We start from the raw sequence: 53,798 nt of genomic DNA on the forward strand, positions 1-53,798 counted from the left end.
ATGCTCGCCTCGCACTACGCGCCGCGGACACCGGTCCGGCTCAATGCCAGCGACGTCCATGTCGGCGAAGCCCTGCTGTCGTTCGGGCCGGCCAAGGTCGCGCGGCGCGAATGCGCCTCGGTGGAGATGAACCTGTCCGAGCGCGGCGATCTTGCCGAGGCCGCCGCCAATCTATTCGGCTACCTTCGCACCCTCGACAAGAGAAACGCGGATGCGATCGCGGTGATGCCCATTCCCGAGGAGGGATTGGGCGAAGCCATCAATGACCGGCTGCGCCGCGCAGCCGTTGGGCGGTAACAAGCATGACCCGGACCGGAACGGCCGCGTTGGCGCCAAGCGGGAACCGGTTTTCCCTCGCGACAAACGCGAAGCGTTTGCGCGAAGGGCATGCTTAGGCAAAGATCCCCGACTGAGTGAAAGACCAAGAAAAAATGAACATCGTCCAATCAGCGGTGCCGCCGCTTCCGCCCGAATTGCTTGAAAAATTCCGCGCCATCGTCGGCGCGAAATATGCGGTGACCGACGCCGCCGACATCAAGCCTTACGTTACCGAGGAACGCGATCTGTTCCACGGCCGCTCGCCACTGGTGCTGCGCCCGGGCTCGACCGCCGAAGTCGCTGCGATCTGCAAGCTTGCAACCGAGCACAGGATCGCGCTGGTGCCGCAGGGCGGCAATACCGGCCTGGTCGGCGGCCAGACGCCGCACAATGGCGAGGTCGTGGTCTCGCTCCGGCGTCTCGACAAGATCCGCGACATCGACGTCGAATCCAACACCATGACCTGCGAGGCCGGCGTGGTGCTGCAGATCGCGCAGCAGAAGGCAGCCGACGTCGACCGGCTGTTTCCGTTGTCGCTCGGCGCAGAAGGCAGCTGCACGATCGGCGGCAACCTCTCGACGAACGCCGGCGGCACCGGAGCGCTTGCCTATGGCGTGGCGCGCGAAATGGCGCTCGGGGTCGAAGTCGTGCTGGCTGACGGCCGCGTGCTGAACGCGCTGTCGAAGCTGAAAAAGGACAACACCGGCTACGATTTGCGCAATCTCTTCATCGGCGCCGAAGGCACGCTCGGCATCATCACCGCAGCAACGCTCAAGCTGTTTCCGCGGCCGCGCGCGGTCGAGACCGCCTATGTCGGCTTGGCTTCGCCGGCGGCCGCACTCAAGCTGCTGTCGATCTCGCGCGATCAAGCGGCCGGTGCGTTGACGAGCTTCGAGCTGCTCGCCGACGTCGCGGTCGACTTCTCGATCCGCCACGGCATCGATATCCGCGATCCGCTTGAGAGCAAGCACCCCTGGTACGTGCTGATGGAATTGTCGTCGTCGCGCGACGATGCACGCGACACGCTGGAGGCGATCCTTGCCCAGGGCATGGAGGACGCCATCGTCGATGACGCCGTCATCGCCGCCAATCTGAGCCAGCGCCAGGCGTTCTGGAAACTGCGCGACGAGATGTCGGCGGCGCAGAAGCCGGAAGGCGGCTCGATCAAGCACGACATCTCGGTGCCGGTCGCCGCCGTGCCCGCCTTCATCGAGGAAGCCAATGCGGCCGTGGTGAAGCTGATCCCGGGTTCGCGGCCGGTGCCGTTCGGCCATCTCGGCGACGGCAACATCCACTACAATGTCAGCCAGCCGGTCGGCGCCAATGCGGCCGACTTCCTGGCGCGCTGGCACGACGTGAATGCCGTCGTGTTCGAGATCGTGCTGCGGATGGGCGGCTCCATCTCGGCCGAGCACGGCATCGGCGTGCTCAAGCGCGACGAATTGCCCGACGTCAAGGACAAGGTCGCGATCGAGCTGATGCGGCAGGTCAAGGTGATGCTCGATCCGCTCGGCATCATGAACCCGGGCAAGGTGCTGTGACCGCGCAGGCGACGATGCCCTCCTCCTCTGCCTCCCTCGCCATTGCACCGATCACCGACGCCGACATCGCCGATGTCGTCGCGCTGTGGCAGGCCTGCGGCCTGACGCGGCCATGGAACGCTCCCGCTGCCGACATCGCGCTGGCGCGGCGCGGACCGAATTCAGCCGTGCTGGTCGGCCGCGACGACAATACGATCGTGGCGACCGCGATGGTCGGCCACGACGGTCATCGCGGCTGGGTCTATTACGTCGCAGTCGATCCCAACCGCCAGGGCATGGGACTTGGCCGCACCATCATGGCGGCGGCCGAGGACTGGCTGCGGGCCGCCGGCGTGCCGAAGCTGCAATTGCTGGTGCGACGGGAGAACGCCAAGGCCGGCGCGTTCTACCAATCGCTCGGCTATGACGAGTCGACCTCGGTGATGCTGGCCAAATGGCTCGACGGGCGCGAAGCGACGCCGTGAGAGGGTTGAGGACCGACGCATGAGCATCGCCGACCGCGTTCGCGTCAAGCACGTCGAGCTGCTTTCGAAGCGCCGCTACGAGCTGAAGAGCGCGACGTTCGACTACCGGCGCGCCAACGGCGAATGGCAGACCCAGGTGCGCGAGGTCTACGACCGCGGCAACGGCGCGGCGCTGCTGCCCTACAATCTGACGACCCGCAGCGTCGTGCTGGTGCGCCAGTTCCGCTACCCCGCTTTCGCCAACGGCTATGACGATCTCCTGATCGAGGCTGCCGCCGGCATGCTCGACGATGCCGAGCCGGAAGCGCGCATCCGCGCCGAAGCGGAGGAAGAGATCGGCTACCGGCTCGCGCATGTGCGCAAGGTGTTCGAGGCTTTCACGTCTCCGGGCGCGGTGACCGAGAAGCTGCACTGCTTCGTCGCCGAATACGACGCCGCCATGCGCATCGGTGACGGCGGCGGGCTCGCCGACGAGGGCGAGGACATCGAGGTGATCGAGCTCTCGATCGACGACGCGCTCGCCATGATCAGCGACGGCCGCATCGTGGACGCCAAGACCATCATGCTGCTGCAATACGCCGCGCTGCATTTGTTCAGGTGAACGCCGCCTCGTCCTGGCCTGTGCCGGGATGACATCACGCTCACCCAACGCTCTAGACTAGCCGGCCGCGTTGCGGACTGAATCCGGCTCGGCGATCAGCAGTCGCTGGTGCCGCTCCACACCGTCAATTCTAGCGCATCGTGATCGCAAGGCCGCTCAGATCGGCATTGGCCATCAGACCGACCTGGTGGCCGGTCAGTTCAAGCACCGCGCCCTTCTGATTGGTCAGCACGATCGCGCGCGCGCCGCGTCCGACGGCCAGCCCCGCGCCGGCCGCACCGTAGACGCCGGCAACATCGGACGGACGGTTGATATTGCTGACCCGGCCGCGCAGCACGGTCTTGGAGCCGCCGAACACCAGGCCGTAGTCGAGGCCGCCGGTGGAGAGCCGGTAGGAACGGCCGCGGAAGGTCAACACGCCGCCGCCGCCGGAGCCGCCGATGATCCATCCGGCCTTGTAGATCGTGAGCGTCACGAAGCCGCTGTCGGCACGGGCGGCGGAAGAGAACGCAAGGCCGGTGAACGCCAGCAGCGCGACAAGCGCAGCACGCAGGGTGGATGAAGGTTTCATGTGCGGTCTCCCCGAGATTTACTCACGTCGATTTGCTCTCGTCGATTTGCTCGCGTGGTGACACGGCTGCGAATCGCGATGCTCCGACTGTAGCAAGCGCGTAAACAGGCGCAATTTGGCACAGCGATGGCCGATTTGTTGACGGGTGCTTTCGCACGACCGGTGTTGAACCTGTTCCCCGGGTTGCAATACTCACTGCATGTCCGGGGCGATCGGCCCCTGAGCTCCAGGATTTGCCCGCGGAGCATTCATTTTTCAAACCGGAGATTTCCCATGCGTCGTCTTGCGATTGCCTGTGCCGCCATTGCCGCCACCGTGTCCGTGCTTGCCACGGCAAGCCCGGCCAGCGCCACGCCCTATCATCTGATCCGCTGGCAGGACACCGGCTTCTGCCAGATCTGGGACCAGAGCATCCCGACCACGCCGTGGCCGGCGAACTTCTCCATCGTCAGCGAGCAGCTGCCGACCTTCGACGCCGCGTTCAGCTACAAGACCGGCCTCCTGAACAACGGTACCTGCGCGTTCTGAGCGATCGCCATTCGATCACGCGCAACGGCGGGCCCGCGGCAACAGCGCGGCGCCCGTCCTTTTGCTGTCAGGTATGACGCGATCCAGCGTCAGTGATGCTTGATCAGGGCGTCGCGCGCGGCAGCGAGTTCGAGGAATGCCGCGCCGTTGCCGCCGCCGTCGGGATGCACCGTCTTGGCGGCGCGCTTGAAAGCCTGCTGGACTTCGGTCGCAGCGAGGCGGCGGCCCAACGGCAGGCCGAGCAATTGCCGGTACTGCTCCTCCTGCGTCAGCACCTTCGGCGTCAGGCCGCGCCGGCCGAACCGCGGCGCCGACAGCATGTGCAGTGCGTCGCTGACGATGCCGAGACGGCGCTGTGCCATCGATTTGGTGCGGCGGTCGGCCGATTTCAGCGCCGCCTGACGCAGGATCGGCAGCACCTGTGCGGCCGCATGCCGCAGTGTCTCGTCGATGTCGGTCGCGGCGATCTCGGCGACCATTTTTGCCATCTCGCGATAGTCGGGATCCGGCGCCGCGCAAAAGCGCTCGATCGCAACTTTCCAGTGTCTGATGTGCGGGTCCATGTCCGCGGTCCGTAACTGTCATCCGAATCCGGATAACAGCAACGCGCAAACACGGCTTGGCGTTTCGGTTGGCGCAGTTTTGAATAGTGTTGTCGACAACGCTTACAATCATAACGAGGAAACGCCATGGCCCTTCTCGACAATCACATCGCCGTCATCACCGGTGCAGGCTCGGGTATCGGGCGTGCCATCGCACTGGGCTACGGCTGCGAGGGCGCGCGCGTGGTGCTGCTCGACATGAACGGCGATGCGGCGGCGGAAGCGGCCAAGGAGATTCGCAGTGCCGGCGGCAAGGCGGAGAGCTTTGCACTCGACGTGACCGATCGCGATGCCTGCGTCGCGATGGCAAAGCAGGTGGCCGACAAGGTCGGGCCGGTCTCGATCCTGGTCAACAATGCTGGCATCGCGCGCCGCAACGGCATGCTCGGCACCGACGAGGCCGTGATCAAGGATTGGGAAGACATCATCTCGATCAATCTCACCGGCGTGTTCAACGTGACGCATTCGTTCCTCGCGCCGCTGCGCAAGAACAAGGGACGCATCGTCAACATCGGCTCGATCCAGTCCTTCGTGCATCTGCGCACGCCGAGTTCGCCGGCCTATACCGCCTCCAAGCACGGCGTGCTCGGCTTCACCAAGGCGTTGGCCGCCGAACTCGGCAAGGATGGCGTGCGCGTCAATGCAATCGGGCCGGGCTTCATCGAAACGCCGTTGAACGAGAAGGTGCGCGCCACCAATCCCGACCTCGTCAAGGTCTTCATGGACCACACCCCGCTCGGCCGCGCCGGCAAGCCGGAGGACATCGTCGGCCCCGCCATCTTCCTCGCCTCGGACCTGTCGGCCTATGTCTCGGGATCGATCGTGATGGTCGATGGCGGCTACCGGACATTGTGACGGATGGAACCGCAATCGTGGCGATTTCTGGGTATTTTGCTTACAGAGCAGGGAGTTAGGGACACGTTAAGGGCTTGTTAACCAAACCGGCACACCGTGGATCTACGGGGTAGTTGGTTCTCGATGTCTTCGCTTCACCGACGAAGCGGGCGTTGATCGGGAGGAGTTCATGTCTTACGCGTCCACCGTACCGTCGCCGGAAGCTCTGCTGCCGTCGCTGGCTCCAAATGAAATCGTCCCACTGCTGATCGGCGCGACCGTCGATGAAGTCGAGCGCGAGCTCGTGCTGCAAACGCTTGCGCGCTGCGACGGCAACCGCACCCGCGCCGCGCGCGTGCTCGGGCTGTCGGTTCGGACATTGCGGAACAAGATCCGCGAATATTCGGCCGACGGCATCGACGTGCCGCTGAGCGAGCACGCCGCAGCCTAGAGCAAGATCCGGAAACGCGCGAAGCGGCTTTCCGGGACGATCATGCTTGGACAACGAGCGAAGCGTGATGACGATTCAACCGGATCGCATCACGCATGAGCGGCACGTCGACGCTAGATCGGCAGGTCGATCGCAAGCCGCCGCCAGCGCGACAACAGCTCGCTGCCGTCGGCATCGAGGCAGCGAGCGAGACGCACCTCGGTCGTCGCGGCCCGTTGCAGCGTCTGTGCGACCAGCGCCGTCGCATAGTCCCAATAGTCGCGCCGCCCCTTCGGATCGTCGTCGACCAGCGATTTTGCGAGGATCTCGACATAGATCGCAGCGACGGCTCTTTGCCAGAGCTCACCTGCGCGCTCGCCCTCCGCCGAGGGCGCGCCGGTCCGCGACTGCCAGGCCAACCAATAATTTTCCTCCGCGCTGCCCCAAGCGGATGGCAATAGCGATGGATCGAGGCATGGCGAGCGACACTCAAGCGGCTGCATGCCGCGCGCGTCGCAGAAGAAGCAATAGCCGAGCTTGTCGTACCAGCTGACGCGCAGCAATCTGCGAATCTCGGTCTGTTGATCCGCTGCGAGCTGCCTCACGCCCGTCCGTTCGAGATCACCGATGACCGCCGCCAGGCGATCGCGATCATACGGCTCGACCTCTAGCACCACACCGATATTGCGTGGAAACAGGGCGTCGAGCATCTCGATCATCTCGCGATAGAACCGACCCGCCAGGCCGCCGCCGCGCCACGTCTTCGCGACGCCGACATAGTTGCAGTAGATCAGCTCGCTTGCGTGATCGTAGGTGAAGAAGCCGAGGCCGATCGCGCGCCCTTCCGCGCGCAGGATGAAGCAGCGCGAGTCGAGGCAATATGACAGCTTCCGACCGCCGACGCTGAATTCTCGTCGTTCGCCGACATCATCTGACAGCACCCAGCGCACAATGTCGTCGGGGGCGTCGCGCTCGTTCGGAGGAAACAGCTCGGCATACAGATCGAGGACGCCGGTGTTGCGAAACGCCGCTTCATCGCGCAGATCGTGCCGCGTCACCACGATGTCGAACGTCAGCGCCCCTGTTGCGTCACCTGCAACTGCCCCGCGCCTGTCGTTCAGAATCCGCAACGCGTCCTCCCGTCACAATCTTCGCATCGAATTATGACTGTTGATCGCTTGCATCGGCCGCGCCGGGCAGAATTGAAGCCGTCATCCAACCTCTGTTACAAGCGGCTTGAAATCGCGACGGAGCATATCAGTGGCTGACGAGACAATCTCCCGCCATGGGTCACGAGGGGCGCAGGGACCGCAGGGTCGTCAGGGCGAGCCGGGCCGGCCCGGTCCGCAAGGGCATCCGGGGCGGCCGGGGCCGGAAGGTGCGCGCGGCAAGCCGGGTCCGCAGGGCAAGCCCGGACTGGTTGGAAAGGCAGGCCCCCAGGGCAAGCCGGGAGCACAAGGCAAGGCGGGCGTGCAGGGTCCGCGCGGCGAAGCTGGCCCACAGGGACCGCAGGGACCGTCCGGCCCGCGCGGTGAAGCCGGCCCGCCCGGACAATTGCCGTCGATCGAGCAGGTGATGCCGTGGCTGCACATGATCTTCGACGCCTGGGAAGACTACAAGCGCACCAAGGAGCGCGAAGCCGCCGAGTTCGCCGAGCGCGATGCCGCCGAGCGCGCGGCAGCGGAGGCGATCGCGCTTGACGTCGACGCCATCGACTTCGCGGAAGATGACGACGAGGACGACGATCACAAGAAAAAGAAGAAGCACCGCAAGAAGGACAAGAAGTAATCCTTCCTGTCCTGGCGCGGCGACACGGCCAGCTCTGTCCGTGTCGCGCCCGATGCCTACTGCTCCGCGCCCGGATTGGCCGGAGGATCGGAGGGGCGAGCGAGGTGCATGAGCTGGAAGACCCAGCGCATGGCGTAATACCAGGCAACGCCCGCGAGCGCCCCGCAGGCCGACAAGATGATGACGTTGGCAAGGTCGATCGTCCCGCTCGACCACAGCATGCCGCAGGTCCAGAGCACGGCGAACGCAATCGAACAGGACGTGAGCAGGGCAGGCTTCATGGCGTCGCTCCGGGATCGGGTGAACGGCACCGATGCCCGGACGCGCGAAGCGGTACCGTGATCTGCATCACGGTACGCCCCCGCCCTCAGCCAAACCGCAGGCGCGAACGCTCCCTCGCCTTCTCCGCCTCCACCTCGCGATCGCGCGCTGGTGCCGTGGTCTGCAACGAGATCAGGAGCCTGCGCGCAGCGTTCGAGACGTCGGTCACGGCGAGGTTGAAGGCGGCCTCATTGGACTGCGACGGCTTGTTGAAGCCGGACAGTTTGCGCACGAATTGCAGCGCCGAGGCGTGAATCTCGTCCTCGGTGGCGGGCGGCTCGAAGTTGAACAGCGTCTTGATATTGCGGCACATGTCGGTCTCCCTCGCCCGCGGCAACGGGGCGGCTCTCTCAAGGACGATCGGCTGCTGCAAAATACGACATCGTGGTCTATTCTGGCAGTGTCATCGTCCACGGTGGAGCGAGGTTCCGGATGAGCCACGTGATCTACAAGGTCGTCCAGCACGACGGCGGCTGGGCCTATACCGTCAACGGGGTGTTCTCGGAACCATTTCCTACCCACGCCGCGGCACTCGCCGCTGCCCGACGCGCCGCCAACGAGCAGCGCGTCCCCGGCCGCACCGAGGCGATCCAGTACGAGACGTCGGACGGCAAATGGTTGACCGAAACCGCATCCGGCAACGACCGCCCGGAGACCGAGGTCGAGGACGGCCGCTAGCTCACCTCGTCGCCTTCAGAACGGAACCTGGACGCCAAGCCGGTCGAAGAACGCCCGCCCCCGCTCGGTGATCCGCAATGCGCGCGGAATCCGATGCGGCGCAACGCCGCGCATCTCGACCAGCCGCGCCAGCACGGCATTGGCAAACGGACCGGCGAGATGCGGCACGCGCTCGGTCCAGTCATTGCAGAGCCGCAGATGCGGCTGCCGCGCCGGATCGAAATCGATCGCCTCGGCCCGGCACCAGGCCAACCCCTGCTCGGTCACGCGACCATTGCGGCCATCGATCACGACGAGGCGGCGGCGGATCAACGCATTCGACAGCAGCACGCCGAGCTGACCCGCAAGGTGGTGGTAGCAGGTGCGCGATTGCCTGAGCTGCTCGGCCGGCATCGCACGCCGCCGCCCGACGGTGGCCTTGGCCGCAAGATCGACGAGGTTCTCGATCAGCGCCGCGACGTCGTCGTCCCTGATCCGGTAATATCTGAACCTGCCCTGTGCCCAAACCGACAGCACGCGGGCGTCGACCAGCTTCTGCAGATGCGCGCTGGCGCCTTGCGGCGAAATGCCGGCAACCGCAGCAAGCTCGCCCGCCGGCAGCGCCTTGCCGTCGGCCAGCGCACTGACCATCGCCTCGCGCACCGGATCGCCCAAAGCCTCGGCGATCCGCGAAAATCCTGTCTGCAAGGCTTGGGATGATCCCACCGCGTCGTCCTCCGGATCGCGCCGAAATGTCCTACCCGCATGCGCCGTGCCGCGCAGCTCATTTCAGATTTTCCTGAAACGTCACGGCGGCCTCTTCCGCTCAAATGGGCGGCAGTCGACGAAACGCAAGGGAACAATCATGACAGCTGACAGCAACGACGCGGAACGCATCTACCGGCTCTGGGATGAAGCGCTCGGCAACAAGGACCTCGAGGCGGCGCTCGCGCTCTACGCACCCGACGCCTCGATCGAGAGCCCGCTGGTACAGCATTTGATGCAGACCAAAGACGGGATCGTCCGCGGCCGCGACGCGCTGCGCGAGTTCATCGCGCGCGTGTTCCGCACCAACCCGCCGCAACGGCGGCGCTTCAAGCAGGGCTTCTTCAGCGACGGCCGCGTTCTTACCTGGGAATATCCGCGGCAATCTCCGGACGGCGATCAGATGGATCTGGTCGAGGTCATGGAGATCGATGACGGCCTGATCCAGCGTCATCGCGTCTATTGGGGATGGTATGCGCTGAACGTACTCAAGGAGAGCTAGCCGAACACATCTTCGCCAGTCGTGCCGACGTACTCTCGGACATCTCCTTCCCCCATGCTAGGCTTGCACCGAAGCGGCTGGACAAACGCGCCGCGCGTGGGAAGAAGCATGATGATCCGTTGGTGCGCGGCGCTCGTGGCCGCTCTCGTCTCGATATCGGTACCGGCCATGGCTGCAGATTACCCCACGCCGCAGGACCGCGAGTGGATCGCAAAGGACTTCAAGTTTCACAGCGGCGAGGTGATGCCGGAACTGCGGCTGCACTACACCACGGTCGGCGCGCCGACCGGACAGCCGGTGCTGGTGCTGCACGGCTCCGGCGGCTCGGCCGCCAGCATGCTGACGCCGACCTTTGCCGGCCAGTTGTTCGGCGCCGGCCAGCCGCTCGACGCGGCGAAATACTACATCGTCATCCCTGACGGCATCGGGCACGGCAAATCGTCGAAGCCGTCGGACGCGATGCGGACGACCTTTCCGAAATACGACTACAACGACATGGTCGACGCGCAGTATAGGCTCGTCACCGAAGGGCTCGGCATCAAGCATCTGCGGCTCGTGATCGGCAACTCGATGGGCGGCATGCACACCTGGATCTGGGGCGTGCGGTATCCACGGATGATGGACGTGCTGGTGCCGATGGCCTCGCAGCCATCAGCGATGGCAGCACGCAACTGGATGCTGCGGCGGACGATGCTGGAAACGATCCGCAACGATCCCGACTACAATGGCGGCAACTACACCAGCCAACCGCGGATGATGAAATACGCCATCGCCGCCTATCGCTTCGCCAGTGCCGGCGGCACGCTCAATTACCAGGCGCTGGCGCCCACCGCAGCGCAGGCCGACAAGATGGTGGACGACCAGCTGGCGCTGCCGGTCACCGCGGATGCCAACGACTACATCTATCAATGGGAGGCCTCGCACGACTACGATCCCTCCGCCGGACTGGAGAAGATCGAGGCAACCCTGCTTGCCATCAATGCCGCCGACGATGAACGCAACCCGCCGGAGACCGGCGTCACCGAAGCTGCCGTGAAGCGGATCAAGAACGGCAAGATTGACCTGATCCCGGCAAGCAGCGAGACACGCGGCCATCTCACCACCGGCGATGCGAAGTTCTATGCCGGGCAATTGCAGGAACTGTTGCAAACGGCGCCGACGATGTAGCGATCGAGGTCAGGGCAATGTCCGCTGATCGCTTCCGCCGCATCGCGCTCGACCTGCCCGAGGTCGTTGAAGGCGCGCATCACCGCACAACCGATTTCCGCGTCGGCAAGCGCATCTTCGCGACGCTCGGCTATCCCGACCAGGATTGGGGCATGGTGAAGCTGACACCCGAGCAGCAGGCGATGGTGGTCGAGGCCGAGCCGAAGATCTTCCGGCCGGTGCCGGGCGGCTGGGGCAAGAGCGGCAGCACCAATGTCCGCCTCGCGAAAGTGGATCAGGTTACGCTGCGCAGCGTGCTCAAAATGGCGCGGGACAATATCGCGGTGAAGGCCGCGAAGAAGCGCGCGAAGCAGCCAATCTGAGCGCAACCATCTCGCACTGCATCAAGCAAGACACGCGGATTCGCTGATTCTTTGAGCATGCATCCCGCGCGCGGTTCGTGCCTAATCGCGCAAACGCCGGATTCGCGCGACGCTATGCGCGGTCACGTAGAAGTCTTCGCCGGAGGAAGGCAATGCGACGGCTTACGCATGTTGCGGTGCTTGCGTGGCTCGCCATGATGGCGGGCGCTGCACTGGCGTTCGACAACGGCCAATACGATAACGTGCCGCCCGACATCCGCGCCTGGTTCAAGAGCGTAATCGCGCCGAATGGCGTGCCGTGCTGCGACATCTCCGACGGCCATCGCACCAGCTACGACATTCGGGGCGGCAGTTATTGGGTGCCGATCGAGGGCGAGTGGATGATGGTGCCGGAGCGCGCCGTGATCCGCGATCGCGGCAACCCGGTCGGCGAGGCCGTGGTGTGGTACGTGCACCACCGCGGCCACATCATCATCAGCTGCTTCGTTCCGGCGGATGCTGTCTGAACGGCGCCCGTCGCCTGCGCGGGAAGCCCCGCGTGCGAGATCGCGCCAATTTGAAACAGTTACTCTCTGTTAACCTTACTTTTTAACCAATAATTAAGGATGAGTTTGCGGGCGCCGTGAGGCGCGGCCTAGCGTCTGCAGAAATGCTTCGTAACCGCGAGTTGGTGCGTGCCATGAGCTTTCGAAGGTTGGCGTATCGAACAACTGGGGCGCTGATGGCGTCCCTTGGCGTTTCCCTTGGCGTTTCCCTTGGCGTTGCAGCGCTGCTGCTTGCTTACCCGACCGAAACCTATGCGAGATCCGGATCCGCAGCGCGCGGCACGTTCTCCTCGCATCATCCAGCCTTCCGCCATCATGTACGGGTGCCAGGCATCGTGTTGCCGGACGCGGGCGGATATTATGATGGCGCGGCGAGCGTTCCCTTCGCTGCCGAGGTCCCGGCGCCGGTCTCGAGCGACGTCCGTTACACCTACACCCAGGACGTACCCTGGGATTGGGCGCATCGCTATCCGCCGGCCGTGGTGCCGTCGGATCGGCCCTATGTGTCGAGCTGCCCCACCGAGAGCGTCACGGTGCCCGGCCGCGGCGGCGACCGCACCGTCAACATCACGCGGTGCTACTGAGAAGCTTCTCCCCAATCAGAAGCGCAAAAACAAAAGAGGCCGCCCGCAAGGGCGGCCTCTCGTATTTTGGCAGACGCTCGGCGCGCTGGCTGACAGCCGGTCAGGAATCCTCGCCCTTCAGATGACCGACGTGCTTCTGGGTGTAGAGCTCAAGGCCGATGCGCTTGATCAGGTCGAGCTGGGTCTCGAGGAAGTCGATGTGGTCTTCCTCGTCCTTCATCAGCTGCTCGAACAGGTCGCGGCTGACATAGTCCTTGACGCCATGGCAGTAGGTCGCCGCCTCCTGGTAGAGCGTGCGGGCGCCGATCTCGGCGGCGAGGTCACACTCGATGATCTCCTTGACGTCCTGGCCGATCTTCAGGGGATCGAGCACCTGCAGATTCGGGAAGCCGTCCAGGAAGAGGATGCGATCGACGAATTTGTCGGCGTGCTCCATCTCCTCGATAGACTCCTTGCGCCAGACCTTGGCCATCTCCAGGAGGCCCCAATTGTTGAGCATCCGGTAGTGCAGCCAGTACTGATTGATGGCGGTCAGTTCGCTGCGCAGCCCCTTGTTCAGATAATCGATGACCTTCGGGTCGCCTTGCATGATCCACTCCACCTGTCGCGGCCAACCTTGGCCGACGCTAAACTTAGAACGTTTCTAAATGAGATTACCGGCAAGAGCAACCCTTCGCAGAAACAGCGCGTGGATAACCGGATTCGAAGGATTTGGCGCAGCGTCTTCCAGCGAAGCGGAAGCCGGTTCGCGCCAGGAAATGCGTCGAAATAAGAAGCTTTAGCAGGCCGCGAGCGCGAATTCGGCCGGCTCGGCGTCCTCGTTGGCGGCGTGAGGATGGCTGCTGTGGGGGCAGCCGGAGCAGCAGGCCTTGGCGCAGGGACCGAGCGCCTCGTCGATGATCGCCTTGATGGTGCGCGCGCAGCGGCCGCATTCGGCACTGCAGCCGAGACAGCCGTACACCTGCTTGGCATTTCGTGTCACGGACCCACCGCCATTGACGGCATTGCGGACATCGTGGTCGCTGAGGACGTTACAGGAACAGACAATCATCGGAGAAAGGCGGGGTCCAACGGTGATGCTTGGCAATATGGATATTGTCGGCTCCCGCGCGATGCAAAAGGAAAAAGCGGTTTTTGTAGCAATTCCAAACTGATGCGGGATTCATATTGGAATGAGTCTAAATCGGTCGGAGGTCAGGAATCCGACACCCGCCGGGTGGCTGACGGGCCAATAACCGCTTCCTTCGCCGCCGGCCCCCATGAGCACACGCCTCGCCGCGGCGCTGTCGGGCTCGTGCGTTGCAAGATATTGCAAAAGCTGCAAGCATTTGGTCGCGAATGCGGCGGCGTCGTTCATTGATCATTCAAGGTGAATATGGAACCCTCCAGTGAGACAGATCGCCAATGCACGCTGTCCCTGCTGCCGCGAGAAAGGTGAGGCCATGAAGAAGACATTGCTGGCGCTTTGCGCCGTTGCCGCTGTGGCGGCTTCGACTGTGGCGGTGCCCGCCCCCGCCCAGGCACAACGCGGTGTCGCCGCCGGCGTCGCTGCGGGATTGATCGGTGGCGCCATCGTCGGTGGCGCGATCGCATCGCAGAACCGCTACTACGGTCCCGGCTACGGCTACTATGCGCCCGGTCCGGCCTATGTCGCCGAGCCCGGTTATGGTCCCGACTGCTTCTGGCAGCGCCAGCGGTTCTGGGACGGCTACACTTGGCGTGTTCGCAGCGTCCGCGTTTGCGATTGATCGCCGTTCATCTCGATTAAATCGAACCAAATGTCCCGGAAAACCGACTGTTTCTCCGGGACATCTGCTGCAGATGGCCAGAAAAAACCGCTTTTCTGCGCGATCAGCCTGCGGACGTTTACTTTCGGTTGACTGTTCTGCGCTGTTTAGCAAGACAGCAGTTCGAGATCAGCGTGCGAGTCACCTCAACCCGGCGCCGAACCACGACGCCACCACCTTCCAGGAGAGCCAAAGACATGAAGAAGACTTTAGCTGCCCTTGTCGCCGTTACCACGATTGCCGGTTCGCTGGCCGTTGCTCCGGCTGCCAAGGCTGGTGACGGCGGCGCCGTCGCAGCCGGCGTTGCCGGCGGCCTGATCGGCGGCGCCTTGCTGGGCGGCGCTATCGCAGGCGCTCGCCCCGCCCCGGTCTATGTCGCACCGGCACCGGTTTACGTCGAAGAGGCCCCGTGCCGCATGGTTCGTGAGCGCTTCTGGGACGGCTACGGCTGGCGCTTCCGTCGCATCCAGGTTTGCGACTGATCGACCGACACGTTTTCAGCATCGCACTCGAAAACCCGGCCTCGCGGCCGGGTTTTGCTTTTACGCCACCAGGCGGTCTTGCGAGCCAGCCCGATCAGCGCTGCCCGTGCATCGCGCGCAGCACCGTCTCGCTCGGCCAGCAATCGACCTTCAGCCCGGCCTGCTTCTGATAGGCGCCAAGCGCGGCGCGGGTCTGCATCCCGGCCTTGCCGTCGAGCTTGTCCTTGTAGAGACCGATCTTCGTCAGCTGCTGCTGCATCGCCTCGACGTCGCCGGAGCGCAGCTGCTTCGATGCCGACCATGGCGTCGCGAATGGCTGCGGGCTCGTCATGCGGTCGGCGAGGTGGCCGACGAACAGCACGTAGAGATCGGAGAAATTGTATTCCTTGATCACGAAGTAGTTCGGCGTGGTCAGGAAGGCGGGACCGTAGCTGCCTTCCGGCTGCAGCAGCGACGCCGATTGCGCCTGCTCGGCGGCGCTGAGCTTCTGTCCGCGCACCGGCACGAAGCCTGCGCGCAGCCACTGGCTGATCGGCTTCGTCACTTCAGGCACGCCCATCGTGCAGTCGGCATTGGCCGGCGCCTGCACCTCATAGGCCCAGCGCACGCCGGGCTGCCAGCCCTTGTTGACCAGCTGCTGCGCGGCGGAGGCGAGCGCGTCCGGCACCGAATGCCAGATGTCGACACGTCCGTCGCCGTCGAGATCGACGCCATGCTTGTAATATTCCGACGGCAGGAACTGGGTGTAGCCGGTTGCACCGGCCCAGGAGGAGCGCATCTCCTTGCGCGTCACCGCGCCCTCGCCGAGGATCTTCAGCGCCAGGATGAACTCGGTGCGGTACTGATCCTTGCGACGGCCGACATAGGCCTGCGTCGCCACCACGCGCAGCGTGTCGTAGGGCAGCGAATAGCGCCCGTAATCGGTCTCGCGGCCCCAGATCGCCAGCACGACGGTGGCCGGGACGCCGAACCGCTTCTCGATCGCATCGAGCGAGGAGCGATACTTCTGCAACAGCCGCTGCCCTTCGGCGGCGAGCCGCGCGATCGAGGCTTCCTTGATGTAGTCGGCCGGCACCTGCACGAACTCGGCCTGCGCCGGTGCGCCGGTCTTCGGACGTCCGGGCAGGATCAGGTCGGGCAGCTTGTAGTCGGGCTCGAGCGAGCGTGTCTCGCGATCGAAGGTCTCGCGCGACACGCCGGCGGCCTTGGCCTCCGGCCACAGCGAGGCGATGAACTGGGTGAACGCAGCATCGGCGGCGAATGCCGGCAGCGGCGCACACAGCAGCAGCGCGAATGCGACGATGGTGGCTGGCCATTTCATGATCGATCTCACCCTGCGGAAACGGGCATTGCAACGCGGATTCGGCAATTGTCAGAATTCAATTCTGGGCGGTAAGTTTTGCCGTGCGCATATTTCTGTCATTTCCCTCCGAACTGGAATCGCAGGCTGACAGCATCGCCCAGTCCCTGCGCAATTGCGACCATGACGTTTTCTTTTCGCACGACGATCTTCCGCCGGGCGACAGCTTCGATGCGCGCGTCGAAAAAGCCATCGAAAGCAGCGATTTTATGGTGTTCCTGATCAGTCCGGAATCGGTGACCAGGGGACGCTACACGCTGAGCGAGCTCGCCTTTGCCCGGAACAAATGGCCGAACCCCAGCAATCGCATGCTGCCGGTGATGATGGCGCCGACCCCGCTCGACCAGGTTCCGACCTATCTCAAGGCGGTCACGATCCTCGAGCCTCGCCCGGCCAGTATGCGAGAGCCGTGCCGATCGAGGGCAATGCCGCGAACCCGGCCCAGACCACCGAGGCGCTCGGCAACAATCCCTGCATGGGATTTTTGATCGGCGGCATCGGCGGCGCCGTCGGCGGAGCCATCACCATTCTCGGCGTGCTCCTGACCAACCCCGCGTTCAGGCGGATCGACAGCGTCGTCGTGACCTGGATCGCGGCCATCGCAGCCGGAACGGTTTACGGCGCGATCGCCAGGCTGCCGACCTTGCCGGGCTGGCTGGTGCTGTTCGGCGTCTGGCAGACCGCGTTCGTCCTCGCGATGGCCCGCGGATTTCCGCGCGGCGCGGCGCAAATCCCCGAATGGCTCGGCAGATCCGCGCCGGCATTGTTTGGCTCGCGCGCGGCGCGGTGACGCCGCGCCGCCGTTCATCCCTAATGCCCAACCTGTTGCTTGGCGCCTTCGATCGAGTCGTTCGACAGCTTGTCGACGATGGCGATGCCGATCGCCGACAGGATGAAGACGCAGTGGATGATGGTCTGCCACATCACGCCGGTCTCGGTGTAGTTGCCCTTGCCTGACGACAGTGCACCGGCCTCGATGAAGGTGCGCAGCAAATGGATCGAGGAGATGCCGATGATCGCCATCGCCAGCTTGATCTTCAGCACGCTGGCATTGACGTGGCTGAGCCATTCCGGTTCGTCCGGATGGCCCTGCAGATTGAGGCGCGAGACGAAAGTTTCGTAGCCGCCGACGATCACCATCACCAACAGGTTCGAGATCATGACGACGTCGATCAGGCCGAGGACGGCCAGCATGATCTGCTGCTCGCTGAAATCGAAGGAATGGGCGAACAGGTGCCATAGTTCCTTAAGGAACAGCACGACATAGACGCCTTGGGCGATGATCAGGCCGACATAGAGCGGCAATTGCAGCCAGCGCGATCCGAAGATCAGCATCGGAACGGGACGCAGCGACCGGCCCTTCAGGGGGGTGCGCGCATCTGAAACAGCGGACATGTTGGAGTGCTCGCAGGATTAAAAATTGCGGAGCGCTCTATCTACGCAATCCCGCGCGCTTGAAAAGCGACAACTGGCCGCAGATTGCGCCGCGGTGCCGTCACGATCCTGCCAACGAGCAACGGTCGAACGCGGCACGATGGCCGCGCTCGACCGCTTGAACCAATCAGCGCGTCAGCTTCTTGTACTTCACGCGATGCGGAATGATGCTGTCCTGGCCGAGCCGGCGCATCTTGTCCTTTTCGTAATCCTGGAAGTTGCCCTCGAACCACTCGACATGGCTGTCGCCCTCGAAGGCCAGGATGTGGGTCGCGATGCGGTCGAGGAACCAGCGGTCATGGCTGATGATGACGGCGCAACCGGCGAAATCCTCCAGCGCCTCTTCCAGCGCGCGCAGCGTGTCGACGTCGAGGTCGTTGGTCGGTTCGTCGAGCAGCAGCACGTTGGCGCCCGACTTCAGCATCTTGGCGAGATGCACGCGGTTGCGCTCACCGCCCGACAGCGCACCGACCTTCTTCTGCTGGTCGGCGCCCTTGAAGTTGAACGCCGAGCAGTAGCCGCGCGAATTGACTTCCTTCTTGCCGAGCAGGATCAGCTCGTTGCCGCCGGAGATTTCCTCCCACACCGTCTTGTTGCCCTCGAGTGCGTCGCGCGATTGGTCGACATAGCCGAGATGCACGGTCTCGCCGACCGTGATGGTGCCCTTGTCCGGCGTCTCCTGCTCGGTGATCATCTTGAACAGCGTGGTCTTGCCGGCGCCGTTGGCACCGATCACGCCGACGATGCCGCCGGGCGGCAGCTTGAAGGTGAGATCGTCGATCAGCAGGCGATCGCCAAATCCCTTGCTGAGACCTTCGAAGTCGACGACGTTGGCGCCGAGCCGCTCGGCGACCGGAATGATGATCTGCGCGGTCTGGGTCTGCTTCTCGCTCGCCTTCTTGAGCAGCTCCTCATAGCGCTGGTAGCGCGCCTTCGACTTGGCCTGGCGCGCCTTCGGCGAGGACGCCACCCATTCCTGCTCGCGGGCCAGCGTCTTCTGATGCGCGGCGTCCTCGCGGCCTTCCTGGTCGAGTCGCTTCTGCTTCTGCACCAGCCAGGACGAGTAATTGCCCTCGTAGGGGATGCCGCGGCCGCGGTCGAGCTCGAGGATCCAGCCCGTGACGTTGTCGAGGAAGTAACGGTCGTGGGTGACGATCAGGATCGCGCCGGGATAGTTGCGCAGATGGCCTTCCAGCCACGACACCGACTCGGCGTCGAGGTGGTTGGTCGGCTCGTCGAGCAGCAGCAATTCCGGCTGGTCGAGCAGCAGGCGGCACAGCGCCACGCGGCGGCGTTCGCCGCCGGACAGTTTGGTGACATCGGCATCGTCGGGCGGGCAGCGCAGCGCGTCCATCGCCTGGTCGACCTTGCTGTCGAGATCCCACAGGCCCTGGGCCTCGATCTCGTCCTGCAGCTTGGTCATCTCGTCGGCGGTCTCGTCCGAATAGTTGACCGCGAGCTCGTTGTAGCGGTCGAGGATCGCCTTCTGCTTGGCGACGCCCTGCATGACGTTTTCGCGCACCGAGAGCTTGGGATCGAGCTGCGGCTCCTGCTCGAGATAGCCGACGCGAGCGCCCTCGGCGACCCAAGCCTCGCCGTTATACTCCTTGTCGAGACCGGCCATGATCTTGAGCAGGGTCGACTTGCCCGAGCCATTGACGCCGAGCACGCCGATCTTGGCGTCCGGGTAGAAGCTCAGATGGATGTTATCGAGCACCTTGCGGGTCGGGTACGCCTTGGTCAGACCCTGCATGAAATAGATGAACTGGCGAGCCATCCGCTGTCCCTGGAATTGATCCGATTTGTGGAAATTTTGCTGCCGCCGATGTAACGGCCGGCCCCCGAAAGCGCAACCGCGGGACCTCTGTTTTCCGTCCGTTCACCACGTTTCGCGGCTTCACCACGGGTGATTACGGGTTCGACGCCATGTGTGCGCCGAATCACGACAATTGAAACCATCTTTTAATAAATCAGGCCAAAACTCGTTCTCAACGCCGAAAAACGGCGATTTTCGCGGCAGAACCGCGGCCAAAACAGTTGAGGCCACGTCATGGCTACCATCATTTCAGCACCCCTTTCGCGCCCGGCGACCAAAGCCGAGGCGACGCTGTTCGCCGAATTCAGCGCATTTTGGCGCGCCTTCGTCGCCAGGGCTTTCAATCCCTACCGGCCGGAACTGCACTATATGCGCGGCCCCGGTCCAGCCTGCCGCGCCAAGCAGATGGCGCTGTCGCCGGCAGTCCGCTCGATGCTCGCCGATATCCGCGCCACGAAGACGCAGAAGCCGTCGCCGCGCGTGTGACAATCGCCGCTTTTTGAAACCGCGGCCGCTTGCGCGCCTGCCGATTGCGCGCGACCATGACGGGTATCCCGACGGTTGATCTCCCGCCGTCGTCCTCACCCTGAATGGACCTCCCCGATGACGCGGCTCCGCTGTGCAATCCTCGACGACTATTTTGACATCGCGCTTTCGGTGGCCGACTGGCCGAAGGTCAAGGACCGGGTCGACGTCACCGTGTTCGACAAGCCGTTCGCGAGCGAGGCGGAAGCGGCAACGAAGCTGAAGGATTTCGAGATCATCTGCGCGATGCGCGAGCGCACGGCGTTCCCGAAGAGCCTGCTCGACGCGCTGCGCAAGCTGCAGCTCGTGATCACGTCAGGCATGCGCAACGCGGCGATCGACATGGAGGCCGCCAAGGACCGCAAGGTGGTGTTGTGCGGCACCCAATATAACCGCGATCCCACCGCGCCGCTCACCATGGGCCTGATCCTGGAACTGACCCGCGGCATCGGCCGCGAGAATGCGCGCATGCACGCCGGCGAGGCCTGGCAGACCTTTGCCGGTGCCGAGATCGAGGGCAAGACGCTCGGCATCATCGGCCTCGGCAAGCTCGGCAGCAAGGTCGCCGGCATGGCCAAGGTGTTCGGCATGAACGTCATCGCCTGGAGTCCCAATCTGACGCCGGAGAAGTGCAAGGAGGCCGGCGTCGGCTATGCCAGCAAGGACGAGCTGTTCGCGACATCAGACATCATCACCATCCATGTCGTGCTGAGCGCGCGCTCGCGCGGACTGGTCGGCGCCGCCGATCTCGCCCGCATGAAGCCGTCGGCCTATCTCGTCAACACCGCACGCGGGCCGATCGTCGATGAGGACGCCCTGTTCGCGGCGCTGCGCGACAGGACGATCGCCGGCGCCGGCATCGACGTGTTCTCGGTCGAGCCGCTGCCGTCGGATCACCCGCTGCGCAAGCTCGACAACGTCGTGATCACGCCGCATCTCGGCTATGCGACGCGCGAGAGCCTGCAGGCGCATTATCAGCAGATGGTCGAGTGCATCGATGCCTTCACCAAGGGCAACGAGCCGCCGCGGCGCCTGGCCTGACAGCAGCATTCACTGCGGCTAGCCGAGCCAACGGAACGCGCGTTCGAGCTCGGCGCGGCCGTCCCGGTCATACCAGCGCCCGTGGGCGAGGATAATCCGCTCCGGATCCCATTCGATCATGCGGGCGACCGCGGCCTTCATCGCGTCCCTGTCCTGCAGGAAGGTCGAGCGCAGATCCGTTGGCGTGCTGCCGTCAGGATCGCGCACGCCCCCGAGCCAGATCAGGAACCGCATCAACGGCGAGCGAACTCGCCCGGCCTCAAAATTCTCGATCAGGTCCGTCAGCAGCAATGTCCGCGACGGCAGATGGAAGAACACGACCTCCGTCATGTAGCTGCCTGCCACCGGCAGCGTCGCGATCCACTCATCCCAGGGATAACCGGATGATCGTTCCAGTGGCTCGCCTTCGAAGGTCAGCCCACTGCCCGCCTGTTGCTTGATCCCGGGCGCAAGGAAGATGCGCGCGTCGGGATAGGCAGCATGCCATTCCGGAATCCACCAATAGTGCAGACGATTCGGACCGATGATCCAGCACGGTACGCCCAGCTTAACGACTGCGGCCTTGAGTTCCGCCAGCAATGGTGTTGGCGAGTGAATGAACAGACGCCCACCCGGCAGACGAACGATTGTCGCGCGCGTTGGAAACGGCATCTTGAACCAGCGCGGGCCGAACCGGATGATCGGACCATCGATCATCCATACGTCATCGGCGACAGGCTTTGGCGCACTCAGCGGCGGATAGGTCTCGCAGACGTCCTGCATCGCATTGCCTCCCGGGCGGCAACGTCGAGATGCGCGGCTTGCTGCAACAAAAAAGGCGCGCTGTTCGCGCGCCTTTTTCAACGATGAAACTTGCCGGTTAGCCTAGCGCACCGTCACCGGTGCGGGCAGCGGCTGCACCGTGGTCGGCTGCGTGCCGGGCAGCGGCGCCGCCGCCTGAGCCTGAGCCGACGCGGGAGCCATCGGGTTCGGGGGCGCGGCAGAAGCCGTCGCCGTTCCCGGCGGCGGACCACCGGGCAGCACAACCACGCGGGTGCCGACCTTGGCGCGTTCGAACAGGTCGGAGACGTCTTCATTCAGCATGCCGATACAGCCCGACGAGACGAACTTGCCGATGGTCGACGGCTGGTTGGTGCCGTGAATACGATACACGGTCGAGCCGAGATACATCGCGCGGGCGCCGAGCGGGTTACCCGGTCCGCCGGCCATGAAGCGCGGCAGATAGGGCTGACGCTCGATCATCTCGGTCGGCGGATGCCAATCCGGCCACTCGGCCTTGCGGGTGATCTTCTGCACGCCGGTCCAGGTGAAGCCGTCGCGGCCGACACGGACGCCGTAACGGATCGCCCGGCCGTTGCCCAGGATGTAATAGAGGTAGGTGTTCGACGTATCGACGACGATCGTGCCTGCCGGCTCCTTGGTCGCGAACGACACTTCCTGGCGGCGCAGATTCGGCGGCAGTTGCGCCGGGGCGTCTTCGGGCTGCTCGTCCGGCGGCAGCGCCGCGATCTGCACCGGCTTGCCGTTGGCATCGACCGGCGCCTGCTGCTGCGGCACGGCTCCGGTAACGCCCTCGGGCGGACGCATGCCGCCGCGGTCGTCGCCGTAGGAAACACCGGCGGCCGGAACGCCATTGTCGCGGTTAGCTTGTTGCGCACCCGGACGATCGCCGTAGATCACCGGCGGCGGCCCCATCGGCCGGCCATAGCGGGGATCATCGGGCGACATCACCGGGCCAGTCGGCGCGCCACGGTCGGAATAGACCGGAGGACCATTTATCGGACGGCCATAGCGCGGATCGTCCGGCGACATCACGGGGCCGGTCGGCGCGCCACGATCGGAATAGGTGGGCGCATTCGCCGGACGGCCATAGCGCGGATCGTTCGGCGACAGCACCGGACCGGGCGGCGGCAGTGCAGCCGAATCCTGCCCGTCATCGTCATTGAGAGCGTCGAAATCCGGCATGCTGCCCTGGGGGTAGGGCTGGGGCGCCGTCGAATAGGCGGTGCCCTGGGGCGCCGGATAACCCTGCTGCGCATGCGCAAGCGAGGTTCCTGCCACGCCGAGAGCCGCGGCAGCGCAAATCGTCAGAATGCGGTTGATCATCATTGCTCTGTTATAGTCCCCAAGCCACACCGGACTGTTAACGGCCCAATGCAGGAAGATAGCGGCGCATTCAAGACAAATCCGCGAAACCCGGGCTATTCCGGGCCTTTTGTGATTTCGCGTCAACGCTGCGGCAAAGATGTCTCACGGGTCGGCAAAGTCCGTCCAGATGGCCAAAGTCATCAATCACCCGCATTTTGTAACAAACAGTGCCGGGACGTTGCGATATCTTCGAATTGGCCTGATTCGCGCTCGCGACGCCGGCTTTCTTGTGTGGTCACCGCGTTCCCTCGACATCGAAGACCCTCCCGCAGAAGGGGGAACCCGCGCCCATGCTCCCCGGCCTTCGTTTTCTGTTCGCCGCGATCGTGCTGGCGACCTCGCTTCTGGTGTTCGGGTTAGGGGCAGCCGCGCTGTTTCGCGCGGCGCATGAAGAGTTCGCAAGCATTCCGGCCCGCCGGGCGCCGCCGCCCGAGCTGCAATTCGCGCAGCAGCCCGAGACCCCGCCAGTGCTTGCCATGGTCCGGGTCGACCCGCCCGCCGCCGACAAGGTGACGACCGAAACTCCGGCAGCCCCGTCCGAGCCGGCCGCGTCCGAACAACCGGCTGCTCCCGCTGAAATCAGCCCTGCAGCCGAGCCGGAGAAGGTCGCCGCCGTGACGGCGGATGATCCGGTCCCGACCGCCCCGCCGAAGCCGGAAGCCCAAGCCACGGAGACCCCCGCGCCAGCTCAGCCCGCCGACAGCGCGGCGCAGATTCCGACCGCAGATCCGTCGCCGGCATCGGAGCCGACGCCCGCTGCCGCCGAAGCCGCACCGGGGGCCACCGAGGACAAGGTCGCCGCCGTCGCCGATCCGCCCGGCCCCAGCGAGCCAGCGCTTCCGCCGCCGGCACCCGCGATGGCAGCGCCCGAGCCCGCCCCGCCGCCGTCACCCGAGGCGATGGCGGCCGCGACCAGGATCGCAACGCTGGGCGGGCCCGAAGTTGTTGTCGAAGCGCCGGTGGCGCCGAAGGCCGCTGAGGCGAAGAAGCCGGTGCGCAGCGCGGTCAGCAAGCCAGCACATCGCAAGGAGCGGCGGCGGATCGTCCGCGCGCAGCCGGTTCGGCAGGTCGTTCAGCAGCAGCTCGATCCGTTCGGCCAGCCGACCCTGGTGCCGCTCACCCGGCGCTAGCAAGCAGGAATGACCTGTCAGGCCGGTCCCGTCGCGATCGGCGGGCCGCTCGCCTGCCCCCATTCCGACCACGAGCCGTCATAGAGCGCGCTCTCGGTGACGCCGAGCCGGTAGAGCGCCAGCGTCAGCACGCCGGCCGAGACGCCGGAGCCGCAGCTCGTGACGATGGGCGCATCGAGCTTTACGCCGGCACCCGCGAACGACTTGCGCAGGTCATCGAGCGGCTTCATCTCGCCGGTCGCGGCATCGAACAATTGGTTGTAGGGCACGTTGCGGGCGCCGGGGATGTGGCCGGCGCGGATGCCCGGCCGCGGCTCCGGCGCGCGGCCCTCGAAGCGATCGGCGGCGCGCGCATCGATCACCTGCTCGGCACGGCTTTCGACATTGGCGATCATCTGCTCGATGCTGCGCACGCGCTTCGGATCGTAGCTCGCCTTGAAGGTCGCAGGCTTCGGCTTCACCTCGCCGCTCTCGACCGCCCTGCCCTCGGCGCGCCACTTCTTCAGGCCGCCGTTGAGAATGCGCACGTTGCGATGACCATAGGAAAGGAACATCCACCAGGCGCGCGGCGCCGCAACCCAGCCGCCGGAATCGTAGATCACGACGGTGTCGGAATTGCTGATGCCGAGCCCGCCGACGTCGCGGCCGAACTGCTCGGCGCTCGGAAACATGTGCGGCAGCGGATTGGCATGGTCGGACACCGCGTCGACATCGAAGAACACAGCACCCGGCAGATGCGCGGCAAGATAATCGTCCTTCGGCAACGGCAGCACGCCGGGCAGCTTGAAGGTCGCGTCGAGCACCTTGACGTTGGCATCGCCGAGATGCGCAGCCAGCCATTCGGTCGAAACGAGCGGATCGTCGGTCGTCGTCATTCGGCATTTCCTTCGTCATTCCGGGGCTCGCGCAGCGAGAACCCGGAATCTCGCAAGACAACCTCTGGATTCCGGCTCGCGACTGCGTCGCGCCCGGAATGACGGTGGATGGAGCGTTCAGCCCTTTTTCTTCGGCTCCCATGCCTCGATCGGCCCGCCGGCCTCGCGCCAGGCGGCAAAGCCGCCGCCCATATGCGCGACCGGCTTCAGGCCCATGTCCTTCGCGGTCTTGGCGGCGAGTGCCGAGCGCAGGCCGCCGGCGCAGTGGAAGATGAACTTCTTGTCTTCCTGGAAGATCGGCTTGGCATAGGGGCTGTTCGGATCGATCCAGAACTCGAGCATGCCGCGGGTGCAGGAGAACGCGCCGGGGATCTTGCCGTCGCGCTCGATCTCGCGGGGATCGCGGATGTCGACGATGACGACGTCGTTCTTGCCGATCAGCGTGATCGCGTCGGCCGCGCTGATGGTCTCGATCTCGGCATTGGCCTCGTCGATCATCACCTTGATGCCGCGGTGGATGTTCTGTGGCATGGGTTACTCCCTTTGTCTTTGTGCTTTCGCGTTTTCTGCCACCGTCATTCCGGACGGACGCAACGCGGCCGATCCGGAATCTCGAGATTCCGGGTTCGCTTCGCGCCCCGGAATGACGAAATCAAAGTCAGCGCACCAGCTCCCGCATCGCGTTCTCCAGACCTTCGATCGTGATCGGATACATGCGCTCGGAGAACAAGCGGCGGATGATGGTGGTCGATTCCGAATAGTCCCAGTGCTTCTGCGCCACCGGATTGAGCCACACCGCGTGCGGATAGGTGCGGATGATGCGATCGAGCCAGACCGAGCCGGCCTCTTCATTGACATGCTCGACCGAGCCGCCGGGAACCATGATCTCGTAAGGCGACATCGAGGCGTCGCCCACGAACACCACCTTGTAGTCGTGCGGGTACTTGTGCAGCACGTCCCAGGTCGGCGTGCGATCGGTGAAGCGCCGCTTGTTCTGCTTCCAGACGCCTTCATAGAGGCAGTTGTGGAAGTAGAAATATTCCATGTGCTTGAATTCGCTCTTGGCGGCCGAGAACAGTTCCTCGACCTGCTCGATATGCGAATCCATCGAGCCGCCGATATCGAAGAACACCAGCACCTTGACCGCGTTGCGCCGCTCGGGGCGCATGTGCACGTCGAGATAACCGTGGTTGGCGGTCTCCTTGATCGTGGTGTCGAGGTCGAGCTCGTCCGGCGCGCCGGTGCGCGCGAACTTGCGCAGCCGCCGCAGCGCCACCTTGATGTTGCGGATGCCGAGCTCGACATTGCCGTCGAGATCCTTGAACTCGCGCTTGTCCCACACCTTCACGGCGCGGTTGTTGCGGTTCTTCTCCTGTCCGATCCGGACGCCCTCGGGATTATAGCCATGGGCGCCGAACGGCGAGGTGCCGGCGGTACCGATCCACTTGGTACCGCCCTGGTGGCGGCCCTTCTGTTCCTCGAGCCGCTTCTTCAGGGTCTCCATGAGCTTGTCCCAGCCCATGGCCTCGATCTGCTTCTTCTCTTCCTCGGTGAGATATTTCTCCGCGAGCTTCTTCAGCCACTCCTCGGGGATCTCCGCCTTGCCCATGGCGTCGAGCAGGCTCTCGAGCCCCTTGAACACGGTGCCGAACACGCGGTCGAACTTGTCGAGATTGCGCTCGTCCTTCACCAGCGCGGCGCGCGACAAATAGTAGAAGTTCTCGACCGTCTGCTCGGCGAGATCGGCGTCAAGCGCTTCCATCAAGGTCAGATATTCCCGTAGCGTCACGGGGACCTGGGCGTCGCGCAGCGATGTGAAAAACTGCAGGAACATATTTACTTAAATCGCCCGCCCTGCCGGTGCCGTCAAGGGCCCCTCCCCCGGTTGCGGCTGCGGATCAGCCATTCACTTTCACTTAACCACCCCGGCCAGCTTCGGCTCCCGGCGGCGAAACGTGACATTAAGATCGGGCGTTGATCACTGGAGGCGACACGACGCCAGTGGACCCGACCGACTTGTCCAACAGCCCTGCCAAGCTGCCGAAACTGTTTTCGCCGACAGCGATCGTCGCCGCCGTGGTGGCGGCCATGAGCATATTCGTGCTGGGTCTGTTGATCTGGAAGGCGGTCGAGGCGCGCACCACGGCGCTGGCCCAGGGCGAGCACGACATCCGCAACCTGACCCACTCGCTGGCGGAACACGCCTCGCATTCGGTCCAGGCGATCGACGTGGCCATGAACGCCATGGTGGATCTGCTGAAATACCAGAAGCCGCGCGTCGACCGCTTCAACGCGGCGCTGCGCAAGACCGCCGACGCGCTGCCGCAGATCAAGGAGATCGGCGTGATCGACCCCGACGGCAACAGGATCTACTCGTCGGCCGCGGAGCTGCCAGCGCACAACAATGCCGATCGCGGCTATTTCATCGGCCATCGCGACTCGACAGATGCATTGCTGCATATCAGCGAGCCATTGCAGTCGCGGCTGACCGGTCAGCCGACCATCGTACTCTCGCGACGCGTCACCAGGGAGGATGGCGGCTTCGGCGGCGTGTTGTTCGCGACCATCGAGACAAGCTATTTCGACAACTTCTATCAAGCCTTCAAATTCGGTCCGCATGCCGGAATTACCCTGCTTCGGCTCGACGGCATGGTCTTGGCGCACTGGCCGGCGGGCAAGTGGAACAAGGAGGTTTCCGCGGCTTTCAAGGCGAGGATCGAGCAGGACCGGACGGGCTACACGAAAACCACATCGCCGTTCGACGGACGCGTCAAATATCTTGGCTTCGAGCGCGCTTCGCAATATCCGATCGTGGTCACCGTCGCCTTGCCGGAAGCCCAGGTTCTCGCCGCATGGCATGACGATTTGCGCAACGACCTGCTTGTCGCCGTCATCCTGATGGGAGGCGTCATCCTGTTCGCGATCCTGCTCGGCAAGGAGTTTGCCAAGCGCACCAGGGTCGCGCGGATGCTCAGGGAACGCGAGGCACGCTACCGGCTGCTGGCCGACAACATCGCCGATGTGGTGATCCTGCTGGACCGTAACGGCAGCTTCCTGTTCGTGTCGCAATCGGTCGAGACCATCCTCGGCCGCAAGCCGGACGATCTGATCGGCAAATCCTGCTTCGAGTTCGTGCACCCCGATCATCTCGCCGACGTCGCCAAAGCGACATCGGAATTGACCAACTGGACCACCACCAAGACCGTCGAATTCAAGACCTTCCGCGCCAACGGCAGCGAGGTCTGGGTCGAGATTAATTTCAAGCTTGCGGGCGCGGCGGAAGATCACCAAGCCATCGAGGTCGTCGGCGTGCTGCGCGACGTGACCGAGCGCCGCAAGATGGAGGACGAGCTCAACGCGCTGAACATCCGCCTGTCCGAGCTTGCGACCACCGATGGCCTGACGGCGCTCGCCAATCGCCGCAGCTTCGACAGCGCGCTGCCGCGCGAGTTCCGCGATCGGGAGCAGATCTCGCTGATTATGCTCGACATCGATCACTTCAAGGGTTTCAACGACACGCAAGGTCACCAGGCCGGCGACGAATGCCTGCGGCGCGTGGCGCGCGTGATCGCGGGCGCCACCGACAACACCACGGCGCTGGCGGCGCGATACGGCGGCGAGGAGTTCGCGATCATCCTGCCCGGCGTCGGCGAGCAGGATGCACTGAAGGTCGCCGAGGCGATGCGCCTCACGGTACGGTCGCTGGCGATGGCCAATCCGGCCGCGCGCCGCGGCGTGGTTTCGATCAGCCTCGGGATCGCCAGCCGGTCGGCCGCGACCGCGAGCGAGACCGAACTGCTCGGCCGGGCCGATCTTGCGCTCTATGAGGCGAAACGTTCGGGACGCGACCGCACGGTGCTGGCCTCGTCGCTCGCGGGTGACAATCATTCCGCGGGGCGGAAACAGTACGCCTGACATACTATGCGCCCGGTGCCGTCTAGGTACCGCTGCGCTGCGGAATCCGCGCTAGACCGCCCGGCTTTTTCAACTAGAATTGTACCGGACAAGATATCGGAGAGGACATGCGACCGCTGCGAGAGCGGTCGTTTCGTGTGGGGGCCGGGGCCGCCGACGAACGAAGCAAGGCAAACAGATAGATGAAATTCACGGGTACCAAGGACTACGTCGCCACCGATGACCTCAAGGTCGCCGTCAATGCCGCCATCGTGCTCGAGCGCCCGCTGCTGGTGAAGGGCGAGCCCGGCACCGGCAAGACCGTGCTGGCCGAGGAAGTCGCCAAGGCGATCGACGCGCCGCTTTTGACCTGGCACATCAAGTCGACCACCAAGGCGCAGCAGGGCCTCTACGAATACGACGCCGTCTCGCGGCTGCGCGACAGCCAGCTCGGCGACGCCCGCGTGTCCGACATCAAGAACTACATCAAGCGCGGCAAGCTGTGGGAGGCCTTCACCAACGAGAAGCGTCCGGTGCTCCTGATCGACGAGATCGACAAGGCCGACATCGAATTCCCCAACGATCTGCTGCTCGAACTCGACCGCATGGAATTCCACGTCTACGAGACCGGCGAGACCATCAAGGCGAAGCTGCGCCCGATCGTGATGATCACGTCGAACAACGAGAAGGAACTGCCGGACGCCTTCCTGCGCCGCTGCTTCTTCCACTACATCAAGTTTCCCGACACCGAGACGATGGGCAAGATCGTCGATGTGCACTTCCCCGGCATCAAGAAGCGGCTGGTGGAAGAGGCGCTGCGGATCTTCTTCGAGGTCCGCGAGGTGCCTGGCCTGAAGAAGAAGCCGTCGACCTCGGAGCTGCTCGACTGGCTCAAGCTGCTGTTGAACGAGGACATCACGCCGGAGATGCTCAGGGAGCGCGATCCGCGCAAGCTGATCCCGCCGCTGCATGGCGCGCTGCTCAAGAACGAGCAGGATGTGCATCTGTTCGAGCGGCTGGCTTTCCTCAGCCGCCGCGAAGTCTAGTTCCGATATCGGCAAACGCCGGGGCGATGGCTCCGGCGTTTTGCTTCTGCAGCTCCACAAACAAGAAGACCAGGGAAGATGAACGTCCAGACCCAGATCCGGGCCGCCGAGCCCGTCACCACAGAGCACTTCGACGTCCTGATCGCAGGCGCCGGCATCTCCGGCGTCGGCGCCGCCTACCACCTCGCCACGCAATGCCCCGGCACCAGCTTCGTGGTGCTCGAGACGCAGAAGACTTTTGGCGGCACCTGGTCCACCCATCGCTATCCGGGCATCCGCTCCGACAGCGACCTGCACACCTTCGGCTATCGCTTCAAGCCGTGGACCAGCGCGCCGATCGCGACCGCTGCAGAGATCCTGAAGTACATGGGCGAGGTGATCGAGGAGAACGACATCGCCCGTCACATCCGCTATCGCCACACCATCACCGCGGCGAAGTGGTCGAACGAGACCAATCTCTGGACCATCGATGCGACGCGCATCGACACCGGCGAGCGGCTGCGCTTCACGACCAATTTCTTCTGGATGTGCCAGGGCTATTATCGCCACGACGCGGGCTATACGCCCGAATGGACCGACATGGCGAAGTTCAAGGGCACCGTCGTGCATCCGCAGACCTGGCCCGACGACCTCGACTACAAGGGCAAGCGCGTGGTCGTGATCGGCTCCGGCGCCACCGCTGCGACGCTGATCCCGGCGATGGCCAAGGACGCCGCCCATGTCACCATGCTGCAGCGCTCGCCGACCTATTTCCGCACCGGCCGCAACGCCATCGAGATCGCCGAGGAGCTGCGCAGGCTGCAGGTCGACGAACACTGGATCCACGAGATCACCCGCCGCAAGATCCTGTTCGAGCAGGACGCCTTCACCAAGCGGACCTTCGCCGAGCCCGAGGGCGCCAAGAAGGACCTGCTCGCAGCGGTCGAAGCCGTCCTCGGCAGGGACTACGACATCGCCACCCACTTCACGCCGAGCTACCGGCCGTGGCGGCAGCGCATCGCCTTCGTGCCGGATGCCGACCTGTTCCACGCCATCAAGGGCGGCAAGGCGTCGGTCGTCACCGACGAGATCGACCGCTTCACCGAGACGGGCATCCTGCTCAAGTCCGGCAAAGAGCTCGAGGCCGACATCATCATCACCGCGACCGGCTTCCACCTCTCGGCCAATGGCGGCATCGACTTCGAGATCGACGGCAAGCCGCTCGACTTCGCCGATACCGTGACCTATCGCGGCATGATGTTCACCGGCGTGCCGAACCTCGTCTGGGTGTTCGGCTATTTCCGCGCCAGCTGGACCTTGCGCGTCGATCTGGTCGGCGACTTCGTCTGCCGCCTGCTGCAGCACATGAACGCGACCGGCGCGAAGAAGGTGACGCCGGAGCTGCGCCCCGAAGACCACAACATGCCGCTGCTGCCATGGATCGATCCGGAGAACTTCAACCCCGGCTACATGATGCGCGGCATGCACCTCTTGCCGAAGCGCGGCGACAAGCCGGAGTGGCAGCACAACCAGGACTACTGGGCCGAGAAGGACGAATTCCCGGCGATCGACCTCAAGGACAAGGCGTTCGTCTACAGCTGAGCTCCACCGTCTACGGCTGAGCTCCACTATGTTTCGCGTCATCCTGAGCTGCTAAAGCATGATCCGGAAAAGTGCGAAGCGGTTTTCCGAAAAGATCATGCTCAAACAAAGAGCTAAGGCGCGATGACGATTCAACCTAATCTCATCGCGCTTTAACGGCCACACACTCTCCGCTGTCGTCCCTGCGAAAGCAGGGACCCATACTCCGCGGCGGATGTTGTGGGGTGGGACTCGTCATTCCACCGGCACGCAACAATAACCATCGGTGGTTAGGGGTCCCGGCCTTCGCCGGGACGACGCTGAACGGTTATTGTCGTACGTATCAACTCCCTCACGCATACTCCGGCAGCTTCGCAGCCGCCTCCGGTGCCTTGCCGCGGATCATGTCGGAGGCCTTGTCGGCGATCATCAGGGTCGAGGCGTTGAGATTGGCCGAGATCATCCGCGGCATGATCGAGGCGTCGATCACGCGCAGGCCCTCCATGCCATGGACCCGAAGCTGATCGTCGACCACCGCCCACGGCGCGTCCGCCGGTCCCATCCGGCAGGTGCAGCCGGGATGGAAGGTGGTGGTGCCGCGCTGGGTCGCAGCGGCGAGCAGTTCGTCGTCGCTCGTGACCTTCGGACCCGGAAAGTCCTCATAGGCGTAGTACGGACTGAGCGGCTCGGAGGCGAGCAGCCGGCGCGCCAGTTTCATGCCGGCGACGACGACGCGGCGGTCGATCTCCTCGGCGAGATAGTTGGTCTGGATGATCGGCGGCGCGAACGGATCGGCCGAACGGATGCGGACATAGCCGCGGCTCTCCGGCCGCTGCTGCCATGACGCCACAGTCATGCCGGGCTCGTCCTCGAGCTGGCCCTGCACGCCTTCCTTGTAGCTCGCCGGAGTGAAGGTGAGCTGCAGATCGGAGCTCTCGGTGGTCTCGCCGGAATGCCAGAAGCAGTAGACCATGGTCGGCGACAGCGACAGCAGGCCGCGCCGCGTCGCCGCCCATTTGATCGCCTCGCCCCACAGGCTGAAGCCGCGGCGAAGCTCGTTGATGGTCCTGATATTCTTGACCCGCGCGACCGAGCGCGGCGCGTAGTGATCTTGCAGGCCTTCACCGACGCCAGGGAGCGCGTGGCGCACCTCGATGCCGTGCGCCTGCAACAACTCGGGCGCGCCGACGCCGGAGAGCTGCAACAGCTGCGGCGAGTTGTAGGCGCCGCCGGAGAGGATGACCTCCTTGGTGGCGCGGATCTCCAGGGGATCGCCGTGCTTGCCGCCGCGATTGTAGCGCACGCCGACCGCGCGCTTGCCCTCGAAGACGATGCCGGTGACATGCGCATGCGTGCGCACGTCGACATTGGGCCGCCGCCGCGCCGGATGCAGGAACGCGGTCGCGGCGCTGACCCGGCGTCCATTCAGGATGGTGCGCTGGCAGTACGACACGCCCTCCTGGATCTGGCCATTGTAATCAGGATTGCGCGGAATACCGAGGCTGACCGCGCCTGCCATGAAAGCCTCGCAGAGCGGGTCCTGCCAGTCCATCGTGGTGACGGTGAGGTTGCCGTCGCGGCCGCGATAGGTGTCGTCGCCCTCGCCGATCCTTCTCTCCATTCGCCGGAAATAGGGCAGCACGTCGGGATAGCCCCAGCCGCGATTGCCGAGCTGCGCCCAGGTGTCGAAATCCTGGCGCTGGCCGCGATTATAGATGTGGCCGTTGATCGAGGACGAGCCGCCGAGCGTCTTGCCGCGCGGCGCATAGATGCTGCGCCCGCCGGTGTAGGGACCCACCTCCTGCTGGTAGGCCCAGTTCACGCTCTTCATGTGGAAGGTCTTGATGAAGCCGGCCGGCAGATGGATGTAGGGATGCCAGTCGCTCGGCCCCGCCTCGAGCACGCACACCCTGGTGCCCGCGTCTTCACTCAAGCGGTTGGTCAGCACGCTCCCGGCGGAGCCCGCGCCGATGATCACATAATCGAACGTTTCCATCGTCTCGTTTCTGGCGCCGACTATCGTGTCAGCGCGGCTTTTCGTTGAGTTGATAGGTCAGATGCGCCTTCACCGTCGGCCATTCGCTGGCGATGATGCTGTAAACCACGGTGTCGCGCAACGTGCCGTTGGGTGCGATCTGATGGCTGCGCAGGATGCCGTCCTGCTTCGCACCCAGACGCTCGATGCCGCGCCGGCTCTGGTGATTGAAGAAATGCGTGCGGAACTCGACCGCGATGCAGTCAAGCTTCCCGAAGGCATGAGTCAGCAGCAGCAGTTTGCACTGCGTGTTGACCGCGCTGCGCTGCACACGCTTGGCGTACCAGGTCGAGCCGATCTCGACGCGACGGTTCGGCGTGTCGACGTTCATGTAGGTCGTCATGCCGGAAATCTTGCCGTCGGCGTCGAACACCGTGAACGGCAGCATCGATCCGGCCTTTTGCAGGCCGAGCCGGCGGTCGATCTCCTTGGCCATATTCTCCGGCTGCGGGATCGCGGTGTACCAGAGCTTTGACAGCTCGCCGTCCTTCACCGCGTCGACCAGCCCGTCGCAATGATCGTAGGACAGCGGCTCCAGCCGCGCATGTGCGCCGCGAAGGGTGACCGGTTCAAGCCAGGGCATTCGAGATCTCTCCATCCTTGTCATTCCGGGGCGATGCGCAGCATCGAACCCGGAATCTCGAGATTCCGGGTCTGGTGCTTCGCACCATCCCGGAATGACGATTGCGCTTCGCGAAGCGCAATCGTCATCTATTCAGAAAGTTCAGCGGCAATCCCGGCCGCGGCCAGTCCATCGCGATCAGCTCGCCCTTGCCCGACAGCGTGATGTAGGCGGTCTTCAGCTCGGGGCCGCCGAAGGCGATGTTGGTGGTGACGCGGTCGCCGGTCGGCACCTGCTCGACCACGGTGCCGTCGGGCGCTATCACCGAGATGCAGCCCGAGACCAGCGTCGCGACGCAGACATTGCCCGATGCCTCGACCGCGAGCGAGTCGAACATCTGGTAGCCGCCGAGGCCGGCGATCGGCTTGCCGCGCTCGCCGCGATAGATCACGTCACGCGGCTTGACGGTGCCGGGCTCTGAAACTTCATAGGCCCACAGCCGCGCGGTCGGCGTCTCCGCGATGTAGACGGTCTTCTCGTCCGGCGACAGGCCGATGCCGTTGGCCGGCAGGATGCCGTGCACCGCCTCGACGATCTCGTTCATGCCGGGCCTCAGATAGTAGAACGCGCCGACATCCATGTCTCGCGCGCGGCGCTTGCCGAGGTCGGAGAACCACAGGCCGCCTTGCCTGTCGAACACCAGATCGTTCGGCCCGCGCAGTTCGTGCTCGCCGCATTTCGTGACGACGGTCTCGACCTTGCCGGATTGCAGATCGACGCGCTGGATCGAGCCGCCGAGATAATCCTCCGGCTGCGGTCCCGGCATGATCATATTGCGGGTCGGAATCCAGGAGAAGCCGCCATTGTTGCAGATGTACATCTTGCCGTCGGGGCCGAGCGCCGCGCCGTTCGGGCCGCCCGGCACCTTGGCGACGATCTCCTTGCGCCCGTCGGGATAAACCCGCGTCAGCCGCTGGCCGCGGATTTCGACCAACACGACCGAACCGTCGGGCATGACGACCGGACCTTCGGGAAACTCCAGATCGGTGGCGAGAACTCGGATATTGGCCATGGCATCCTCCCGGCTCTTTGGCTGCAGGCGGATTCCGAACGGTCCCGCACGCGCAACGTTGTTGTTTCATCCCGTTATGGCAAACGGGGTTTGGCTTGCCAAGCAATGGCCCCGCAAGGCTGCCCGGCGTTGAGGTGGGATGGGCGCGCCGCAAATGCCCCTGTCGTCCCTGCGAAGGCAGGGACCCATACTCCGCGGCAGATATTGTGAATGGGACTCGTTGCTCGGGCGTCGCTCAACGGTGACGGCCTGTGGTTATGGGTCCCTGCTCCCGTGCGCAATTGCGCACTAAAGCGCGATGAGATTAGGTTGAATCGTCATCGCACCTTAGCTCTTTGTTTGAGCATGATCTTTTCGGAAAACCGCTTCGCACTTTTCCGGATCATGCTTTAGGCAGGGACGACACCGAATAGGTGGCACGGACAGTGAGTCAAACTTCCGCATTCTCGCGACATGATCTGTCCGAGCTTTGCTCTTCTTTCCGTCCTCTCATCAGCAGAGGGCGCAGGGAAAGCCGGGTGCCGATCGCACCCATGGGCCCCGAGCAATGGGTAGAAGGCTCGGGGGTAGGACCACAGGTGTAACCGGAAGCAACCCGGCTTTCCCTGCGCGATGGGTTACGGCTTATACGTGCTCTCCCCGGTGAGACTTGGCTTTTTTGTCACCGTCTTCACAAGACACGTTCGCGTTTTGCGAAGAGACACCTGCCGCTAGGGCGTCAGGCCTGCACGATTTCGCCGTCCGCCTTGCGTGCTCTCGTCAGCACCACGCGCAGCGTCCACCGCACCTCGACCCACGTTCGTGACGACCGCGAAGCGCCCCTCAATCGGGTGAGACGGCTGCTTCTATAGCACTGAGTTGCGCTTCTGATAAAGCGAAATATTTTCGCGTGCGAGGATTGACAGGTTTTGCTGGGTTGTTTTGTCGCACCCCTCTCCGTCGTCATTCACGGTGCGCAATTGCGCACCTGAGGGCGCGCCTCCTGGCGCAAGCCTCGGAATGACGGAGAGAGAATGGCCACGCGCTAGCTCAGCGTGCCCGCATGCACCCACCAGCCGGGGTGATCGGCGCGGAGTTGTTCGCCGGCCGCCTCGGCGTCGGCGTCGGTTCCGAACACGGCAAAGCAGGTCGCGCCCGAGCCCGACATGCGCACCAGGCGAACGTCCCGGGTCTTACGCAGCGCGGACAGCACGTCACTGATGACGGGCTGGATGCGCGCCGCGGGGGCTTCGAGATCGTTGGTGCCGCGCTCCAGCGCCGCGATCCAATCGTCGATCGCGCGGCCGGCTTCCGGCCACGACGGCGCCTGCATCACGACATCGGTGGCGCCGATCAGGAGTTCGCCATTGCGCAGACCGAGCGCATTGAAGACGTCCCTGGTCGCAACCGGCACGCGCGGATTGACCAGCACGCACGGCATTTTCGGCAGGTCGAGCGGCAGCAGGCCTTCGCCGACGCCGGTCATGTCGCAGGCGCGCGAGGCGACGCACACCGGCACGTCAGCGCCGGTCTGCAGCGCGACCTCCATGATCCTGCTATCGTCGAGCGAGAGCTCATTGAGCCGCGCCAACAGCCGCAGCGCCGCCGCGGCATCCGCCGAGCCGCCGCCGATGCCGGCCGCAACGGGCAGCACCTTCTCCAGCGTGAAATGGCCGACCTCGAGGTCCGCGACGCGCTCGCCGAGCAGCCGCGCGGCCTTCAGCACCAGATTGTCCGATGTATCGCCGCAGGCATCGGCCAGCGGTCCCGCCATCGAAAGCGACAGCTCCGGTCCCGGCTCGAGCGTGAGACGATCGGCGCAATCGGCAAACGCGACGACGCTCTCCAAGTCGTGAAACCCGTCGACGCGCCGCCCGACAACCTTCAGCGTCAGGTTGACCTTGGCACGCCCTTCTTCAATCAGCGCCGGCACGGCGATAAACCCCTAAAAAACAAACATCGTGATGCGATTAGCGTAAATCGCCGCACGATCCTATCCCTTTGTTTGGATGGAAATTCCGCCATGACTCGTCATGCCCGGGCTTGACCCGGGCATCTATCAACCAAGAACGAATTTCTCGAAGGGATGGATGGCCGGGTCAAGCCCGGCCATGACGGGCAAACGTCAATGCCCGGGACTAGCCCGGGCATCACGGTATTTTATGAAGATGCAACGCGACGACCGCCGCTCAGCCGCCCTTGCCGTCGTCGTCCTTCTTCTTCTCGGCAGCGGCGGCGTTGGAGGTGTCGTCCGGCAGGCCGTTGTCGATCTTGGCCTGGATCTTCGGCAGCTCTTCCGGCTCGGGCTTGAGGTCGCGGGCATGCGCCCACTGGAACTTGGCTTCCAGGGTGCGGCCGACGCGCCAGTAGGCGTCGCCGAGATGGTCGTTGATGGTCGGATCTTCCGGCTTCAGATCGATCGCGCGCTCGAGGTTCTTCACCGCCTCCTCGTAATTGCCGATCCGGTAATAGGCCCAGCCGAGCGAGTCGACGATGTAGCCGTCGTCAGGGCGCTGATCGACGGCACGCTTGATCATCTTCATGCCTTCGTCGAGGTTGATACCCTGGTCGATCCAGGAATAGCCGAGATAGTTCAGCACATGCGGCTGCTCGGGCTGCAGCTCGAGCGCCTTGCGCATGTCGGCCTCGGCCTTGTTCCACTGCTTGGAGCGCTCCTCGCAGATGCCGCGATAGTAATAGGTGACCCAGGCGTTCTTGTCGCCGCCGGCCGGCAGCGCGTCGATCGCCTGCGAATAGGTGGTGGCGCAGTCGGCGAACTTCTTGCGGCCGCGCTCGATATTGCCGAGCGCCAGGATCGCCTCGATGTCCTTCGGCTGATCCGATGTGACTTCCTTGAGGATCTTGATCGCCTCTTCGCTGCGGTCGGCGGCATCGAGATTGGTCGCGAGCTGGATCTGCGCGTTGCGCTTCAGCGGCGAGGACGCCGGCATCCGCTCGTAGACCTTGATCGCCATCTGCGGCTTCTTCACCGATTCATAGAGATCGGCAAGCGACAGCAGCGCCAGCGGATGGTTGGGCTGCAGATAGAGCGCGAGTTGCAGATAGACCAGCGCGAGGTCTTCGCCGCCGCGGCGGGTCAGCGTCGCGCCGATGCCGTACAGCGCCTCGGCCGCGCCGGCCTGCGGTGACTCGACCAGTGGCGGCAGCTTCTTGCCGGCCTTGGTCTCCTTGATGCCTTCCAGCACCAGCGGGTGACGCGGCAGCTTCTTGTCGAACGCCTCGTACATCGCGGTCGCGGCGGCCGCGTCCTTGTTGCGCGAGGTCCAGCGCGCATATTCGTCGACCGTGCGCAGCATCGAATCGTCGAGCTTGTAGACGCGCTCGAAGCGGGCGCCGGCATCCTTCTCTTTGCCGGACAGCTCATAGATCATGCCGGCATGGAGGTCCTTGAAGATCGGGTACCACTCGGGGCCGGTCAGCTTGTCGATCGAGGCGACCGCGGCTTTGCTGTCGCCGGCGCCATAGGCGGCCCAGGCCGACAGCAGCGTCGCGACGAGATCGGTGATCGGGCCGCGCACCGACTGGTTGATGTTGGACTGCGCGGCGGCATATTTCTTCAGCTTGAGATCGCGCACGCCGACGACGAGGCGCGCAACGCGGTTGGCCTTGTCCTGGGTGAGGATGCGGTCGGCAAGCTTGACCGCCTCCTCGATGTCCCCGTCGGCGAGCGAGGAGATGAAGGCGCGGTCGAGCAGCTCGGAATTCTTCGGGTCGGTGCGCAGCGCCGAGCGGTAGAACGCCGCGGCCGAGGTCGCATCGCGCTCGACGCTGGCGTGGCGGGCGGCGAGATAGCTACCGGCGGTGGTCAGCGACTTCAGGTCGTTCTTGGACGGGAATTGCGCGGTATTGTCGGTCGGATGGTCCGGCGTTTGCGCTGCAAGCTGCGCAGGCACGGCAAGTGCCGCGGCAGCGAGAACGGCAATCGTCAGGCGGTTGAATCGAGTGGACAGCATCACGGTCGCCTTGCTCCAGGGATTTACGCCAAGATGGAATTTATGGCCAAGATCTTGCGATCAGTCTCAAAATGCGAACCCAAGCGGCGGCATCACGGCGGGGCGACAATGCCGCTTTTGGCGCTTATCCGCAAGGATCGCCCAAAGGCAACCCATGACGAATCAATTGGCAGATTAGGCCTTTAGGCCCGCCGATCCAGCCAGCCCCCGCAAGACGCCCCCACTATGGCGGTATCGTGACCGGGCCGGGCATATTCGCGTGCGGACGCAAAAAGCGCGAGATACGGGTGCCACGGCACCCTTTTCTGCGTCTTCTGTTGTCGCCGGTGGTGCAATCCGGCCGCTCCACACGCGGAGAGGCCAAGCGGAGGTTGCGGCAACGCGCGCGTCGGCCTCACGCAAATGTGGTCGGCCGCCTCACCTTACATCGCCTCGTAGTTCGGACCGCCGCCGCCCTCCGGCGGAACCCAGGTGATGTTGCCGTTGGGGTCCTTCACGTCGCAGGTTTTGCAGTGGACGCAGTTCTGGGCGTTGATTTGGAAGCGCGGGCCTGAGGACTCCTCGACCCATTCATAGACGCCGGCCGGGCAATAGCGGTTGGAGGGACCGGCGAACACGTCGTGCTCCGAGGTCTTCTGCAGATTGAGGTCAGCGACCTTGAGATGGACCGGCTGGTCCTCCTCATGGTTGGTGTTGGACAGGAACACCGACGACAGCTTGTCGAACGAGATCTTGCCGTCCGGCTTCGGATAGGCAATCGGCTGGTGCTGCTTGGACGGATCGAGCGTCTTGCGATCCGGCTTGGCGTGCGACTGCGTGCCGAACAGCGAGAAGCCGAGCGTGTTGCACCACATGTCGAAGCCGGACAGCACCGTTCCGAGCAGGTTGCCGAACTTCGACAGCAACGGCTTGGCGTTGCGAACCTTGAACAGGTCCTTGCCGATCGCCGACGAGCGCCAGGCGTTCTCGTACTCGACGAGCTCGTCATTGGCGCGTCCGGCGCCGAGCGCGGCCGCGACATGCTCGGCGGCGAGCATGCCGGAGCCCATCGCGTTGTGGACGCCCTTGATGCGCGGCACGTTGACGAAGCCCGCCGCGCAGCCGATCAACGCGCCGCCGGGGAACGAGAGCCGCGGCACCGACTGGTAGCCGCCCTCGGTGATGGCGCGCGCGCCATAGGCGAGCCGCTTGCCGCCCTCGAACAGCTCGCGGACATCGGGATGGGTCTTGAAGCGCTGGAATTCGTCGAACGGCGACAGATAGGGGTCATTGTAGTTCAAATGCACCACGAAGCCGACCGCGACCCGGTTGTCGTCGTAGTGATAGAGGAACGAGCCGCCGCCGGTCCTGTCGTTCAGCGGCCAGCCGAGCGTGTGCTGCACCCGACCCTTCTTGTGCTTCGCCGGGTCGATCTGCCAGACCTCCTTGAGGCCGATGCCGAACTTCGGCGGCTCGGAGTTGGCATCGAGATTGAACTTCGCGATCAGCTGCTTGGACAGCGAGCCGCGCGCGCCTTCGGCGAACAGCGTATACTTGCCGAGCAGCTCCATGCCCCGGGTGTAGGAATCCTTGTGGCTGCCGTCCCTGGCAATGCCCATGTCGCCGGTGGCGATGCCGCGCACCGCGCCCTTGTCGTCATAAAGCACTTCGGCCGCGGCAAAGCCCGGATAGATCTCGACGCCGAGCGCTTCCGCCTTTGGGGCCAGCCAGCGGCAGACATTGCCGAGCGAGCCGATGTAGCAGTGATGATTGTTCATCAGCGGCGGCATGATGAAGTTCGGCAGGCGGAACCAGCCTTGCGACGTCGTCCAGTAGAAGCGGTCCTGCTTGACCTGCGTCTTCAGGGGACAGTCGGCGTCCTCGCGCCAGTCGGGCACCAGCTTGTCGAGGCCGGCCGGATCGATCACCGCACCCGACAGGATGTGCGCGCCGACTTCGGAGCCCTTCTCCACCACGACGATCGAGAGCTCCGGATTGAGCTGCTTCAGCCGGATCGCGGCCGACAGGCCCGATGGGCCGGCGCCTACGATGACGACGTCGAATTCCATAGACTCGCGCGGAGGAAGGTCTTCAGCACTCATGATCTTTGATCTCAGCCCATTGAGAACGCTTCTAAGCTTTTCAGGGGTCGTTGTTTCCGATTTTTGGCGGAAGGACAACCATGGAATTGCGCTTCCATGGGTTTGCACGGCCCGGGTACCGCAGAGAATAATCTTTTCCGAAAAGGAGCCTGCACTTTTCCGGATCATGCGCTCGATCACGATGCGTTCCCGCGGAATCGCATCATGATCTCATCTCATTGTTTGAGCATGATCTTTTCGGAAAACCGGTTTCCACTTTTCCGGATCATGCTCTAAATTGCCGCGATCATGGCCCTGATGCCCGAGCCCACCCCTACACTGCAGCAATTGCTGGCCTTTTACCTCGAGGCCGGGGTCGATTGCGCGCTTGGCGATGCCCCCATCAACCGGCTCGAGGAGCCGGAGCCAGTTCCCGCCCCTGCCGCGCCGCGTCCATCGACTGTGCTCAATCCGCTGCGTCCGCCGCCGATGCCGTCAGTTCCGCGCAGCGAAATCACCGTGGCGCCGGATGCCGCGATCGCTTCCGCGCGCGAAGCTGCGCGGACCGCGCCGACGCTTGAAGCCCTGCGCACGCTGATGGAGAATTTCGACGGCTGTGCGCTCAAGCACACCGCGACCAGGCTGGTGTTCGCCGACGGCAATCCGCAGGCGCGCGTGATGTTCGTCGGCGAGGCGCCGGGCCGCGACGAGGACATCGAGGGCCTGCCGTTCGTCGGCCGCTCCGGCAAGCTGCTCGACCGCATGATCGCCGCGATCGGGCTCGACCGCAGCAAGGCCTATATCGCCAACGTGATCCCGTGGCGGCCGCCCGGCAACCGCACGCCGACGCCGCAGGAGACGCAGGTGTGCCTGCCCTTCATCCAGCGCCATATCGAATTGGTGAATCCCGACGTGCTGGTGACGCTCGGCAATCCCTCGACGCAGGCGCTGCTCGGCACGCGCGAGGGCATCATGCGCACGCGCGGCAAATGGATCGACTACGACACCGGCACCCGCACGATCCGCGCCGTCGCCACCTTCCATCCGGCCTATCTGCTGCGCTCGCCGTCGTACAAGCGGCTGTCGTGGCAGGATCTGCGCGCGATCGCGAAGGTGTTGCAGGTGGCGAGCGCGTAGCTTCGTAGCCTGGATGGAGCGAAGCGCAATCCGGGTGGATCAGGTGGCGTGAAAGAGCGGCCCCGGATTTCGCTCCGCTTCATCCGGGCTACGGCTCCACGTCAAATCACGTCCCCTTCGGCCGCACGATCGCCCAGCCGATCCGCAGCACCGGCTGCCGTCCGTTGACCAGCCGGTCGAACGAACGCGGCACTTCGGGCACGAGGCCGGGGAAGCGCTGCGCGATGTCGGGCGGCGGCGTGCCGGCGGTGTCCTGCGCGCGCCAGACCACGACGCCGCCGGTCTCGTTGAATTTTGCGACCGACAGCCACGGCGTCCGCTGCGGCGCCGCGTCGAGCAAAAGATGCGGGCGGCGGCCGTTCATCGCAATCAGGCTGGCAAGTTCGGGATCGCCGGCCACCGCGCGCAGGCGCTGGTTGGTGCGGCGCTCATAGCTGTCATCGAAGAAGCGGCCCATCGCGGCTGCCGGCAGCGAGGTGGACGCCTCAGTGGTGCTGGTCCAGGGCAGGAATAGCGCCGCCGCCAGCGCGAGCGCCGCAGGCGCCGCGACCGCCAGGGCCCAGACCGAACGCAGCAGCCGCTGCCGCCTGAGCGGGATCAGGTCGCCGGTCGCGACGACGACCGCGAGCCCGGACATCAGCAGCGCCACGCCGGCGCCGCCGAAGGCGCGATCGAGATTGAACAGGCCGGAGACGAAGCTGCCGGCGATCGCCGGCGCGAACGCGAAGAAATACACGAATTGCCGCGCCAGTTGGCTGACCGGCGGACGGTAGATGATCGGAGCATCCTCCGTATCGCGGGCGAACCAACGCGAATTGAGGATCGCCAGCATCGCGATCGCGGCGGTCGCCACGATCAGCCCGCCGAGCACCACGCCCCAGCGCAGCGCGTGCGCCTTGAGATCGGCGAGTGCCGGCAGGGCCGGCAGCGCCAGCACGTCGGCGCGGAGCAGCCAGATCAGGTAGGGCAGCGCCAGCACGATGATCACGAGCAGCGCGTAGATCGGATCGACCGATTTGAGCATGCGCCGCCCGCGCTCGGTTCCGAGCGCAAAGCCTGTCACGAGCAGGATCATGCCGATCGCCGCCGGCGTCGTCAGCAGCAGGAGGCCGCAATCGATCGACCAGGCGAACCAGGCGCTGCGCCGGTTCTGCCCGATCAGCTGCCAGGAATGCAGCAGCAGCAGCGCCCAGAGCGGGCGCGCCAGGATCAGCGGGCCGAACTCGACGCTTGGCGAGGAGAACACCACGACCGTCATCGACAGCAGCACCGCCAGCACGCCCTGCGGGCCGCCGACGATGGCGCGCGCCAGGGCGTAGAAGGCGATGAAGGTGACGATTTCGCAGACCTGCGCCAGGAGATAGACGCCGAACACGTGATTGCCGACGGCGCGGAAGGCGATGTCGGCGAGCCAAAACGCGAGCGGCGGTCCCATGTCGGTGCCGACCTGATATTCGCGGCCGAAGGCGAGGATGGTGGCGAGGTTGCCGGGCGGACTGCCGTAGAAGATGGCCGGCAGGAACAGCCAGATCGCGGCCTGCGCCAGCACCACGATCCAGACCACGAGGCGCGGCCGGGCGCGGATCAGTTCGACAACCAGGGAGGTAAACCGCATGAAACGCCTGAAATGCCCCAGCCACCCCTATCAAGCGGCACCATCTGATCCCGAGGGTTTTTGATAAACGGCGGCGGCGGTGGAGGCAACCGGGGCTGGATGAGTCCACGGTGCAAAGTCAAATGCAGGTGTCATGCCCCGCGAAGGCCGGGCATCCAGTACGCCGCGGCGGCCAGGCTTGAGCACAACTGTCTCTGGAATACTGGATCGCCCGGTCGAAGCCGGGCGATGACATCGAGAGTGCGGCGCCGCCGCGCTTTACGCCGCTTCGGATGCCGCGGCTTCGCTTTCGGCGTCCACCGTGAACAGGTCCGGCTCGGCCGGGACCGGGAAATGCTTCAGCCGCGCCGCGACGACGGGCGCGAAGAAGCTGCGGTGATGGCTGCTCGGCCCGAGCCGGTCAAGCGCCTCGAGGTGCTCCGGGACCGCATAGCCCTTGTGCTGCTCGAAGCCGTAACCGGGACAATCCAGCGCCAGCGCGCACATCAGGCGGTCGCGCGTCACCTTGGCGATGATCGAGGCCGCCGCGATCGAGGCCACGATGCCGTCGCCGCCGATCACGGCATCGCAGTCGCAGGACGTGGCGAGCTTGTCGCGGCCGTCGACGAAGACGTGCTTCGGCATTTCCGGCAGCGCATGCACGGCGCGCGCGAGCGCCCACAGCGAGGCGCGCAGGATGTTGTCGCGGTCGATCCGCGCCCGTGACGCCACCGCGACCGAGAACGCTGCTGTCGCGCAGATTTCCTCGAACAGTTCCTCGCGGCGCTCGACGGTCAGCCGCTTCGAATCATCGAGCCCCTTGGGAATCCGATTTGGGTCCAGCACCACGGCGGCGGCGACCACCGGACCCGCCAGCGGCCCGCGCCCGGCCTCGTCGCAGCCGGCAACCGGCCAGACACCGCGCTTGATCAGCGCGCGCTCGCGCCGAAAGCTCGGCCGCGTCACCACGATGACGCGCTTGTCCGGCTTGGCCGGTTTCTTCTTCGACGCGGTCTTGGACGTGCCGCTGGACTTGTCCCGAATCATACCGGGATGGTGATCAAGCCCGGCCCGTGGCGCAACCGGGAACCTGGCGCCCTTCCCCGTTATTCAATCCGCCGCTCCAATCGGGATCGGCGCTCTAATCGGGAATTGACACCCGGCGGTCGTCGCGAACCTCAAAGCCCGGCGCGCGCACCACTTCCCAGGCGTGGCCGTCGGGATCGCCGAAATAGCCGCAATAGCCGCCATAGCTGGTGGGCTGCGCGGGCTTCAGCAGCCTGGCGCCTTTCGACAGCGCGAACGCCATCACACGATCGACCTCGGCGTCGTCGTTGCAGTTCCAAGCGATCGCGACGCCGCGGAACGCTAACGGCCGTGGCTGATCCGGCAGCCCGGCATCGGCGGCGAGCAGATGCCACGGGAACAGGCCGAGCACGGTGCCGCCGGTCTCGAAGAAGGCGACCTCCTCGCCGGTCGCGCGCATCTTCCTGGTGAAGCCAAGCGATTCATAAAAGCCGATGCTGGCGCGCATGTCGCTGACGCCGAGCGTGAGGACGGTGAAGCGTGCGGTCGGGGTGTTGCTCATGTTTGCACTCACTCATTGTTATGTTCGTAGCCCGGATGGAGCGAAGCGCAATCCGGGAAAGCTTCAGCCAGGAGTCGAAGAGCCCCGGATTTCGCTGCGCTTCATCCGGGCTACGGGTCTTAACCTAGAACAGGCTGAGCTGCTGTCCGTTACGCTTCGGCTTGGCGAAGTGATCGGTGGTCAGCTTGGTGCGCCGCTTGTTGAGGCCGAGCTTTTCGCAGGCGATCTCGAAGCGGCGGCCGATCATCCAGGCCATCGGGCCGGTGCCCTTCATCCGCGTGCCCCATTGCGAGTCGTAGTCGCGGCCGCCGCGCATGTCGCGGATCAGCGTGAAGACGTGACGGTAGCGGTCGGGATAGTTCGCCATCAGCCATTCGCGGAACAGATCGCGCACCTCTAGCGGCAGGCGCAGCAGCACGTAGCTCGCCTCCCTGGCGCCGGCATGCGCGGCGGCATCGAGGATGCGCTCGATCTCGGAGTCGTTCAGCGCCGGGATCACGGGTGCGACCATCACCGTGGTAGGGATGCCGGCATCCGCGAGCCGCCTGATCGCCTCGAGCCGCTTCGGCGGGGTCGAGGCGCGCGGCTCCATGGTGCGGGCAAGCTTCGGGTCGAGCGTCGTCACCGAGAGCGCGACCTTGGCGAGATTGCGCTTGGCCATCCGCGACAGGATGTCGACGTCGCGGGTCACCAGCGCCGACTTGGTGACAATGCCGACCGGATGGCCGGCGCGCTCCAGCACCTCGAGGAGGCCGCGCATGATCTTCCGGTCGCGCTCGATCGGCTGGTAGGGATCGGTGTTGGTGCCGATCGCGATCATCCGCGCCTCGTAGTCCGGTGCCGCCAGCTCCTTCTCGAGCAGCGCGGGTGCGTCCGGCTTGGCGAACAGCTTGGATTCGAAATCCAGCCCCGGCGACAGGCCGAGATAGGCGTGGGTCGGCCGCGCGAAGCAATAGACGCAGCCATGCTCGCAGCCGCGATACGGATTGATCGAACGGTCGAAGCCGATGTCGGGCGAGTCGTTGCGGGTGATCACCTTGCGCGAGGTGTCGAGCGCCACGCTGGTCGTGAACGGCGGCAGGTCCTCGAGGCTCTGCCAGCCGTCGTCGAAGGCAACGCGGGCCTCGGCCTCGTAGCGGCCGCTGGCGTTGGACTGCGCGCCGCGGCCGCGCCGCCGCTCGCGCTCGATCGCGACCGCAAGCTCGGGAAAGGGGGAAGGTGCACCCGCCGGGTTATCGGAGGGCGCCGTTACCGGCGGGTGCTTGAGGGCATGAGAGGATGCTCGGCTCATGCTTTGAAGCTAACACAGCGCTAGAACAAATCAAGAACATGAACTGAGAAATTCCACAGAACGTTGCTACATAATTCTGCACGCGAACAGGCTGCTTTGAATATGACAAGGTGATAACACGGCCGGAGTTTCTCCACCGTTTGAGCCATCGAAGCCTCAAAATCATGCTGAGCGTGATCATTCCAACCGACGGCGTCGAGCGCACCGCGGTCGCAACGTTGGCGGCGCTGGTGCCGGGCGCGGCCGCGGGCGTCATCCGCGAAGTGCTGCTGGTCGACCGAAGCAACAGCGACGTGATGGAGCGCGTCGCCGACGTCGCCGGCTGCCGCTTCCTGCGCTTCGAGGGCACGCGCGCCGCGGCGCTTGCGGCAGGCGCGCGGCAGGCGCGGTCGCCCTGGCTGATGTTCCTGCATCCGGGCGCGGTGCTCGATGCCGGCTGGATCGAGGAAACCACGCAGTTCATCCAGATGGTGGCGGCGAGCGGCAAGGACCGCGCCGGCATCTTCCGCTACGCCCGCGCGCCCTACACCGACCCGGGCCTGCGCGACGGCCTCAAATTCGTCGCCCGGATGATCACCGGCCCCTCGGCTGAACAAGGGCTCCTGATCGCGCGCGAGCATTACGAGCGGATCGGCGGCTACCGGCCGGACGCCCGCCGCTCCGAGGCGCGCCTGCTGCGCCGGCTCGGCCGCTCCTCCCGCACCATGCTGCGCAGCCGGATCATGGTAGCCTGAACAAAGCGCTTGCGGATTATTTGATTCCGTCAAATAATATATTTGATGAAATCAAATTCCCATGACACCACGCTCGAGAGCCAGGTCGCCGCTGTCCGCGGCTTTAGCCGGTTCTATACCCGCAAGCTCGGCATCATCGAGCCGAAGCTGTTGCACTCGACATTCATGCTGCAGGAAGCGCGGATCATCTACGAGCTCGCGCATCGCGAAAATTGCACCGCAACCGATCTGGTGCGCGATCTCGACCTCGATGCCGGCTTCGTCAGCCGCACGCTGGCGGCGCTGCAAAGGCGCCAGATCGTGACGCGCAAGCCGTCTAAGGCCGACAAGCGCGTCAACGAGGTGGCCCTCACGGCCAAGGGCCGCACCGCAGCCGCCGATCTCGACCGCCGCTCGCGCAGCGAGGTCGGGGCGCTATTGAAGCAGATGGACAGCGACCGTCGCGCCGCGGTGGTGCGCGCGATGGGCACGATCGAGCAATCGCTGGAGCCGCCGGCCGAGAAACCGGTCGGCTTCCTGCTGCGCAGCCATCGCGTCGGCGACATGGGCTGGGTCGTCTCGCGGCAGGGACAAGCCTACGCGGAGGAATATGGCTGGGACATCAGCTACGAGGCGTTGGTGGCCGAGATCTGCGCGCAGTTTCTGCGATCGTTCGATCCTGCCCGCGAGAATTGCTGGATCGCGGAGGTCGACGGCGAGCCGGTCGGCTCGGTCTTCCTGGTGGACGGCGGCGACGGGGTCGCCAAGCTGCGGCTGCTGCTGGTGGAAGAAAAGGCGCGCGGACTCGGCGTCGGCCGCGCACTGGTCGAGCAATGCATCCGCGTCGCGCGCGAGAAGGGCTACACGAAGATGACACTGTGGACCCAGAGCATCCTGGTCGCCGCGCGCGGCATTTACGCCCGCGCCGGCTTCGAGCGGGTCAAGGAAGAAAAGCACCACAGCTTCGGCGTCGACCTGGTCGGCGAGACCTGGGAGCTGGAGTTGTGAATCCGCAGCGCCGAGGCGCCTGGACTGCGTAGCCGGGATGGAGCGAGCGCAATCCGGGAGCGGTGCTGCCGCGGAAGAGACTGCCGCGGATTTCGCTTCGCTCCATCCGGGCTACGGAAGCTCACCCTTGAGATTCGGGTTCGTGGTTCACACGCCCTCAGATGCGCAATTGCGCGTCGGGATGACAAAAAAGCAGCGGCTAAGCGCTCGCGCCTTTCGCCTTCGGGCGGCGCAGATGTTCATCCAGCCGCGGCATGATCTCGACGAAATTGCAGGGGCGCGTGCGGTAGTCGAGCTGCGCGGCCAAAATGCCGTCCCAGCCGTCGCGGCAGGCGCCGGGCGAGCCGGGCAAGCAGAAGATGAAGGTGGCGCCCGCAACGCCGGCGGTGGCGCGGCTCTGGATCGTCGACGCCCCGATCTTGGCGTGGCTCAGCATGTGGAAGGCGATCGAAAAGCCGTCCATCCGCTTCTCGAACAGCGGCTCGACCGCCTCCGGCGTCACGTCGCGGCCGGTGAAGCCGGTGCCGCCGGTGGTGATGACGGCATCGACAGCGGGATCGGCGATCCAGCGCCGGATCACGGCTCTGATCGCCTCGACATCGTCGGTGACGATCTCGCGCGCCGCGAGCTTATGGCCGGCGGCGGTGAGACGGTCGGCCAGCGTGGTGCCCGACTTGTCATCCGCCAGCGAGCGGGTGTCGGAAATCGTCAGCACCGCAATGTTGAGCGGGATGAATGATTTGGATTCGTCGTGTGAGGACATTTACACCTCCTTCCATCCCGCTGACGTCATCCCGAGGTGCTCGCCTTACGGTGCACCTGCATCACTGGGCGAGCACCTTAGGATGGGCCACGGGCTCCGTCATCCTTCGAGGTCGCCAAGAGGCGAACATATCCCGAGTGAGCGCATTCGCGCTCATCCGGGGATGACGCTACCGGCACGCGGCTACAAGCTACCGCCGAACGTGTTGCAGGCCTGCACTGTGCCCTGCTGGTAGCCCCTCATGAACCACTCCTTGCGCTGCGCCGCGGAGCCGTGGGTGAATGAATCAGGCACCACCCTGCCCGTCGCCTGCCGCTGCAGCGTGTCGTCGCCGATTGCGTTCGCGGTGGTCAGCGCGGCGTCGATGTCGCCGGCCTCGAGGAAGCCCGGCCGCTTCTTCTCCTCGCGGTTGACCCAGACGCCGGAAAGGCAATCGGCCTGCAGCTCGACCTTCACCTGCAGCGCGTTGGCCTCGGCCTTGCTGCCGGCCTGCTGCTGCAGCCGGTTCACGCGCGGAATGATGCCGAGCAGGTTCTGGATGTGATGGCCGGCTTCATGCGCGATGATATAGGCCGCGGTGAACTTGCAGGCGTTGCCCGAGCAGCCGCGGAAGCGCGTCTCGACCTCGCGGAAGAAGCCGGTGTCGAGGAAGATGGTCTTGTCCGGCGGACAGTAGAACGGTCCCATCGCCGACTGCGCCATGCCGCAGCGGCCGCCATTGGTGGCATTGCGGAACAGCACGATCTTCGGACCGGTGTAGGTCTGGCCGCTGGCCTTGAAGATCTCGCTCCAGCGATCGTCGATCTCGCCGAGAATACCGGCGATCATGCTGCCCATCTCGTCGGTCGGCGCGCCGCGCTTGGCCTGCCCGCCCGACGACTGCCGGTCGGTCTGGTAGGTCGGCGCCTGGCCGCCGCCGGTGAGAATCTCGGCGCCGCCGATCAGGATGCGCGGGTCGATGCCGAAGGCGTAGCCGAGCAGGCCTAGCACGATGATGGTGCCGATGCCGAGCCCGCCACCACCCATCGGAATGCCGAAACCGCCACCGCCACCTCCGCCCATCCCGCCTTCGTCGCGACGGTCTTCGATGTCGTCGCTGCGGCGGAAATCATCATAGCGCATGGCGGTTTCCCTTCATTCCAGTCGGCGACCCAACGCGGGACACTCCAACCTAAAATTTCCATTCTGTTAATCAATATCCTGCCCGGCAATAATTGCCTAGTCCGGAAGAGGCGCATCCCTTGCGGTGCAAACGGCTGCGAATGAGGGCGAATCTACCGCGCAAATCGTGCCGGTTTGATGATCCGCAAATTTTTTCGCCGAACGCGCTGATGTTGCAGCACAACGCCGACGGCACTGCGCCATAACGCGCAAAAGATGCTGCAATCTTTTGCATGAAGATTTCCAATTAAGTCGATTTTTACTTTGCCGGGTCAATGTGACGCCAGTCGGTTGTTTAGTCCCGCGTCGCCGACAGCGTCGCCTGAGTCAGAGTTCTTGAGTCATGGTAGTGTCGCGTCGCGGGGCGTCTGCAAGGGCGCCCCGCACTAAATTTGAGAGTGCCCCATCGAGCCACATCGTCATTGGCGATTGCGTGGCCGAATTGTCGAAGCTTCAGGCCGGCTCGGTCGACCTGGTCTTCGCGGATCCTCCCTACAATCTGCAGCTCAAGGGCGACCTCAAGCGCCCCGATGAGTCGCATGTCGATGCCGTCAACGACGACTGGGACAAGTTCTCGTCGTTCGCTGCGTATGACGATTTCACCCGCGCCTGGCTGCTGGCCTGCCGCCGCGTGATGAAGCCGTCGGCAACGCTGTGGGTGATCGGCTCCTATCACAACATCTTCCGCGTCGGCGCGATCATGCAGGATCTCGGCTTCTGGCTCCTGAACGACATCGTGTGGCGCAAGTCCAATCCGATGCCGAACTTCCGCGGCCGCCGCTTCACCAATGCGCACGAGACCATGATCTGGGCCGCGCGCGACGAGAAGGCCAAGGGCTACACCTTCAATTACGAAGCGCTGAAGGCGTCCAATGAGGACGTGCAGGCACGCTCCGACTGGCTGATCCCGCTGTGCACCGGCGAGGAGCGCCTCAAGGACGGCGACGGCAAGAAGGTGCATCCGACGCAGAAGCCCGAGCAGCTGCTCGCCCGCGTGCTGCTGTCGTCCTCGAAGCCCGGCGATCTCGTGATCGATCCGTTCAACGGCACCGGCACCACCGGCGCCGTCGCCAAGCGCCTCGGCCGCAGCTATATCGGCTTCGAGCGCGACAAGACCTATGCCGCCGCCGCCGAGGCGCGCATCGCCGCGATCGAGCCGCTGCCGGAAGCAACGCTGGCGCCGTTCATGACCGCGCGCGAGGCGCCGCGGGTGGCGTTCTCCGAATTGATTGAGCGCGGCATGATCGTGCCGGGCGCCAGGCTGGTCGACGCCAAGAAGCGCCACGGCGCCCTGGTGCGCGCCGACGGCGCCATCATGCTCGGCGACAAGGTCGGCTCGATCCACCGCATCGGCGCCGTCGCGCAGGGCTCCGGCGCCTGCAACGGCTGGACCTTCTGGCACGTCGAGACCAAGAGCGGCCTGCGGCTGATCGACGAACTGCGCGCCGAGATCCGCTCCGAGATGGCCGCGGGCTGAGGCAAGCCGGCTAATCTTCCTCGTCATTCCGGGCTCGCCGCTTCGCGGCGCCCTCAGATACGCAATTGCGCAGCCGGGAATGACACGTTGGGGAAGATGACGCCGTCTTGAACGCGGGCCGCCTTGTTGCGCCGCGACGGCGGGACTAGATTCGGCCCCATCACTTGCCGCTTCGATTGGTCGCCGATGCGAAGACAATCCGAGACCTTGCTGCTGGTGCCGCTGCTGCCGGTCTTCCTGCTCGGCATGTTTCCGATGCTGCTGATCGGCCTGCTCGGATTCTTCGGCCTGATCATTTTAGGCATCCTGCTCGTCTGCGTCGGGCTGACGCTCGCCCTCGAGGCGCATGGCGAGTTCAATGAAGAGATCATCGTCCATGGCTACGCGCGGGGATCAGAACGCGCGACGCAGGTCTCCCATTTGCGTGCTGCGACCCGCTCCGCCGCCGCGCTGGACGTCGCGGGCATCGCGCTGGTCGTCGCGGGTATCCTGGGCTTCTTCTGGGCCGGCTGACCAGCGCGCCACGCGACCCTGATTCACAAACTCGTCGCTTGCGCAGCGCAGCGAAATTTGCGCATGAGGGGATCGTCTGCGGCCTTCCCCGCCGCATCCCGATCTCGCCGGCTACAAGAACCAAGGGAGTCCCTTCATGATCAAATTCTATTTCAACGGTGCGCCGAACCCGAACAAGGTCGCGCTGTTCCTGGAAGAGTCCGGCCTGCCGTTCGAGGCGATCCCGGTCGACACCCGCAAAGGCGAGCAGTTCGCGCCGGAATTCCTGAAGGTCAACCCGAACGGCAAGGTGCCGGCGATCGACGATGACGGCGTGCTGGTGTTCGACTCGAACGCGATCCTGCTCTACCTCGCCGAGGAGCACGGCAAGTTCCTGCCCGCCAATACGCCGGCCAACCGCGCCGCGACGCTGTCCTGGCTGATGTTCATCGCGACCGGCCTCGGCCCCTATTCCGGCCAGGCCGTGCACTTCAAGCACTTCGCGCCGAAGGATCTCGACTACGCCAACAACCGCTACCAGTACGAGGCGCACCGCCATTACAAGATCCTCGACGATCACCTGGCGAAACAGCGCTACATGGTCGGCGACAGCTACACGATCGTCGACATGGCGTTCTGGGGCTGGGCGCGGATGGCGGCGTTCATCCTCGGCGAGGAAGGCTACGCCAAATATCCGAACGTCAAGCGGCTGGTCGACGAGATCTCGGCGCGGCCGGCGGCGGCGCGCGCGATCGCGCTGAAGGACAAGCACACCTTCAAGGCCGAGATGGATGACGCGGCGCGCGACATCATGTTCGGCCACCTCAAGTCCAAGGTGGCGTAAGCCAATCCACAAGACGGCAAGACGACGGCGCCCGGATGGGCGCCGTCTTCGTTTGTGCCGCCCATTGGCGGCGCGCCGCTACGCAGGAAACGCGCCGAGCGCCCTCTCGGTCAGGACCGAGTCGCAATATTCCCGCACCTCCTTGATCCGACCGTCGTCGAAGCGGAACACCAGGCAGTAGTCGTTGTCGTAGCGCTGACCTTGCTTGGTGAGGTTGTCGCCCTTGGCCTCGATCACGACGATGTCGCCGTCGGCGATGATGCGATGGGCGACGGTGCGGCCGCGCTCGACCAGTTTCGAGCGGACATGGCCGTGCAGATCGTTGATGATCGACTGCTTGCCGGTGAAGGAACGCGACCAGGAATATTGC

60 protein-coding genes (2 of these 60 cut by a window edge) are annotated in these 53,798 nt (G+C 64.7%); 30 read left to right on the forward strand and 30 right to left on the reverse strand.

Annotated features, from left to right (window positions below; translation table 11 throughout):
• From ACVWY5_RS29650 to ACVWY5_RS29665, 4 genes are all read left to right on the forward strand, one after another.
• Nucleotides 1-297, forward strand: partial view of an L-threonylcarbamoyladenylate synthase gene (locus tag ACVWY5_RS29650; RefSeq protein WP_321176880.1) — the 3' portion only. Its footprint begins 678 nt before the window's first position; the window shows 297 of its 975 coding nt (coding positions 679-975); its start codon lies off the left edge, out of view; the stop codon is at nt 295-297.
• A gap of 134 nt (nt 298-431) precedes the next feature.
• Nucleotides 432-1,859 (forward strand): FAD-binding oxidoreductase, encoded by a 1,428-nt coding sequence (locus ACVWY5_RS29655; RefSeq protein ID WP_028334839.1) that lies wholly within the window; start codon nt 432-434, stop codon nt 1,857-1,859.
• A gap of 14 nt (nt 1,860-1,873) precedes the next feature.
• Complete coding sequence (locus tag ACVWY5_RS29660; RefSeq protein ID WP_038377586.1) at nt 1,874-2,323, forward strand: GNAT family acetyltransferase; 450 nt, start codon at nt 1,874-1,876, stop codon at nt 2,321-2,323.
• Between the two features lie 19 nt (nt 2,324-2,342).
• A complete protein-coding gene (locus ACVWY5_RS29665; protein WP_028334837.1) occupies nt 2,343-2,924 on the forward strand; it encodes an NUDIX hydrolase in 582 nt (193 codons plus the stop codon).
• Nucleotides 2,925-3,054: 130 nt separating this feature from the next.
• Here ACVWY5_RS29665 and ACVWY5_RS29670 read toward each other — a convergent pair whose 3' ends face one another.
• Nucleotides 3,055-3,495 (reverse strand): hypothetical protein, encoded by a 441-nt coding sequence (locus ACVWY5_RS29670; protein ID WP_016840958.1) that lies wholly within the window; start codon nt 3,493-3,495, stop codon nt 3,055-3,057.
• 273 nt (nt 3,496-3,768) lie between these two features.
• Between ACVWY5_RS29670 and ACVWY5_RS29675 the strand changes: the two genes are divergently transcribed.
• Complete coding sequence (locus ACVWY5_RS29675) at nt 3,769-4,023, forward strand: hypothetical protein (RefSeq protein ID WP_028334836.1); 255 nt, start codon at nt 3,769-3,771, stop codon at nt 4,021-4,023.
• A gap of 89 nt (nt 4,024-4,112) precedes the next feature.
• On the opposite strand, the gene ACVWY5_RS29680 is transcribed toward ACVWY5_RS29675, so the two are convergent.
• Nucleotides 4,113-4,586: a hypothetical protein gene (locus ACVWY5_RS29680; protein ID WP_028334835.1), complete on the reverse strand. Its 474-nt coding sequence runs from the start codon at nt 4,584-4,586 to the stop codon at nt 4,113-4,115.
• A 126-nt stretch (nt 4,587-4,712) separates the two neighbouring features.
• Between ACVWY5_RS29680 and ACVWY5_RS29685 the strand changes: the two genes are divergently transcribed.
• Complete coding sequence (locus ACVWY5_RS29685) at nt 4,713-5,480, forward strand: SDR family NAD(P)-dependent oxidoreductase (RefSeq protein ID WP_028334834.1); 768 nt, start codon at nt 4,713-4,715, stop codon at nt 5,478-5,480.
• A gap of 169 nt (nt 5,481-5,649) precedes the next feature.
• Entirely contained in the window at nt 5,650-5,910 is a 261-nt protein-coding gene (locus tag ACVWY5_RS29690) for a helix-turn-helix domain-containing protein (RefSeq protein ID WP_016840962.1), read from the forward strand.
• A 113-nt stretch (nt 5,911-6,023) separates the two neighbouring features.
• Here ACVWY5_RS29690 and ACVWY5_RS29695 read toward each other — a convergent pair whose 3' ends face one another.
• Nucleotides 6,024-7,019: a hypothetical protein gene (locus ACVWY5_RS29695; RefSeq protein WP_028334833.1), complete on the reverse strand. Its 996-nt coding sequence runs from the start codon at nt 7,017-7,019 to the stop codon at nt 6,024-6,026.
• 130 nt (nt 7,020-7,149) lie between these two features.
• Between ACVWY5_RS29695 and ACVWY5_RS29700 the strand changes: the two genes are divergently transcribed.
• Nucleotides 7,150-7,677 (forward strand): collagen-like domain-containing protein, encoded by a 528-nt coding sequence (locus ACVWY5_RS29700; RefSeq protein ID WP_028334832.1) that lies wholly within the window; start codon nt 7,150-7,152, stop codon nt 7,675-7,677.
• Nucleotides 7,678-7,733: 56 nt separating this feature from the next.
• On the opposite strand, the gene ACVWY5_RS29705 is transcribed toward ACVWY5_RS29700, so the two are convergent.
• Both ACVWY5_RS29705 and ACVWY5_RS29710 read right to left on the reverse strand, forming a co-directional pair.
• The gene (locus ACVWY5_RS29705; protein ID WP_028334831.1) at nt 7,734-7,958 is read right to left on the reverse strand and encodes a hypothetical protein; all 225 of its coding nucleotides are present in this window, start codon (nt 7,956-7,958) and stop codon (nt 7,734-7,736) included.
• An 86-nt stretch (nt 7,959-8,044) separates the two neighbouring features.
• Nucleotides 8,045-8,311, reverse strand: coding sequence for a DUF2277 domain-containing protein (locus ACVWY5_RS29710; protein ID WP_028334830.1), 267 nt, complete (start codon nt 8,309-8,311; stop codon nt 8,045-8,047).
• A gap of 119 nt (nt 8,312-8,430) precedes the next feature.
• Here ACVWY5_RS29710 and ACVWY5_RS29715 point away from each other — a divergent pair, with 119 nt between their 5' ends.
• Complete coding sequence (locus tag ACVWY5_RS29715) at nt 8,431-8,676, forward strand: DUF2188 domain-containing protein (protein ID WP_016840968.1); 246 nt, start codon at nt 8,431-8,433, stop codon at nt 8,674-8,676.
• A gap of 15 nt (nt 8,677-8,691) precedes the next feature.
• Here the strand turns inward: ACVWY5_RS29715 and ACVWY5_RS29720 are convergent, their stop codons facing one another.
• Nucleotides 8,692-9,381, reverse strand: coding sequence for an ArsR/SmtB family transcription factor (locus ACVWY5_RS29720; protein ID WP_152977900.1), 690 nt, complete (start codon nt 9,379-9,381; stop codon nt 8,692-8,694).
• A gap of 139 nt (nt 9,382-9,520) precedes the next feature.
• On the opposite strand from ACVWY5_RS29720, the gene ACVWY5_RS29725 reads away from it, so the two are divergent.
• The 5 genes from ACVWY5_RS29725 (at nt 9,521) to ACVWY5_RS29745 (ending at nt 12,580) form a co-directional block, all read left to right on the forward strand.
• The gene (locus ACVWY5_RS29725; RefSeq protein ID WP_244978363.1) at nt 9,521-9,922 is read left to right on the forward strand and encodes a nuclear transport factor 2 family protein; all 402 of its coding nucleotides are present in this window, start codon (nt 9,521-9,523) and stop codon (nt 9,920-9,922) included.
• 111 nt (nt 9,923-10,033) lie between these two features.
• Nucleotides 10,034-11,089 (forward strand): alpha/beta fold hydrolase, encoded by a 1,056-nt coding sequence (locus tag ACVWY5_RS29730; RefSeq protein WP_028334827.1) that lies wholly within the window; start codon nt 10,034-10,036, stop codon nt 11,087-11,089.
• A 17-nt stretch (nt 11,090-11,106) separates the two neighbouring features.
• Entirely contained in the window at nt 11,107-11,451 is a 345-nt protein-coding gene (locus tag ACVWY5_RS29735; protein ID WP_028334826.1) for an MmcQ/YjbR family DNA-binding protein, read from the forward strand.
• Between the two features lie 152 nt (nt 11,452-11,603).
• Entirely contained in the window at nt 11,604-11,957 is a 354-nt protein-coding gene (locus tag ACVWY5_RS29740; protein ID WP_028334825.1) for a hypothetical protein, read from the forward strand.
• Nucleotides 11,958-12,172: 215 nt separating this feature from the next.
• Nucleotides 12,173-12,580: a hypothetical protein gene (locus ACVWY5_RS29745; RefSeq protein WP_038377567.1), complete on the forward strand. Its 408-nt coding sequence runs from the start codon at nt 12,173-12,175 to the stop codon at nt 12,578-12,580.
• A gap of 100 nt (nt 12,581-12,680) precedes the next feature.
• Here ACVWY5_RS29745 and bfr read toward each other — a convergent pair whose 3' ends face one another.
• Together bfr and ACVWY5_RS29755 are read right to left on the reverse strand one after the other, a co-directional pair.
• Entirely contained in the window at nt 12,681-13,169 is a 489-nt protein-coding gene (gene bfr / locus ACVWY5_RS29750) for a bacterioferritin (protein WP_026193251.1), read from the reverse strand.
• 189 nt (nt 13,170-13,358) lie between these two features.
• Nucleotides 13,359-13,631, reverse strand: a complete 273-nt coding sequence (locus ACVWY5_RS29755; RefSeq protein ID WP_028334823.1) for a (2Fe-2S)-binding protein — start codon at nt 13,629-13,631, stop codon at nt 13,359-13,361.
• A gap of 391 nt (nt 13,632-14,022) precedes the next feature.
• Here ACVWY5_RS29755 and ACVWY5_RS29760 point away from each other — a divergent pair, with 391 nt between their 5' ends.
• The gene (locus ACVWY5_RS29760; protein ID WP_016843729.1) at nt 14,023-14,328 is read left to right on the forward strand and encodes a hypothetical protein; all 306 of its coding nucleotides are present in this window, start codon (nt 14,023-14,025) and stop codon (nt 14,326-14,328) included.
• A 236-nt stretch (nt 14,329-14,564) separates the two neighbouring features.
• The gene (locus ACVWY5_RS29765) at nt 14,565-14,849 is read left to right on the forward strand and encodes a hypothetical protein (RefSeq protein ID WP_016843728.1); all 285 of its coding nucleotides are present in this window, start codon (nt 14,565-14,567) and stop codon (nt 14,847-14,849) included.
• Between the two features lie 94 nt (nt 14,850-14,943).
• Here the strand turns inward: ACVWY5_RS29765 and ACVWY5_RS29770 are convergent, their stop codons facing one another.
• Complete coding sequence (locus ACVWY5_RS29770) at nt 14,944-16,170, reverse strand: lytic murein transglycosylase (RefSeq protein ID WP_028334822.1); 1,227 nt, start codon at nt 16,168-16,170, stop codon at nt 14,944-14,946.
• Between the two features lie 83 nt (nt 16,171-16,253).
• Here ACVWY5_RS29770 and ACVWY5_RS29775 point away from each other — a divergent pair, with 83 nt between their 5' ends.
• Together ACVWY5_RS29775 and ACVWY5_RS29780 are read left to right on the forward strand one after the other, a co-directional pair.
• Nucleotides 16,254-16,697 carry a toll/interleukin-1 receptor domain-containing protein gene (locus ACVWY5_RS29775; RefSeq protein ID WP_028334821.1) on the forward strand — a complete coding sequence of 148 codons (444 nt, stop codon included), beginning with the start codon at nt 16,254-16,256 and terminating at the stop codon, nt 16,695-16,697.
• A complete protein-coding gene (locus ACVWY5_RS29780; RefSeq protein ID WP_283089785.1) occupies nt 16,619-16,999 on the forward strand; it encodes a hypothetical protein in 381 nt (126 codons plus the stop codon). The genes ACVWY5_RS29775 and ACVWY5_RS29780 overlap by 79 nt, the downstream gene beginning before the upstream one ends.
• 20 nt (nt 17,000-17,019) lie before the next feature.
• On the opposite strand, the gene ACVWY5_RS29785 is transcribed toward ACVWY5_RS29780, so the two are convergent.
• Both ACVWY5_RS29785 and ettA read right to left on the reverse strand, forming a co-directional pair.
• Nucleotides 17,020-17,604 carry a TIGR00645 family protein gene (locus tag ACVWY5_RS29785; protein ID WP_028334819.1) on the reverse strand — a complete coding sequence of 195 codons (585 nt, stop codon included), beginning with the start codon at nt 17,602-17,604 and terminating at the stop codon, nt 17,020-17,022.
• Between the two features lie 166 nt (nt 17,605-17,770).
• Nucleotides 17,771-19,420: an energy-dependent translational throttle protein EttA gene (gene ettA / locus ACVWY5_RS29790; RefSeq protein ID WP_028334818.1), complete on the reverse strand. Its 1,650-nt coding sequence runs from the start codon at nt 19,418-19,420 to the stop codon at nt 17,771-17,773.
• 273 nt (nt 19,421-19,693) lie between these two features.
• Between ettA and ACVWY5_RS29795 the strand changes: the two genes are divergently transcribed.
• The gene (locus ACVWY5_RS29795) at nt 19,694-19,945 is read left to right on the forward strand and encodes a hypothetical protein (RefSeq protein ID WP_028334817.1); all 252 of its coding nucleotides are present in this window, start codon (nt 19,694-19,696) and stop codon (nt 19,943-19,945) included.
• Between the two features lie 117 nt (nt 19,946-20,062).
• A complete protein-coding gene (locus tag ACVWY5_RS29800) occupies nt 20,063-21,025 on the forward strand; it encodes a D-2-hydroxyacid dehydrogenase family protein (RefSeq protein ID WP_028334816.1) in 963 nt (320 codons plus the stop codon).
• Nucleotides 21,026-21,043: 18 nt separating this feature from the next.
• Here ACVWY5_RS29800 and ACVWY5_RS29805 read toward each other — a convergent pair whose 3' ends face one another.
• Nucleotides 21,044-21,787 (reverse strand): DUF4336 domain-containing protein, encoded by a 744-nt coding sequence (locus tag ACVWY5_RS29805; RefSeq protein WP_028334815.1) that lies wholly within the window; start codon nt 21,785-21,787, stop codon nt 21,044-21,046.
• Between the two features lie 102 nt (nt 21,788-21,889).
• Nucleotides 21,890-23,134: a L,D-transpeptidase gene (locus tag ACVWY5_RS29810; protein WP_028334814.1), complete on the reverse strand. Its 1,245-nt coding sequence runs from the start codon at nt 23,132-23,134 to the stop codon at nt 21,890-21,892.
• A gap of 329 nt (nt 23,135-23,463) precedes the next feature.
• On the opposite strand from ACVWY5_RS29810, the gene ACVWY5_RS29815 reads away from it, so the two are divergent.
• Nucleotides 23,464-24,303: a hypothetical protein gene (locus ACVWY5_RS29815; RefSeq protein WP_038377566.1), complete on the forward strand. Its 840-nt coding sequence runs from the start codon at nt 23,464-23,466 to the stop codon at nt 24,301-24,303.
• A gap of 17 nt (nt 24,304-24,320) precedes the next feature.
• Here the strand turns inward: ACVWY5_RS29815 and sseA are convergent, their stop codons facing one another.
• The 3 genes from sseA to ACVWY5_RS29830 all read right to left on the reverse strand — a co-directional run bounded on the left by sseA (nt 24,321) and on the right by ACVWY5_RS29830 (nt 27,012).
• Nucleotides 24,321-25,178 carry a 3-mercaptopyruvate sulfurtransferase gene (sseA, locus tag ACVWY5_RS29820; protein WP_028334813.1) on the reverse strand — a complete coding sequence of 286 codons (858 nt, stop codon included), beginning with the start codon at nt 25,176-25,178 and terminating at the stop codon, nt 24,321-24,323.
• A 117-nt stretch (nt 25,179-25,295) separates the two neighbouring features.
• Complete coding sequence (locus ACVWY5_RS29825) at nt 25,296-25,709, reverse strand: rhodanese-like domain-containing protein (RefSeq protein ID WP_016847778.1); 414 nt, start codon at nt 25,707-25,709, stop codon at nt 25,296-25,298.
• Nucleotides 25,710-25,836: 127 nt separating this feature from the next.
• Nucleotides 25,837-27,012, reverse strand: coding sequence for a vWA domain-containing protein (locus tag ACVWY5_RS29830; RefSeq protein WP_028334812.1), 1,176 nt, complete (start codon nt 27,010-27,012; stop codon nt 25,837-25,839).
• 182 nt (nt 27,013-27,194) lie between these two features.
• Between ACVWY5_RS29830 and ACVWY5_RS29835 the strand changes: the two genes are divergently transcribed.
• From ACVWY5_RS29835 to ACVWY5_RS29845, 3 genes are all read left to right on the forward strand, one after another.
• The gene (locus ACVWY5_RS29835) at nt 27,195-29,093 is read left to right on the forward strand and encodes a diguanylate cyclase (protein WP_038377584.1); all 1,899 of its coding nucleotides are present in this window, start codon (nt 27,195-27,197) and stop codon (nt 29,091-29,093) included.
• Between the two features lie 182 nt (nt 29,094-29,275).
• Nucleotides 29,276-30,118 carry an AAA family ATPase gene (locus ACVWY5_RS29840; RefSeq protein ID WP_028334810.1) on the forward strand — a complete coding sequence of 281 codons (843 nt, stop codon included), beginning with the start codon at nt 29,276-29,278 and terminating at the stop codon, nt 30,116-30,118.
• A gap of 78 nt (nt 30,119-30,196) precedes the next feature.
• Nucleotides 30,197-31,699 carry a flavin-containing monooxygenase gene (locus ACVWY5_RS29845; protein ID WP_028334809.1) on the forward strand — a complete coding sequence of 501 codons (1,503 nt, stop codon included), beginning with the start codon at nt 30,197-30,199 and terminating at the stop codon, nt 31,697-31,699.
• 331 nt (nt 31,700-32,030) lie between these two features.
• On the opposite strand, the gene ACVWY5_RS29850 is transcribed toward ACVWY5_RS29845, so the two are convergent.
• From ACVWY5_RS29850 to ACVWY5_RS29875, 6 genes are all read right to left on the reverse strand, one after another.
• On the reverse strand, nt 32,031-33,674 hold the full coding sequence (locus ACVWY5_RS29850; RefSeq protein ID WP_028334808.1) for a GMC family oxidoreductase N-terminal domain-containing protein: 1,644 nt from the start codon (nt 33,672-33,674) through the stop codon (nt 32,031-32,033).
• A gap of 28 nt (nt 33,675-33,702) precedes the next feature.
• Nucleotides 33,703-34,296, reverse strand: a complete 594-nt coding sequence (locus ACVWY5_RS29855; protein ID WP_028334807.1) for a GNAT family N-acetyltransferase — start codon at nt 34,294-34,296, stop codon at nt 33,703-33,705.
• 124 nt (nt 34,297-34,420) lie between these two features.
• Complete coding sequence (locus tag ACVWY5_RS29860) at nt 34,421-35,347, reverse strand: SMP-30/gluconolactonase/LRE family protein (protein ID WP_028334806.1); 927 nt, start codon at nt 35,345-35,347, stop codon at nt 34,421-34,423.
• A 1,024-nt stretch (nt 35,348-36,371) separates the two neighbouring features.
• The gene (locus ACVWY5_RS29865) at nt 36,372-37,259 is read right to left on the reverse strand and encodes a 4-(cytidine 5'-diphospho)-2-C-methyl-D-erythritol kinase (RefSeq protein WP_028334805.1); all 888 of its coding nucleotides are present in this window, start codon (nt 37,257-37,259) and stop codon (nt 36,372-36,374) included.
• 256 nt (nt 37,260-37,515) lie between these two features.
• Nucleotides 37,516-39,300: a tetratricopeptide repeat protein gene (locus tag ACVWY5_RS29870; protein ID WP_028334804.1), complete on the reverse strand. Its 1,785-nt coding sequence runs from the start codon at nt 39,298-39,300 to the stop codon at nt 37,516-37,518.
• Nucleotides 39,301-39,722: 422 nt separating this feature from the next.
• Nucleotides 39,723-41,381 (reverse strand): electron transfer flavoprotein-ubiquinone oxidoreductase, encoded by a 1,659-nt coding sequence (locus ACVWY5_RS29875; protein ID WP_028334803.1) that lies wholly within the window; start codon nt 41,379-41,381, stop codon nt 39,723-39,725.
• A gap of 294 nt (nt 41,382-41,675) precedes the next feature.
• On the opposite strand from ACVWY5_RS29875, the gene ACVWY5_RS29880 reads away from it, so the two are divergent.
• Entirely contained in the window at nt 41,676-42,497 is an 822-nt protein-coding gene (locus tag ACVWY5_RS29880) for a uracil-DNA glycosylase (protein WP_028334802.1), read from the forward strand.
• Nucleotides 42,498-42,603: 106 nt separating this feature from the next.
• Here the strand turns inward: ACVWY5_RS29880 and ACVWY5_RS29885 are convergent, their stop codons facing one another.
• From ACVWY5_RS29885 to ACVWY5_RS29900, 4 genes are all read right to left on the reverse strand, one after another.
• On the reverse strand, nt 42,604-44,112 hold the full coding sequence (locus tag ACVWY5_RS29885) for a glycosyltransferase family 39 protein (protein WP_028334801.1): 1,509 nt from the start codon (nt 44,110-44,112) through the stop codon (nt 42,604-42,606).
• A 258-nt stretch (nt 44,113-44,370) separates the two neighbouring features.
• Complete coding sequence (locus ACVWY5_RS29890) at nt 44,371-45,138, reverse strand: ribonuclease HII (protein WP_028334800.1); 768 nt, start codon at nt 45,136-45,138, stop codon at nt 44,371-44,373.
• A 94-nt stretch (nt 45,139-45,232) separates the two neighbouring features.
• Entirely contained in the window at nt 45,233-45,679 is a 447-nt protein-coding gene (locus ACVWY5_RS29895) for a VOC family protein (RefSeq protein WP_028334799.1), read from the reverse strand.
• Between the two features lie 124 nt (nt 45,680-45,803).
• Nucleotides 45,804-46,970, reverse strand: coding sequence for a PA0069 family radical SAM protein (locus ACVWY5_RS29900; RefSeq protein WP_028334798.1), 1,167 nt, complete (start codon nt 46,968-46,970; stop codon nt 45,804-45,806).
• A gap of 164 nt (nt 46,971-47,134) precedes the next feature.
• Here ACVWY5_RS29900 and ACVWY5_RS29905 point away from each other — a divergent pair, with 164 nt between their 5' ends.
• On the forward strand, nt 47,135-47,704 hold the full coding sequence (locus ACVWY5_RS29905; RefSeq protein WP_018273373.1) for a glycosyltransferase family protein: 570 nt from the start codon (nt 47,135-47,137) through the stop codon (nt 47,702-47,704).
• Nucleotides 47,705-47,749: 45 nt separating this feature from the next.
• Nucleotides 47,750-48,691 carry a helix-turn-helix domain-containing GNAT family N-acetyltransferase gene (locus tag ACVWY5_RS29910; RefSeq protein ID WP_028334797.1) on the forward strand — a complete coding sequence of 314 codons (942 nt, stop codon included), beginning with the start codon at nt 47,750-47,752 and terminating at the stop codon, nt 48,689-48,691.
• A gap of 199 nt (nt 48,692-48,890) precedes the next feature.
• On the opposite strand, the gene moaB is transcribed toward ACVWY5_RS29910, so the two are convergent.
• The 3 genes from moaB to ACVWY5_RS29925 all read right to left on the reverse strand — a co-directional run bounded on the left by moaB (nt 48,891) and on the right by ACVWY5_RS29925 (nt 50,850).
• The gene (gene moaB, locus ACVWY5_RS29915; protein WP_028334796.1) at nt 48,891-49,454 is read right to left on the reverse strand and encodes a molybdenum cofactor biosynthesis protein B; all 564 of its coding nucleotides are present in this window, start codon (nt 49,452-49,454) and stop codon (nt 48,891-48,893) included.
• 183 nt (nt 49,455-49,637) lie between these two features.
• Entirely contained in the window at nt 49,638-50,576 is a 939-nt protein-coding gene (ypfJ, locus tag ACVWY5_RS29920) for a KPN_02809 family neutral zinc metallopeptidase (RefSeq protein WP_028334795.1), read from the reverse strand.
• Between the two features lie 70 nt (nt 50,577-50,646).
• Nucleotides 50,647-50,850, reverse strand: coding sequence for a hypothetical protein (locus tag ACVWY5_RS29925; protein ID WP_321176878.1), 204 nt, complete (start codon nt 50,848-50,850; stop codon nt 50,647-50,649).
• Nucleotides 50,851-50,958: 108 nt separating this feature from the next.
• Between ACVWY5_RS29925 and ACVWY5_RS29930 the strand changes: the two genes are divergently transcribed.
• The 3 genes from ACVWY5_RS29930 (at nt 50,959) to ACVWY5_RS29940 (ending at nt 53,428) form a co-directional block, all read left to right on the forward strand.
• Nucleotides 50,959-52,092: a site-specific DNA-methyltransferase gene (locus ACVWY5_RS29930; RefSeq protein WP_028334794.1), complete on the forward strand. Its 1,134-nt coding sequence runs from the start codon at nt 50,959-50,961 to the stop codon at nt 52,090-52,092.
• 216 nt (nt 52,093-52,308) lie between these two features.
• A complete protein-coding gene (locus tag ACVWY5_RS29935; RefSeq protein ID WP_244482632.1) occupies nt 52,309-52,605 on the forward strand; it encodes a hypothetical protein in 297 nt (98 codons plus the stop codon).
• A gap of 136 nt (nt 52,606-52,741) precedes the next feature.
• Nucleotides 52,742-53,428, forward strand: coding sequence for a glutathione S-transferase family protein (locus tag ACVWY5_RS29940; protein ID WP_028334792.1), 687 nt, complete (start codon nt 52,742-52,744; stop codon nt 53,426-53,428).
• A gap of 78 nt (nt 53,429-53,506) precedes the next feature.
• Here the strand turns inward: ACVWY5_RS29940 and ACVWY5_RS29945 are convergent, their stop codons facing one another.
• Nucleotides 53,507-53,798, reverse strand: the 3' portion of a protein-coding gene (locus ACVWY5_RS29945; RefSeq protein ID WP_028334791.1) for a nuclear transport factor 2 family protein. It continues 131 nt past the right edge of the window; 292 of the gene's 423 nt are visible here — the last part of the coding sequence; its start codon lies off the right edge, out of view; it ends in the stop codon at nt 53,507-53,509.

This window comes from Bradyrhizobium sp. USDA 3256 (assembly GCF_054058275.1).

What these genes read in the sequence shown, in the direction of transcription:
- ACVWY5_RS29655 (WP_028334839.1), top strand. Translation starts at nt 432, where the DNA reads ATGAACATCGTCCAATCAGCGGTGCCGCCGCTTCCGCCCGAATTGCTT.
- ACVWY5_RS29660 (WP_038377586.1), top strand. Translation starts at nt 1,874, where the DNA reads ATGCCCTCCTCCTCTGCCTCCCTCGCCATTGCACCGATCACCGACGCC.
- ACVWY5_RS29665 (WP_028334837.1), top strand. Translation starts at nt 2,343, where the DNA reads ATGAGCATCGCCGACCGCGTTCGCGTCAAGCACGTCGAGCTGCTTTCG.
- ACVWY5_RS29670 (WP_016840958.1), bottom strand. Translation starts at nt 3,495, where the DNA reads ATGAAACCTTCATCCACCCTGCGTGCTGCGCTTGTCGCGCTGCTGGCG.
- ACVWY5_RS29675 (WP_028334836.1), top strand. Translation starts at nt 3,769, where the DNA reads ATGCGTCGTCTTGCGATTGCCTGTGCCGCCATTGCCGCCACCGTGTCC.
- ACVWY5_RS29680 (WP_028334835.1), bottom strand. Translation starts at nt 4,586, where the DNA reads ATGGACCCGCACATCAGACACTGGAAAGTTGCGATCGAGCGCTTTTGC.
- ACVWY5_RS29685 (WP_028334834.1), top strand. Translation starts at nt 4,713, where the DNA reads ATGGCCCTTCTCGACAATCACATCGCCGTCATCACCGGTGCAGGCTCG.
- ACVWY5_RS29690 (WP_016840962.1), top strand. Translation starts at nt 5,650, where the DNA reads ATGTCTTACGCGTCCACCGTACCGTCGCCGGAAGCTCTGCTGCCGTCG.
- ACVWY5_RS29705 (WP_028334831.1), bottom strand. Translation starts at nt 7,958, where the DNA reads ATGAAGCCTGCCCTGCTCACGTCCTGTTCGATTGCGTTCGCCGTGCTC.
- ACVWY5_RS29710 (WP_028334830.1), bottom strand. Translation starts at nt 8,311, where the DNA reads ATGTGCCGCAATATCAAGACGCTGTTCAACTTCGAGCCGCCCGCCACC.
- ACVWY5_RS29715 (WP_016840968.1), top strand. Translation starts at nt 8,431, where the DNA reads ATGAGCCACGTGATCTACAAGGTCGTCCAGCACGACGGCGGCTGGGCC.
- ACVWY5_RS29725 (WP_244978363.1), top strand. Translation starts at nt 9,521, where the DNA reads ATGACAGCTGACAGCAACGACGCGGAACGCATCTACCGGCTCTGGGAT.
- ACVWY5_RS29730 (WP_028334827.1), top strand. Translation starts at nt 10,034, where the DNA reads ATGATCCGTTGGTGCGCGGCGCTCGTGGCCGCTCTCGTCTCGATATCG.
- ACVWY5_RS29735 (WP_028334826.1), top strand. Translation starts at nt 11,107, where the DNA reads ATGTCCGCTGATCGCTTCCGCCGCATCGCGCTCGACCTGCCCGAGGTC.
- ACVWY5_RS29740 (WP_028334825.1), top strand. Translation starts at nt 11,604, where the DNA reads ATGCGACGGCTTACGCATGTTGCGGTGCTTGCGTGGCTCGCCATGATG.
- ACVWY5_RS29745 (WP_038377567.1), top strand. Translation starts at nt 12,173, where the DNA reads ATGGCGTCCCTTGGCGTTTCCCTTGGCGTTTCCCTTGGCGTTGCAGCG.
- bfr (WP_026193251.1), bottom strand. Translation starts at nt 13,169, where the DNA reads ATGCAAGGCGACCCGAAGGTCATCGATTATCTGAACAAGGGGCTGCGC.
- ACVWY5_RS29755 (WP_028334823.1), bottom strand. Translation starts at nt 13,631, where the DNA reads ATGATTGTCTGTTCCTGTAACGTCCTCAGCGACCACGATGTCCGCAAT.
- ACVWY5_RS29760 (WP_016843729.1), top strand. Translation starts at nt 14,023, where the DNA reads ATGAAGAAGACATTGCTGGCGCTTTGCGCCGTTGCCGCTGTGGCGGCT.
- ACVWY5_RS29765 (WP_016843728.1), top strand. Translation starts at nt 14,565, where the DNA reads ATGAAGAAGACTTTAGCTGCCCTTGTCGCCGTTACCACGATTGCCGGT.
- ACVWY5_RS29770 (WP_028334822.1), bottom strand. Translation starts at nt 16,170, where the DNA reads ATGAAATGGCCAGCCACCATCGTCGCATTCGCGCTGCTGCTGTGTGCG.
- ACVWY5_RS29785 (WP_028334819.1), bottom strand. Translation starts at nt 17,604, where the DNA reads ATGTCCGCTGTTTCAGATGCGCGCACCCCCCTGAAGGGCCGGTCGCTG.
- ettA (WP_028334818.1), bottom strand. Translation starts at nt 19,420, where the DNA reads ATGGCTCGCCAGTTCATCTATTTCATGCAGGGTCTGACCAAGGCGTAC.
- ACVWY5_RS29795 (WP_028334817.1), top strand. Translation starts at nt 19,694, where the DNA reads ATGGCTACCATCATTTCAGCACCCCTTTCGCGCCCGGCGACCAAAGCC.
- ACVWY5_RS29800 (WP_028334816.1), top strand. Translation starts at nt 20,063, where the DNA reads ATGACGCGGCTCCGCTGTGCAATCCTCGACGACTATTTTGACATCGCG.
- ACVWY5_RS29805 (WP_028334815.1), bottom strand. Translation starts at nt 21,787, where the DNA reads ATGCAGGACGTCTGCGAGACCTATCCGCCGCTGAGTGCGCCAAAGCCT.
- ACVWY5_RS29810 (WP_028334814.1), bottom strand. Translation starts at nt 23,134, where the DNA reads ATGATGATCAACCGCATTCTGACGATTTGCGCTGCCGCGGCTCTCGGC.
- ACVWY5_RS29815 (WP_038377566.1), top strand. Translation starts at nt 23,464, where the DNA reads ATGCTCCCCGGCCTTCGTTTTCTGTTCGCCGCGATCGTGCTGGCGACC.
- sseA (WP_028334813.1), bottom strand. Translation starts at nt 25,178, where the DNA reads ATGACGACGACCGACGATCCGCTCGTTTCGACCGAATGGCTGGCTGCG.
- ACVWY5_RS29825 (WP_016847778.1), bottom strand. Translation starts at nt 25,709, where the DNA reads ATGCCACAGAACATCCACCGCGGCATCAAGGTGATGATCGACGAGGCC.
- ACVWY5_RS29830 (WP_028334812.1), bottom strand. Translation starts at nt 27,012, where the DNA reads ATGTTCCTGCAGTTTTTCACATCGCTGCGCGACGCCCAGGTCCCCGTG.
- ACVWY5_RS29840 (WP_028334810.1), top strand. Translation starts at nt 29,276, where the DNA reads ATGAAATTCACGGGTACCAAGGACTACGTCGCCACCGATGACCTCAAG.
- ACVWY5_RS29845 (WP_028334809.1), top strand. Translation starts at nt 30,197, where the DNA reads ATGAACGTCCAGACCCAGATCCGGGCCGCCGAGCCCGTCACCACAGAG.
- ACVWY5_RS29850 (WP_028334808.1), bottom strand. Translation starts at nt 33,674, where the DNA reads ATGGAAACGTTCGATTATGTGATCATCGGCGCGGGCTCCGCCGGGAGC.
- ACVWY5_RS29855 (WP_028334807.1), bottom strand. Translation starts at nt 34,296, where the DNA reads ATGCCCTGGCTTGAACCGGTCACCCTTCGCGGCGCACATGCGCGGCTG.
- ACVWY5_RS29860 (WP_028334806.1), bottom strand. Translation starts at nt 35,347, where the DNA reads ATGGCCAATATCCGAGTTCTCGCCACCGATCTGGAGTTTCCCGAAGGT.
- ACVWY5_RS29870 (WP_028334804.1), bottom strand. Translation starts at nt 39,300, where the DNA reads ATGCTGTCCACTCGATTCAACCGCCTGACGATTGCCGTTCTCGCTGCC.
- ACVWY5_RS29875 (WP_028334803.1), bottom strand. Translation starts at nt 41,381, where the DNA reads ATGAGTGCTGAAGACCTTCCTCCGCGCGAGTCTATGGAATTCGACGTC.
- ACVWY5_RS29885 (WP_028334801.1), bottom strand. Translation starts at nt 44,112, where the DNA reads ATGCGGTTTACCTCCCTGGTTGTCGAACTGATCCGCGCCCGGCCGCGC.
- ACVWY5_RS29890 (WP_028334800.1), bottom strand. Translation starts at nt 45,138, where the DNA reads ATGATTCGGGACAAGTCCAGCGGCACGTCCAAGACCGCGTCGAAGAAG.
- ACVWY5_RS29895 (WP_028334799.1), bottom strand. Translation starts at nt 45,679, where the DNA reads ATGAGCAACACCCCGACCGCACGCTTCACCGTCCTCACGCTCGGCGTC.
- ACVWY5_RS29900 (WP_028334798.1), bottom strand. Translation starts at nt 46,970, where the DNA reads ATGAGCCGAGCATCCTCTCATGCCCTCAAGCACCCGCCGGTAACGGCG.
- ACVWY5_RS29905 (WP_018273373.1), top strand. Translation starts at nt 47,135, where the DNA reads ATGCTGAGCGTGATCATTCCAACCGACGGCGTCGAGCGCACCGCGGTC.
- ACVWY5_RS29910 (WP_028334797.1), top strand. Translation starts at nt 47,750, where the DNA reads ATGAAATCAAATTCCCATGACACCACGCTCGAGAGCCAGGTCGCCGCT.
- moaB (WP_028334796.1), bottom strand. Translation starts at nt 49,454, where the DNA reads ATGTCCTCACACGACGAATCCAAATCATTCATCCCGCTCAACATTGCG.
- ypfJ (WP_028334795.1), bottom strand. Translation starts at nt 50,576, where the DNA reads ATGCGCTATGATGATTTCCGCCGCAGCGACGACATCGAAGACCGTCGC.
- ACVWY5_RS29925 (WP_321176878.1), bottom strand. Translation starts at nt 50,850, where the DNA reads ATGCAAAAGATTGCAGCATCTTTTGCGCGTTATGGCGCAGTGCCGTCG.
- ACVWY5_RS29930 (WP_028334794.1), top strand. Translation starts at nt 50,959, where the DNA reads ATGGTAGTGTCGCGTCGCGGGGCGTCTGCAAGGGCGCCCCGCACTAAA.
- ACVWY5_RS29940 (WP_028334792.1), top strand. Translation starts at nt 52,742, where the DNA reads ATGATCAAATTCTATTTCAACGGTGCGCCGAACCCGAACAAGGTCGCG.